This window comes from Streptomyces sp. SM10, from assembly GCF_002910915.1.
In the GTDB taxonomy this organism is placed as follows: Bacteria; Actinomycetota; Actinomycetes; order Streptomycetales; family Streptomycetaceae; genus Streptomyces.
Map to the genome: position 1 here is coordinate 1 of NZ_NEUF01000102.1, position 49,137 is coordinate 49,137.

Sequence of the window (49,137 nt, forward strand, 5' to 3'; positions counted from 1 at the left end):
GGCGCGGCGCCTGCGGCGCGGCGGCAGCTTGTCCCCGGGGGCGTTGCTGTCTTCGGCGTTTCCGGTGGTACCGGATTCGTTCGGCTCGTGCATGCGGGCGGTTCTCCCGTCGCGCTCCCGGGCGCCGCGCCTGATTCCGGTCCGGCGCTATGCGCGCGATGTGCGCGCTACCGCCGTCCGGGGCGCGGGCGCCGCACGGGAGCTGATGTCTGGCTCGCCGATTCCGTACGGGCTACGCACGGCCTGGCGAAAGTCTTATGGGGCGGTGCACGGCCCGACCCAGGTGGCTCCCGGGTCCGAGGGCTGCGCTACAACGACCGCCTTACGCGGAACCTGCACCTTCCGGCGCCGTCGCGGCGGCTGCCGGATCGGCCGTCGAAACGGCCGGGGCAGCCTCGCGGTCGGGCGCGAGCGGGTCGGTCACCGTGCCGGACTCCTCGTCGAAGAGCCCCTGCGCCAGCCTGGTCACCGCTGCGGGGACCGGCGGCGTCAGGTCGGCCACAGCTCGGAGACCGGACAGGACGTCGTCGGGTCGTACGGCGGGTGTCACGTGCCGCACTACCAGGCGCAGTATCGCACAGGGCCTGTCCCCGGACCTATCAGGCTGTGGATCATGTGCCTGCAGGTCGGCGACGGCGGCACGGGCGTCAAAGGTCCGCACGCCGTTCTTCGCGCGCCGCTGGACCTCCACGGTCCCGGCGTCCAGGAAGGCCGCAACGGCCTTCTCCGCGTCCTGTACGGCCACCCCGTCCAGCCGCATCTCCCATACGGAGGCGGTCAAACGGTCGGCGAGGCCGGAGGTGCGGGCCTCCACCGCGTCGATGATGTCGAGGCCCTCGGGCATCGACGCGTCGAGCAGGGTGCGCAGGACGTCCGGATCCCGCGCCTCGGTGAGGGCGATCTCCAGGAACTCGGCCTCGCTGCCCGTACCCGTGGGGGCGGCGTTGGCGTACGACACCTTCGGGTGGGGGGTGAAGCCGGCCGAGTAGGCCATGGGCACCTCGGAGCGGCGCAGCGCCCGCTCGAAGGCACGCTGGAAGTCTCTGTGACTGGTGAACCGGAGGCGGCCCCGCTTGGTGTAGCGCAGTCGGATGCGCTGCACCGCCGGTGCGGGCGGCGGGCCTTCGGGCTGTCGCTTGCCCAGTGGTTCTTCTCCTCGGTGCGGGGCGGCCGCGGTGGCGTGCCGCCCACGAAGTACAGGGTGCCCCGGGGTGCCGCTCCGGCTCACCCCCGCCTGACGGTTTTACCGGCAAGCAGGGAGATCTCGGACGCGGGCGCCGCGCTGGGGACAGTCGTTGTCCTACCCAGGGTACGCGCAGCGGACCCTTCGAGTTCCCGCACCTCCGTGACCTGCGGCGCTCCCACCAGGGCGCGCCACGCGTCCCGGCGCGCCGCGCGCAGGGTCTCGCGGGCCGAGGCCAGGGCGCCACGGGCCGCGTGGCCCGCCTCCAGCGCGGCCCTCTTCGCGGGCGCCCAGGCCGCGTCGCGCAGGAAGTGGCCCACCGGTGTGCACACCGTGCGGTAGGCCCAGGTCACGGGTGCTCCGACCAGGTGCCACGCGAGCCAGGCCAGCGCGCGGCCGACGGCGCGCGAGAGGAAGCCGGCGATCCGCCAGGCGACGCCGACGGCCGCGACGATCTCCCGGCCCACCGGGGCGAGGACGTTCCGGTACACCCAGCCGAGGGGCAGCACGATCAGCGTCGTCACGAGCCACGCCGCACCGGCCCACAGCCCCCGCCCCAGGAACGCGAACCCCTGCCCCACCACGCCGAGCGTCCACACGACACCGCGCCCGAGCGGCGTCAGCACCTTCCGGTACGTCCACACCAGCGGCAGCACCACCAGCGTCGCCACCACCCACGCTCCCCCGATGGCGAGCGGCCTGAGGAGATACCGCCACACCCCGACGGCCGGCCACACCAGGAGCAGGGTGACGACTCCGGTCACCGCCGGGACGAGCAGCGCGCCGTACACCCACCGCAGCCCGTGTCCGGCCGGGGTGAGCACCGTCGCGTGGAGCCACACCAGCGGGGCCACGACCCCGTACCGGACGACCGGGACGACGACGTAACGCCACAGCCCGACCCAGGGCCGGACGAGGAGGGCCACGGCCAGCCAGGCCAGCGCCCTCCCCGCCGGAGTGAGCACCTGCTCGTAGGCCCATCCCAGCGCCCGGCCCAGCGGGCGCAGCAGTGCCCGGTCCAGGAGGCGGCCGCCGGCGACGAGCAGGTCCCAGAGCATGCGGACCGGCAGGACGAGCACCAGCACCACGATCCGCACCGGAATCCTGACGAGGGTGGTCAGACAGCCCTCTCCGCCCTCGTACGCCGCGGGAGTGTGGTGCTTGTCGAGGTCCATGCCGGGGAAGACGCGTAAGCCCGGCCCAGGGTTTCCCGGGCCGGGCTTCCGTCATCGGGCTGTCACCCGGAGGGGCTACTTCACGACCGTCAGCGGCAGGAGCTTCTTGCCGGTGGGGCCGATCTGGATGTCGAGGTCGAGCTGCGGGCAGATGGACACATGGCTAAATCCATAGCTACTCTCCGAGCCATGAAGACGTACGACATCGAAGCCGAGTGGACCCCCTCGGACCTCGCTCTACTCAAGGAGCTGAAGAAGGCGGAGGCTCTGCTTCCTGCGGACGCACCGCGCGCTCTGCTCTCCATCCGCCTGTCCGTACTTACGGAGGACACCACCTCGCCGGTGCGGCAGGAACTCGACCTTCGCCTACTGGCCAGGGACAAGGGGTATCGAGTCGTCGGCGTTGCCTCCGACCTCAACGTCTCGGCAACGAAGGTTCCACCGTGGAAGCGTAAGGAACTCGGCGAGTGGCTGAACAACCGATCTCCCGAGTTCGATGCTCTGCTCTTCTGGAAGCTCGACAGGTTCATCCGCCGCATGTCGGATCTCTCCACCATGATCGAGTGGTGCCAGCGGTACGGAAAGAACCTGGCATCGAAGAACGACTCGATCGACCTTGAATCCACCGTCGGCCGGATGATGGTCACGCTCATCGGGGGTATCGCCGAGATCGAGGCGGCGAACACATCGACCCGCGTCGCGTCGCTCTGGGACTACACGCGGACTCAGGACGCGTGGCTCGTGGGCAAGCCCGCGTACGGCTTCGTCACGACGAAGGTGAACGGAAGATCGGCCCTTGCCATCGACCCTGTCGCACAGAAGGCGTTGCAGTGGGCGCGCCGCATGGCGCTGCGGGGAGTGTCCGCCCGGCGCATGGCTGTGTGTCTCGTCCGGTCCGGGCTCATGTCCGCAGGGCTCACCACGACGACTCTCCTCCGTCGCCTCCGCAACCCGGCACTCATGGGTTACCGGGTGGAGGAGAACAAGAACAAGGGTGTGCGTCGCTCCAAGCTGATCCTCGGACACGATGGCAAGCCGATCAGGGTGGCCGAACCGATCTTCACTGAGGACGAGTACAACGAACTGCAAGAGGCCATCGACCGGCGCGGCAAGAACCAGCCCCAGCGTCAGACGCACGGCGCGACGCAGTTCCTCGGCGTACTGGTCTGCGCCGACTGCACGTCCAACATGACGGTGCATGTCACGTCCAACAAGTTCGGCCAGTACCGCTACCTCCGGTGCCAGAAGTGCAAGAGCGGGGGGCTCGGCGCACCGGACCCACAGGGCGTGTACGACGTCCTGGTGGGCGATGTGCTGCGGGTGCTCGGCGACTTCCCCGTGCAAGTCCGCGAGTACGCCCAGGGCGCTGAGGCTCGGGCCGAGGTGAAGCGGCTCGAAGAGGCCATCGCCTACTACATGAAGGAACTTGAGCCGGGAGGCCGCTACACGAAGACGCGGTTCGCTCAGGAGCAGGCAGAGAAGACGTTCGACAAGTTCTCAGAGGAACTGAGCGCGATCGATCCCGAGACCACACAGGACCGATGGACCCTGATCCACAACGGCAAGACGTTCCGTGAAGCATGGGAGTCCGGAGGGATGGAGGTCATGGCTGAGGACCTCCGCCGCGTGGGCATCACGTGCGAGGTCACACGCACCAAGGTCAAGGGCGTGCGTGCACCCTCCGTGCATCTGCGTCTCAAGATTCCCCGTGACGTACGCGAACGGCTCGTCATCAAGAGCGACGACTTCGCAGCGAAGCTCTGACAGCAAGGACAGGGAGGGGCTCGGCTTGACAGCCGAGCAACCCGCCACGTAGGAATACCTCCCCGCTCTTTGACGGAGCGGGGACCGTAGCTCCCACTGTTCAGCGGTGGTAGAGCTGGCCACTCCGCGAGAGGCCGCGATCCCGAGGGGCTCGCAGGGACGTCGAGGGACTCCCGAAGCGCAGGACGGAACTGCGCGACTTCCAACCGCCGAGCCGTGGCTACGTGCTGCGCTCCATCGACAGGAGTCGCGAACCCTTGAACATCACGAGCGAAATCGTCTGGACCTGTGAGGCGTGTGCGTCGCCCCTCATCGATGGACACGCCCACACCTGCGGCCCCAACGACGGGAGCCGCGACCAGTGACTATCAGCTTCGGTCATGACCGCCCGTGGGGCGGGGTCTCTCAGCATGAGTACCGGCGCATGGCGCAGGACCATGGGCACCCGCTCGCGTACCGGGTCCACTTCGCCGCCATCGGATGGGCCGACCGCCACGGACACGCCGCGTTCGAGCCGGGCCGCCTGGCCGCACTGCTCGGCAAGGACGGCAAGCGGCTATCCGACCAGAGCACCCGCAACGCGGTAGCACGCGCCAAGGATCTCCACCTCATCTCGCCCCGTTCCGGCGCGGCCTGCCTGGTGCTTCCGCCTCACCTGTTCCAGAAGGCCAAGGGTGCGCCGGTACCCTGCCGCGTCCACCAGGACAGGTGACCGCACACCACGCGTGTAGTCAGAGCACGCCTGGCGTGTGCTCATACAGCACCTGACCTGCACGAACGTTCACGCCCTCTCTTATCTATTTGGCTCCAGTGCAGTGCGGCCCCCTCCGGGGCCGACAGGGCGTAGCCCCTTGGCTCTACGGCGAACGGAAGCAAGGCGCGGCAGCGCCCACAAGGCAGGGCAACGGCAAAGGGATAAGCGGCAGGCGGCGGCTCCGCCGCCACAGTCCGCAGCCACTACGACAGAGCGGCCCGTAAGGGCCGAAGGAGGAGGCCCAGGAAGCAAGCTCAGTGGGGCGCTGCCCCGCCCCCATAGAGCTAGTCCGCAAGCGGGTAGGGGCCTACCCCTTTGGGCCGCTACGCGGCCACCTGCCGCAGCCACGAGGGCAAGGCCAGGCAGCCTCTATTCCTTGCGTTCCTCCGCCGTCGCCCAGATGAACAGGCACTATCCCGCCGCCGGCCGGACACCAGGGCAGCCCTGGAAGACCCTGAAACCGTGGCAGGATCTGAGCTGCTAAGACTCGGCGATGCGAGCTTGCCCCCTTCGGGGGTCATACCCCACCCCTTCGCCGCTGCCCGCCTGGCCCGCCTCTGCCTGCCGTCGACAGATGTACGGCTGTGCACCGACCAGAGCGCCCGACAGGGCGACTGCCTGCCTGCGGTCGAGCGCTGGCCAGCAGGCCGGGAGGCAGGCACACGGCGCCTCGCACTGGCCAGCACAGGCAGGCTGACCGGCGGGCACAACAGCGCCCACCAGGACCAAGGGAAGGGCGTCTCATAAACCATCGTTAGTGAGACACTCGGCCACCCTCTCGACGGCGTCCGTTTCACCCCTGCCTCACCGTCTCGAAACCCGTCTCAAAATATCCATCTCATGGCTAGTTTTCGAGACACGTTTATGAGACGGTCCGGTCATGACGAAGACGATCGCGCCGGCCGGACAGGTCGAGCTCCACGACTGCCCGAAGTGCCAGGCACCCGCAGGGAGCCCCTGCCGTACCGGCGCGGGCAAGGTGGCAGCGAACTACCACACAGGCCGCTTCGCGCTGGTGCCCGCGCTCAAGGCTGAGCTGACCGTGAAGACTCCGGCCGACCGCAACCCCGGTAAGGCATGGGCGCAGGGCGCACCCGTGGCACAGGCACCCGAAGGGACGCCGGGCGCAGCGATCCGGCTTGGTTACGCCCGTTGCTCGACAGTGGGGCAGGAACTCCAGTCGCAGTTGGACGCCCTTGCAGGGGCGCAGTGCACCCGCGTGTTCTCCGAGAAGATCAGTACCCGCGTGAAGGAACGGCCGGAGCTTGAGAAGGCGCTCACGCTGGCACGCGAGTTCAAGCAGGCAGCACCGAACCAGCCGGTCATCCTGACCGTGGTCGAGATGAAGCGTCTTGCCCGCAGCGCGTCAGAGCTGATGACCCTGTCTTCCACCCTTCAGGCAGACGGCATCCAACTGGAACTTCTGTCCGGTCCTCTCCAGGGTGTGTACGACCCGAACGGGGCGGGTGCCATCGTGTTCGCCGTCCTCGCCGTCAGTGCGGAGGTCGAGCGGGAAGGCATCCGGGAGAAGACGTTGGAAGGGCTCGACGCTGCGGCCCGCAAGGGCAACCACGGTGGACGCCCGACCGTCGTGGACGACGACAAGCTGGCCGTGGCCCGTGCCCGGCACGCGAAGGGAGAGAGCGTCAGCGCCATCGCTAAGGCGCTGGGGATCTCCAGAGCCACCCTGTACCGCCACCTGGGAGGCAGCGCCTGAGGGGGACAGCACCGCGCCGAAGCCGGATTCGTGACTCGAGGAGGTCGCCAGGTCGACCGGTACCGGCGGCAGATACGTCACCAACGACCGCTGCGTCGCAAGCCCCACTTAGAGTGACGATCAAGATTTCCGCAGGCCGTAGCGGGATCTCGGTTCGAACATGGGGTTGGGATGAGCTGGTGGGACAGAAAGCCCGAGGAGCGGGCGCAATGGGTGCTTGACCCCTTGGTGGGAGTGGGGCCGTTGCGGTTCGGGATGGACTCTGACGAGGTGAAGGCGGCCTTGGGTGGGGTCGACAACGGCGGTGGGCAGGTCTCGGCCGACGGTGAGTTCTGGGTACCGTACGGCGATCTCGGGGTGACCGGGATCTACAAGCAGGGGATGTTGCTGGTCGCCGTGGCGATCAACGCCCTTGACGGCCCTCTCGTGCGGTTGGGGGATGTCGAGCTGATAGGCCGAGTTCCGTCCGAAGTCCGCTCAGACATCCACGAACTCGCGTGCCGAGAAGGGGTCTCGGTTCGCTTGAACTGGAGCGGTGATCCGGAGATCGCTGCATGGGGAGTGTCCATGGGCACCGCGCAGGAATGGCAGATGTCGCCCGAGAGGGAGTTGCAGCGCCAAGACGCGGTCATCACCTCTGCCCTGCTCGTAGGCCCCGAATTGGCTGAAGACCCGTACGCAGCTGTGCCGGTCATCCACTGGCAGGACGTTCGGGAGCAGGAGAAGAGCAACGGCACCTGGCCAGTGACAGATGATCACGACCGTCCACTCTGGGAGTGGACGCCGCTGAAATCCGTCGGACCTCTACGGTTCGGGATAAGCCCGCTGGAGGTTTCGGCCGCGCTGGACGGCGAAGCGCCGGCGGGGCGGCAGGGGCAGTTCGCTCACTGGTGGCATGGAAAGAGCTGGCCGTGGACGCTGGCTGAGGAACGGTTTGAGAGAGCCGGAGTCAGTGCGCACTACTGGTACCAGGAGGGCGTGCCGGTCCTGGGAGCCGTAGATCTGCACGGGCGCACTGGGCCTCAGGTGGTCTACGCCGGTATCCGGCTCGTCGGCATGACACCTTCCTCGGTCAACGCAGCCTTGTTCCAGCACATCGAGACTCACGAGCTGGGACTGATCTTCGGCCTTGACGGCGAGACCGGCCTCTACGACTTCAACATGTACTCCCGCGTCACCCGAGCTGGGGACTCTCTCGTCAGCGCAGCCCGGTTCTGCGCGGCAGATTGGGAAGACCAGGGCTGACACCACACGAGGGCTGGCAGCCCTGCCTACTGGAGGATAGGCCCCTGAACGTAACGAGCGGCCTATCTGTGTTGCTGTAAACCCTGCCCCTACCGTCTCGCGCCGCCGCGATCACGGGAGGGGCAGGAGCCTGTACCTACTCGGCGCGCACCACCATGGCGAACGACGTACGGATGCGCCGGAACCCCTTGTGCCCACTACGGCCGGTATGGCTCATGCACTCGACGTCGACCGCTTCGGAGTCTGTCGACGGCTGCGCCGTCCACTTGCACCACAAGCACTCAGCCTCGTACGTCACTTCGGTATCCGGGTGCTCCTTGATCCGGTACAGCACGTACCGGAGCAGAGCCCCTTTCACCTTGGCCGCCGCGTCTTGTGCGGGTGGCTACGGATCTCCACGTCGGCATCCGTCGCCGCCGACAGGTCACCCCTGTCCCGTGCTGTCTGTCTCTGTATGGCCAGCGCCTCACAGACACCACAGCCAGCCGCCGGTTTCGGGGGTGGATGGGGAAGGGTCAGGTGTACCGGTCCGGTCATGGTCGTCTGCCTCTCGCTCACGCCGCACGCCTTCCCGTCCCGCTTCTGATGTCGATGTACAGACCGTAGGGAGCAGCGTTGCGAGGGGTCCACGCTGTTGCACACGGTTGCACAAGTTCACCCGAGAGCGTCGAGGGCCTTCACGATCAGGGCGCGGGCTTCGGCTCCGCGCACGGCCGATCGGGACAGTTCGGAGAAGGCTCGAAGGTACGTACTGATCTCGCCGGGTGTGGTCAGGTTGATCTCTGCCGTGAGAGTCTCCACCGCTACCTGGTTGTCGTCGAAGGCGTAGAAGGCTTCGAGCGGCCAGACGGTTCGACAAGCACGCGCGGGGATGATGCCGAGGGATACGTTCGGCTGTCTCATCACCGAGAGCACGTGTTCGAGCTGCGCCGCCATCGCGGCATCGTCGCTCACCCGGTAGTAGAGAACCGTCTCTTCGAGTACCAGCGCGAACCGATGATCTCCCTCCCGGATCACGCGGGACCGTTGGGTCCGAGCCTGCACCGCGTCGGCTACGTCGTCCGGAGTTCCCTGGAAGGTCGTGATGGACCGCAGAAGTCCCGTCGCGTAACCGGGCGTCTGGAGCATCCCCGGCATGACGTTCGAGGCGTACACGCGAAAGGAGCGGGTCCGCTGGTACAGCGGGACAGTCTGCTCATGAACTCGCCGCATCCCGTCACGGTGGATCTGCCGCCACTCGACGTACATCGACTCCGCGTTGCGGGACGCAGCGATCAGATCGGCAGCGTGATCATCGGCCCCGCAGGCAACGCACCAAGCACGGATGTCAGCGTCTGAGGGCGGCGTCTTGCCGCGTGCGATCCGCGACGACTTCGACTTGTGCCATCCGCACCGAGCAGCCAACTCATGCCCAGTGAGCCCAGCGTCTTGCATGAGCCCCTGCAAGCGGGCAGCCACAGCGGCTCGCGCCGCTTGGGCGCTGGAGAGTGGGGAGGAAGGCATGAGCTGACCGGTCAGGAATCAGACGGTGTACTTCTCGTGCGGGATGCCCCGCTCCCACACAGCTTCGAACGCCGACGCACACATCTTGGCTACGGCAGCGTCCTCCGTCTGATCGGTGTGGACCCACCTGCCGACGCCGTCGAAGACGTTGAACTGAACAAGCCTGCCGTCGAACAACCAGAAGTCGTTGCCCGGCAGGGCCAGGTCCGAAGCACTGCGCCGGGGCAGCCAACGGATCTGCTCTCCGGCCGCCACGTTGGTGAACGTGCCGGAGTGCTCGAACGCGATGTAATCGCTGACAGGCTCCGACACGATGCGGGCACGTCGGATCACGACGCCCTTAGCCGTGACCTCTTGAACGAGGTCAAGCCAGGGACGCCACCATGAACCCTTGTCCTCCGGGTTGAGCCGGTGCCCCTGCTTCCATGCGGTGAAGCCTTCGATCTCGTTCTCAACGCCGTATCCGTCGCGCATCTCAAGATGCACGGCTGACTCCCGCACTGACCTGATGAGGTCAGAGAAGTCAGTCAGACTCTGCGACACGAAGCGCCTCCCTGAGAAGCGGGACCATCCGCTTCGGAACCCTGATCACCGACTCATGCCCGGGGATCAGAACATCCCGTGAGCTTTCGCCCGTGGTCTGGTCGTCTGCTGTCCACCCCTGGATCACAAGATCCTTCGACTCCTGGTCCACCCACACAGCAGGTGATCCGTGATCTCCGGACTCAGGATCTTTACCAACGAACCGTAAGGCCATGAGGTCCCTCCCTGTCGAGCGCGTTGCGTCTGGTTGCACGACCCTCACCCTGCCGGACTGTGCTGGTCAAGGGGGCGTGTTCACCCCAGCCGGTCAGGGGCGGTTGCGTCCCAGAGAGGGCACGCAAAAGGCGTCCGGCTCTGTGTCGGGCCGGACGCCCTCTACCTACCTACACCCACTCCACGGCCGAGACGATGCGCCCGCCGTCTTGCCGAGGGGCAGGGAGCGGCGTTCGCCGCAGCGTGCGCGAAGCCTGCTCACGCTCTCTCGCACCGAGCCCTCGAAGGATCTCGGCCCGCTCCGCATCGGTCATGCCCGCGAGCGACTCAGCCAGCCGACGGACAGCATCTGCGCTGGTCACGAGGGTTTTACCACCGTGAGCGGGAGCATCTTCTTACCGCTCTCACTCAGTTGTGGCCACGTGTCGAACTGCGGGCAGACCCCGCAGTCGAAGCACGGCGTCCAGCGGCAGTCCTCGACCTCGGTCTCGTCGAGCGAGTCCTGCCAGTCCTCCCAGAGCCAGTCCTTGTCGAGGCCGGAGTCCAGGTGGTCCCAGGGCAGGACCTCCTCGTACGTCCGCTCGCGGGTGGTGTACCAGTCGACGTCGACGCCGAAGGCGGGGAGCGCCTTCTGCGCGCTCTTCATCCAGAGGTCGTAGCTGAAGTGCTCGCGCCAGCCGTCGAAGCGGCCGCCGGACTCGTAGACCTCGCGGATGACGGAGCCCACCCGGCGGTCACCGCGCGAGAGCAGGCCCTCGACGATGCCGGGCTTGCCGTCGTGGTAGCGGAAGCCGATGGAGCGGCCGTACTTCTTGTCGTCGCGGATCTTGTCCCGGAGCTTCTTCAGCCGGGCGTCGGTGTCCTCGGCGCTGAGCTGCGGGGCCCACTGGAAGGGCGTGTGCGGCTTGGGCACGAAGCCACCGATGGAGACCGTGCAGCGGATGTCGTTCTGCCCGGAGACCTCGCGGCCCTTGGCGATGACGTTGACCGCCATGTCACCGATCTGGAGGACGTCCTCGTCGGTCTCGGTCGGCAGGCCGCACATGAAGTACAGCTTCACCTGGCGCCAGCCGTTGCCGTAGGCGGTGGCGACCGTGCGGATCAGGTCCTCCTCCGAGACCATCTTGTTGATGACCTTGCGCATGCGCTCGGAGCCGCCCTCGGGGGCGAAGGTGAGGCCCGACCTGCGGCCGTTGCGGGTCAGCTCGTTGGCCAGGTCCACGTTGAACGCGTCGACGCGGGTGGAGGGCAGCGAGAGGCCGATCTTGTCGTCGGTGTAGCGGTCGGCGAGGCCCTTGGCGATGTCGCCGATCTCGCTGTGGTCCGCGGAGGAGAGCGACAGGAGGCCGACCTCCTCGAAGCCCGTGGCCTTGAGCCCCTTGTCCACCATCTCGCCGATGCCGGTGATGCTTCGCTCCCGCACGGGGCGCGTGATCATGCCGGCCTGGCAGAAGCGGCAGCCGCGGGTGCAGCCGCGGAAGATCTCGACGGACATCCGCTCGTGGACGGTCTCGGCGAGGGGGACGAGCGGCTGCTTCGGGTACGGCCATTCGTCGAGGTCCATGACGGTGTGCTTGGACACGCGCCACGGGACACCGGACCTGTTGGGCACGACGCGGCCGATCCGGCCGTCGGGGAGGTACTCGACGTCGTAGAAGCCGGGGACGTAGACGCCACCGGTCCGCGCGAGGCGGAACAGCACCTCTTCGCGGCCGCCGGGCCTGCCCTCCGCCTTCCAGGCGCGGATGATCTCGGTGATCTCCAGGACGGCCTGCTCGCCGTCGCCGATGACCGCGCAGTCGATGAAGTCCGCGATCGGCTCGGGGTTGAACGCGGCGTGGCCGCCCGCCAGCACGATCGGGTGGTCGACGGTGCGGTCCTTGGACTCCAGCGGGATGCCCGCCAGGTCCAGGGCCGTGAGCATGTTGGTGTAGCCGAGCTCGGTGGAGAAGCTGAGGCCGAACACGTCGAACGCGCTGACGGGGCGGTGGCTGTCCACGGTGAACTGGGGCACCTGGTGCTCGCGCATCAGCTCCTCGAGATCCGGCCACACGCTGTACGTGCGCTCGGCGAGGACGCCCTCGCGCTCGTTGAGCACCTCGTAGAGGATCATGACGCCCTGGTTGGGGAGCCCGACCTCGTAGGCGTCCGGGTACATGAGTGCCCAGCGGACGTCGCATGCGTCCCACGGTTTGACGGTGGAGTTCAGCTCACCGCCGACGTACTGGATGGGCTTCTGCACATGCGGGAGCAGAGCTTCGAGCTGCGGGAAGACCGACTCGGCAGACATCTGTGGACCTTCGTAGCTGGCAGGGGTGACCATCAAGCGTAACCCGGTGCTCAGCCTTTCAGCGCCGCCCGCAGACCGGGGCGTGACGCCCTGGCCCATACCTCGGGGAGTTCGCGTTCCCGCGCGGCCGCCGCGGCCTCCTCCGTGCCGTACAGCAGTCCCCAGGTGAAGGCGGACTCCCCCGCGCCGTGGGCCTGGACCGCGAGGGTCCGCAGGGCGTCCCGGGCGAGGACGCTGTCCTGGTGGTCGCCGAGGACCGACTGCACGGACTTCATCCGCCTGGCGAACCTCCTGGCCGGCCCGCCCAGGGCGGGCCTCGCGGCCTCGGCGGCGTAGCGGACGCGCTTGGCGGCCTTGCGTGCCTCGTGCATCGCCAGGTCGCGTTCCTCACCCGGCCGCTGTTCCAGGGCGTGCTCGACGCGGGCGGCCAGGCGGCCGTAGTCCTTGAGCACGGCGCGCGGCAGGGCGTCCCTCGGTGCCCGGGCGGCGGCGGGGAGCAGGGGCGGATCGGCGAGGAGCGCGTCCAGGGAGTCCAGCAGCGCCAGGTAGCGCTCCGCGTCGAGCACGGACTCGACCCGCCTGCGCGAACCGGTGCGGCGGGCCACGGAGGTGAGTGTCAGCCGGGCGGCCACCGGGCCCAGGACCAGGGACGCAGGGAGCTCCGCCACGCGGGCGCGGAGCCGCTCCTCCAGGACCTCCCTGTCGCGGACGACCCCGAGCTCGGCGGCGAGCCACTTGAGCTCGTCGCGGAGCGGGTCGGTGGCGGTCCGGTCGAGCAGGGCGCGGTACGTCCTGAGGGCGCTGCGCAGCCGGCGGGTGGCGACCCGCATACGGTGCACGCTGTCGGGGAGATCGCGGCGGACTGCGGGGTCCAGCTCCACGAGGGCCGCGGCCTGGCGCCGTACGTAGGCGAGCACGTGGTCGCCCGCGGTGCGCGGGGAGCGCTCCTTCCTGGTCCGCCGCTGTTTCCCGGGGGCGGTCTCGGCCAGGGCCCTGGCGAGCTTGGAGGGTGCGGCCGAGGGCCGGACACCGGCCTTGCGCAGCCGCCGCTCCACGGCGTCGAGGAGGGCCGGGTCGCCGTCGTCGGCCAGCTCGACCTCCATCTCGGTCCACGCCGCCGTGGTGCCGTGCCCCCGCTCGGTGAGCCGCTCAGCGAGGACTTCGTCGATGCTGACCTCGGCGAGCAGGGCGCCGTCCTCGTCGAGGAGGTGGTGGACGTCCCGGGCGGAGAGGATCCTCACGACGGGGGTCACCGGGGTGTGCCGTACCCGGGAGCGGAGCAGTCCGCCGAGCGCGTCCGGCAGGGCCTCGGTGAGGGGGGCCCGGATCTCGTCGCGGACGTCTGCGGACACGGGGATCTTGAGATGCCAGCCGGCGTCGTCCCCGCCTGTCCTGCGGCGCAGGGTGAGGGAGTCCGCGGCCAGCCGGAAGTCCTCGGTGTCGTAGTAGACGGCGTCCAGTTCGCTGAGGCCGCGGTGGACGACGGCCGAGACCCCGGCCGCACGGGTCAGGTCCGGCAGCCGGGTCTCGGGAGTCGCTTCGTACTTCCGCTCTACCTCGCGCTTGGAGTCCGCCATAGGAGGAATCTTTCCTCCCTGCGCGCGAACATGCAGGGCGGAGCGAATCGGTCAGGCCGACATCGGCCTCTGCACCTTGATCGACTGGAGCAGCCCGATCGCCACCCAGACGGCGAACATCGAGGACCCCCCGTACGACACGAACGGCAGCGGAAGTCCGGCCACCGGCATGATGCCGAGGGTCATGCCGATGTTCTCGAAGGACTGGAAGGCGAACCAGGCGATGATGCCGGCGGCCACGACCGTCCCGTACAGCTCCGTCGTCCCGCGGGCGATCCGGCAGGCGCGCCACAGGACGACACCCAGCAGGACGATGATCAGCCCGGCTCCGAGGAAGCCGAGCTCCTCACCCGCGACGGTGAAGACGAAGTCGGTCTGCTGTTCGGGGACGAACTGACCGGTCGTCTGCGAGCCGTTGAAGAGCCCGGTACCCGTGAGCCCTCCGGAGCCGATGGCGATGCGGGCCTGGTTGGTGTTGTAGCCGACACCGGCCGGATCGAGCGCCGGGTTGGCGAAGGCCGCGAAGCGGGCGATCTGGTAGTCGTCCAGCACCCCGAGCTGCCACACGGCGAGGGCACCGGCGGTCCCCGCACCGAGGAGTCCGAAGATCCACCGGTTGGAGGCCCCGGAGGCGAGCAGCACCCCGAGCACGATGACGACCATGACCATGACCGAGCCGAGGTCGGGCATCAGCATGACGACCGCCATCGGGACGACGGCCAGGCCGAGTGCCTTGGCGACGGTCCGGTGGTCGGGGTGCAGCTGGTCGCCCGCGTCGACGCGGGCGGCGAGCAGCATCGCCATACCGAGGATGATCGTGATCTTGGTGAACTCGGAGGGCTGGAGGGAGAAGCCGCCGGGGAGCAGGATCCAGGCGTGCGCGCCGTTGACGGTGGCGCCCAGCGGGGTGAGGACCGCGAGGACGAGCACGACCGACAGCCCGTAGAGGACCGGCACCGCGCCCCGCAGGGTGCGGTGCCCGAGCCAGATGGTGCCGATCATCAGCGCCAGGCCGATGCCGGTGTTGAGGGCGTGCCGGAACAGGAAGTAGTACGGGTCGCCGTGGGTGAGGGACTCGCGTCCCCGGGTCGCCGACCAGACCAGGAGCGATCCGACGAACGACAGGGCGAGCCCCGAGCCGAGCAGGGGCCAGTCCAGCCGCCGCACGACGGAGTCGCGGGCGGTGAGCTTCACCCAGACGGAGCGGTCCTCCGGGCCGTAGCGCGGGACGGAGAAACCGGCCATCAGTCACGCCTCCCCAGGGTTCCCGGGAGAGCGCCGGCGAGGGCCTGCGTGCCGTCGTCCACGGGCGCGGGGGTGTACGGCTTGATCTTGGGCGACTCGATCTGTCCGTCCGGCTTGATCTTGGGCAGGGTCTTCTGCGGCGTCGGCAGCAGCGCCTTCTTGAGGTTCTGCTTGCCGTCGGCGTCGAGCCCGTAGAGCGCGTTGTAGATGTTGCGCACGGCGGGGCCGGAGGCGCCGGAGCCCGTACCACCCTGGGAGATCGTCATGACGATCGAGTAGTCCTTGGTGTACGTGGCGAACCAGGAGGTCGTCTGCTTGCCGTAGACCTCGGCCGTGCCCGTCTTGGCGTGCATCGGGATCTTGTCCTGGGGCCATCCGCCGAATCGCCAGGCGGCGCTGCCCCGGGTCGCGACTCCCGCGAGGGCTTCGTCTATTTTGTCGCGGGTGTCTCCCTTGAAGGGCAGCTTGCCGTGCGCCTGGGGTGCGATCTCCTGGACGGTCCTGCCGTCGCCGCTGACGACGGCCTTGCCGACGGTCGGGTCGTACAGGGTGCCGCCGTTGGAGATCGCGGCGTAGATGGTCGCCATCTGGATCGGGGTGACGAGTGTGTCGCCCTGCCCGATGGAGTAGTTGACGGAGTCACCGGCGCGCATCTTGTAGCCCTCGAGGCAGCCCTCGTACGCGATCTTCTCGACGTAGGTGCCGTCCTTCTTGCCCTGCTTGCACCACGAGGTCTTGTTGGCGTCGTAGAAGTCCTGCTTCCACTGGCGGTCCGGGACGCGGCCGGCGACCTCGTTGGGGAGGTCGATGCCGGTCTCCTTGCCGAGGCCGAACTGGTGGGCGGTCTTGTAGAACCAGTCGGCGGGGCTCTTCTTCGGCTTGTTGCCGCCGTCCTTCGCCCACTCCTTGTGCGCCAGGCCGTAGTAGACGGTGTCGCAGGAGACCTCCAGGGCGCGGCCGATGCTGATGCTGCCGTAGCCCTGGGACTCGAAGTTCTTGAAGGTCTGGCCGCCGATGGAGTACGAGCTGGGGCACGGGTAGTTGCCGTCGAACGGGTATCCGGCGTTCACCGCTGCGGTCGAGGAGATGACCTTGAAGATCGACCCCGGTGCGGCGGTGCCCTGGATGGCCCGGTTCAGGAGCGGGAAGTTGGACTTCTTGCCGGTCAGCTTGGCGTAGTCCTTGCCGGAGATGCCGCCGATCCAGGCGTTCGGGTCGTACGTCGGCAGGGAGGCCATCGAGACGATCCGGCCGGTCTTGGCCTCCATCACGACGACGGCCCCCGAGTCGGCCTTGTACAGCTCGTTGGTGTTGCGGTCCATCTCCTTGCGGGCCGTCTCCATCGCCTTGTTCAGCTCGTACTCGGCGACGGCCTGGACCCGGGCGTCGATGGAGGTGACGACGCTCGACCCGGGCTCCGCCGCGTCGTTCTGCGCCTGACCGATGACGCGGCCGAGGTTGTCGACCTCGTACCGGGTGACGCCGGCCTTGCCGCGGAGTTCCTTGTCGTACGTGCGCTCCAGGCCGGAGCGCCCGACCTGGTCGGAGCGGAGGTAGGGCGAGTCGGAGTCCTGGGCCTTGGTGACCTCTTCGTCGGTGACCGGGGAGAGGTAGCCGAGGACCTGCGCGGTGTTGGCCTTGCCGGGAGCGGCGTAGCGGCGCACGGCGGTGGGCTCGGCGGTGATGCCGGGGAAGTCCTCGGCGCGCTCACGGATCGTGAGGGCCTGCTGGGTGGTGGCCTCGTCGGTGACGGGGATCGGCTGGTAGGGCGAGCCGTTCCAGCAGGGCTGCGGGGTCTTGGCGTCGCAGAGCCGGACCTTGTCCTGCACGTCCTTGGGCTTCATGTCGAGCACGTCGGCGAGCCGGGTGAGGACGGCGACCCCGTCGTCCTTCATCTTCATCAGCTCGGTGCGGCTCGCGGAGACCACGAGGCGGGTCTCGTTGTCGGCGAGGGGCACGCCCCGCGCGTCGAGGATGGCCCCTCGGACGGCCGGCTGCACGACCTGCTGGACGTGGTTGTTCTTGGCCTCGTCGGTGTACTCCTGGCCGTTGCGGATCTGGAGGTACCAGAGCCGGCCGCCGAGCGTCAGGAGCAGGGAGAAGACGAGGACCTGGATGACGACGAGACGGATCTGGACCCGCTGGGTCCGTCCGGTCTCCGGAATGTTGCTCACAGGGCGCCCCCGGTGGTGGTGGATCGGCCGGGGATACGGGAGCGGCCGCTCCCGGTCCTCGTCCGGTGCCGGTACGGCCTCACAGTCGCTTGACCCCCTTGATCCTTCCCGCGCGTGCGGCGCGGCCCCGGGCCGCCCTCAGACGCATTCCGCCCCGCTGGCCGCCGATCCGCAGCCCGGTGCCCGAGGCGAGCCAGCCGGCGGCGACGTCACCGCTGCCGGAGCTGTCGGCGACCGGATCGTTCTCCGTGCGTCTGGCGAGCGCCATGATCAGCGGAACGGTGAACGGCGCGAGCAGCAGGTCGTACACCGCGGCCGTGAAGAGCAGGCTTCCCAGGCCGACATGGCGCGCGGCCGTGTCGCCGACGAGCGCGCCGACACCGGCGTACAGCAGGGTCGAGCCGAGGGCCGCCGCGACGACGAAGACCATCGGGGTGAAGGCCGACTTGAGCTGGCCGTTCTCCGGGCGGGCCAGTCCGGCGACGTAGCCGATGATGCAGAGCACCAGGGCGTAGCGCCCCGCGGCGTGGTCGGCGGGCGGCGCCAGGTCGGCGAGGAGGCCCGCGCCGAAGCCGATGAAGGCACCGCTGACGGGCCCCCACACGAAGGCGAGCCCGAGGACGACGAGAAGCACGAGGTCGGGTGTGGCACCGGGGAGCTGGAGCCGGGCGAGTACGGCGACCTGGATGACGAGGGCGACCACGACCAGGGCGACGGAGAGCAGAATCCTGTTGATGCGCATGGAGATCAGCTCTATTCCTGCTCGTTCGCCGCGTCACCGGCGGCCGTGTCGGCATCCCCCGCGGCATCCGGGGAGGCGGATGACCCGGGCTTCTCGTTGACGTTCCCCACGACCTTCCCCTCGGCGTCGACGAGGTCGCCGTTGGGCTGGACCGTGACGGTGACGGTCGGGGTGGGCTTGGGCTTCTCCGGCTTCTTGGGCTGCTTCGGCAGCACCATGTCGCGGGGGTCCTCGCGGGGCGCCTGGACCACGATGCCCACGATGTCGAGTTTGGTGAAGCCGACGAACGGCTGGACGTAGACGGTCCGGGTCAGGTCGCCCCCGGACGGGTCCACGCGGACGACCTCGCCGACCGGGACCCCGGGGACGAAGGGCTTGTCCTTGCTGGAGCCGAAGGTGACCAGCCGGTCGCCCTTCTTCACCTCGGCCTTGCCGTTGAGGAACTGGACCGAGAGCGGCCGCGATCCCTGTCCCGTGGCGAAGCCGAGCTCGTCGGTCTTCTCCAGCCGGGTGCCGACGGTGAAGTCGGGGTCGTTGGCCAGCAGGACGGTCGCGGTGCTCGGGCCGACGGTGGTGACCCTGCCGACGAGCCCTTCGCCGTTCAGCACGGTCATGTCACGCGTGAGGCCGTCGTCGGCCCCTGCGTCGATGGTGATGGTCCAGGAGAAGCCCTGGGCAGCTCCTATGGCGATGACCTCGGCGGCCTTGATGCCGTACTGGCCGGCCCCGGCGCTCTTGAGCATGGTGTCGAGCTGGCGGACCTTGCTGATGTTGCGGTCGTCGCTGCCGAGCTTCGTCTTCAGTGTGGCGTTCTCGTGCTCCAGCGCCGCGATCCGGTCGTGCCGGTCACCGGAGTCCCGTACGGCGCCGATGGCGTTGCCCACCGGGTCCACCGCTGCCGAGACGCCGTTCTCGACCGGCCCGAAGACCGTCGCTGCGGCCTGCCGGGCTCCGTCCACCGGAGACTCCTCACCACCGCGGATATCCACCGTGATCAGGGCGAATGCGATGGCGATCAGCAGCACCAGGAGCAGCCGGCTCTCTCGTGTGTCCCTCACGTGCGGCGGCCGTGCCTTCCTCGTCGGAATGTTCGTGCCTGTATACCAATTCCGCCGTACGGGACGGCAGTGCCCGTACGGCGGAACAGCGTGTTCTAGCGTCGGGGCTGGGCGTCCAGCACCTGCTGGAGCGCCTCGAACTCCTCGACGCACTTGCCGGATCCGAGCGCCACCGAGTCCAGCGGGTCCTCGGCGATGTGGATCGGCATGCCCGTCTCGTGGCGGAGCCGTTCGTCGAGTCCCCGCAGGAGCGCGCCGCCGCCGGTGAGGACGATGCCGCGGTCCATGACGTCGCCGGAGAGCTCCGGCGGGCACTTGTCGAGCGTCGTCTTCACGGCGTCGACGATCGCGTTGACCGGCTCCTCGATGGCCTTGCGGACCTCGGTGGCCGAGATGACGACGGTCTTGGGCAGGCCCGAGACCAGGTCGCGTCCGCGGATCTCGGTGTGCTCGTCCTTCTCCATCTCGAACGCGGAGCCGATCGTGATCTTGATCTGTTCGGCGGTGCGCTCACCGAGGAGGAGCGAGTACTCCTTCTTGATGTGCTGGATGATCGCGTTGTCCAGCTCGTCACCGGCGACCCGGATCGACTGGGCAGTGACGATTCCGCCGAGCGAGATCACGGCGACCTCGGTGGTGCCGCCACCGATGTCGACGACCATGTTCCCGGTGGCCTCGTGGACCGGCAGACCGGAGCCGATGGCCGCGGCCATGGGCTCTTCGATGATGTGCACCTGGCGGGCGCCGGCCTGCGTCGACGCCTCGATGACGGCGCGTCGCTCGACCCCTGTGATGCCGGAGGGCACACAGACGACGACCCGCGGGCGGGCCAGGTAGCGGCGCTTGTGGATCTTGAGGATGAAGTAGCGGAGCATGCGCTCCGTGATCTCGAAGTCGGCGATCACGCCGTCCTTCAGGGGCCGCACGGCGACGATGTTGCCCGGTGTGCGGCCGATCATCTTCTTTGCCTCGGCGCCGACCGCCAGGATGCCGCCGGTGTTGGTGTTGATGGCCACGACGGACGGCTCGTTCAGAACGATGCCGCGCCCCCTGACGTACACCAGCGTGTTGGCAGTCCCGAGGTCGATAGCCATGTCACGGCCGATGAACGACATTGAGTTCCCCTTGTTCCCCATGAGGATGCGTCGGGCCTTCCCAAGAAGCGAAGAATGGCTTGTTCTAGGTAGGCGAGGGTTGGCGCTGCGGGCGTGGAAGCTTCCATCGTAGTGCCGTATGCACGGACACAGCGCGAGGGTCCTTCGCCATGACGAGCGGAACGGCTGCCCGTTCCACCCATGGTGACGATACGTCGGAGGGATGCGTTCCCGCGATACGAGACCCTAAGCCGAAGGGCGACCGAATTACTTCGGTCGCCCCAGGTCATGAGCGCTGATTGGCGGAGCCGAAGTCAGGAGAGTCCGGGAAAGAACAGCTTCAGTTCTCGCTCTGCGGACTCCTCGGAGTCCGAGGCGTGGATGAGGTTCTCCCGGGTGATCGTGCCGAAGTCACCGCGGATCGAGCCGGGCGCGGCGGCGATCGGGTCCGTGGGACCGGCCAGGGCGCGGATGCCCTCGATGACCCGCTCCCCTTCGGCCACCAGAGCGACGACCGGGCCGGAGGCCATGAACTCGACGAGCGGCTCGTAGAACGGACGGCCCTTGTGCTCGCCGTAGTGCTGCTCCAGGGTCTCCTGGTCGAGCGTGCGCAGCTCCAGCGCGGTGATCGTCCAGCCGGCCTTGCGTTCGATGCGGCCGACGATCTCGCCGATCAGCCCACGCCGGACGGCGTCGGGCTTGAGAAGGACGAGGGTGCGCTGAGTCATGTGCGGCTCCTTGCGGGCTTTCGGTGCGGGTGAGGGCGAGATTACAGGGGTGCGCCGGACGGCCCACGGCCGGGCTCACGCAGCGTCATCCCTGAGCCGGAGCCTGCGCGCTCTCCTGTGCCTCGGCCTGGGCCGCCCAACGTGCCTTGGCCTCGTCGATCCTGCGGCCGTAGTGCACCGAGGCCCACCACAGGGCAGAGAAGATCACACCCAGGATGAACATCATCGGGACGAAGAAGCCGCTCAGGACCAGCAGGACCTGGAGTGCCCAGCCGAGCTGCACACCGCCCGGCCGGGTGAGCACACCGCAGAGCAGGACGGACAGCAGCATGCCGATGCCGCAGACCGTCCAGACCGTGCCCATGGACATGTCGTCGGACTTCATCGCCACGAGTCCGGCGAAGCCGATGACGAAGAATTCACCGATCAGCGTCGATGCACAGAGCGTACGCACAGGTCAGCGCCTTCCAAGCAGCAGCCGGGCCTCGCCGACCGTGATCACGGATCCGGTCACCAGGACTCCGGCGCCCGCGTATTCGGCCTCTTCCTCCGCGAGGGTGATGGCCGCCTCCAGCGCGTCGTCCAGACGCGGCTCGACCTGCACGCGGTCGTTGCCGAAGACCTCGACGGCGACGGCCGCGAGCGCGTCGGCGTCCATGGAGCGCGCGCTGGAGTTCTGGGTGACGACGATCTCGGCGAAGATCGGCTCGAAGGCTTCCAGGAGCCCCCGGACGTCCTTGCCGTCGCTCGCGCCGACGACCCCGATCAGCCGGGAGAAGCTGAACGCCTCGGACACGCCCTCGGACGCGGCGAGGGCGCCGGCGGGGTTGTGCGCCGCGTCCAGGACGACCGTCGGGCTGGACCTGACGACCTCCAGGCGGCCCGGCGAGAGGACCGAGAGGAAGGCCTTGCGGACCACCTCCACGTCCAGGCTGCGGGCCTGCTCCGCTCCGATGCCGAAGAACGCCTCGACGGCGGCGAGCGCCACCACCGCGTTGTGCGCCTGGTGCGCCCCGTAGAGCGGCAGGAAGATGTTGTCGTACTCGCCGCCCAGGCCCCGCAGGGTCAGCAACTGGCCGCCGACCGCGATCTCGCGGGAGACGATGCCGAACTCCATGCCCTCGCGGGCGACCGTGGCGTCCACCTCGACGGCCTTCTTCAGCATCACCTGCGCGGCGTCGACCGGCTGCTGGGCCAGGATCACCGTGGCGTCCTGCTTGACGATGCCGGCCTTCTCCGTGGCGATCTCGGCGGGGGTGGAGCCGAGACGGTCGGTGTGGTCCAGCGAGATGGGCGTGACGACCGCGACCGAGGCGTCGATCACGTTGGTCGCGTCCCAGGTGCCGCCCATGCCGACCTCGACGACCGCGACGTCGACCGGCGCGTCGGCGAAGGCCGCGTACGCCATGCCCGTCAGGACCTCGAAGAACGAGAGGCGGTACTCCTGCTGGGCGTCGACCATCTCGACGTACGGCTTGACGTCGTTGTACGTCTCGATGAAGCGCTCCGCCTCGATGGGCGCGCCGTCCAGGCTGATCCGCTCGGTGATCGACTGGACGTGCGGGGAGGTGTAGCGGCCGGTGCGGAGCTCGAAGGCGTTCAGCAGGGCCTCGACCATGCGGGCCGTGCTGGTCTTGCCGTTCGTCCCCGTGATGTGGATCGAGGGGTAGGCGCGCTGCGGCTCGCCCAGCACGTCCATCAGGGCGGCGATGCGGGTCACCGAGGGCTCGAGCTTGGTCTCGCCCCAGCGGCCGGCGAGCTCCTGCTCCACCTCGCGCAGTGCCCTGTCGGTCTCGGGGTCGGCCGGGCGGTCGGGGACGGCCTCGCCCTGCGGCGGACCCGACTGGGTGCGCAGCGTCCGGCTCCCGGCCTCGATCACCGCCAGGTCGGGGTCGCGCTGGGTCTCTTCGTCGACGATCTCCGCGAAGGTGTCGTCGGGGTCGGACGCGTCGTGCCGGTCTGAAGGGCGGGGCTCACTCACAGGGCCAGTCTACGGATGGCCACGGACATCGCGCGCAGCCCCCGCTGCCGCGCTCCCCCGGGCACGGCGAAGCCCCCCGGCCCCGCGCGTCCCCCGGCACGGCGAAGCCCCCGCGCCCCCGGTCGGTCGGGGGTACGGGGGCTTCGGACTCAGGTGATCAGCCCTGGGGCAGCTGCGCCAGCTGGGCGGCGATCCGCTCGATGTCGGCCTCCGCCTTGGCGAGCCGGCCGCGGATCTTGTCGACCACGTTGTCCGGCGCCTTGGCGAGGAAGGCCTCGTTGCCGAGCTTGCCGGTGGCCTGCGCCTTCTCCTTCTCGGCGGCACCCAGGTCCTTCGTGAGGCGCTTGCGCTCCGCCTCGACGTCGATCGTGCCGGACAGGTCGAGGGCGACGGTGGCCCCGGCGACGGGCAGGGTCGCCGTCGCCTGGAAGCCCTCGCCGGCCGGCTGAAGGCGCAGCAGCTGGCGGATGGCCGCCTCGTGCGGGGCGAGCACCGTGCCGGTGACGGTCAGCTCGGCCGGGACCTTCTGACCGGGCTGGAGGCCCTGGTCCGAGCGGAAGCGGCGGACCTCGGTGACGATCTGCTGGACGAGCTCGATCTCCTTCTCGGCCGCCTCGTCACGGAAGCCGCTGTCCTGGGGCCAGTCGGCGACGACGACGGACTCCTGACCGGTGAGGGTCGTCCAGAGCTGCTCGGTCACGAACGGGACGATCGGGTGCAGCAGCCGGAGGGTGACGTCGAGGACCTCACCGAGGACCCGGGCGGAGACCTGCGCCTGCTCGCCGCCCGCGAAGAACGTGGTCTTCGACAGCTCGACGTACCAGTCGAAGACCTCGTCCCACGCGAAGTGGTAGAGGGCGTCGCTGAGCTTGGCGAACTGGAAGTCCTCGTAGAACGCGTCGGCGTCGGCGACCGTCTTGTTCAGCCGCGACAGGATCCAGCGGTCGGTGGCCGAGAGCTGCTCGACGGGCGGGAGCTCGCCCTCCACCGTCGCGCCGTTCATCATCGCGAAGCGGGTGGCGTTCCAGATCTTGTTGGCGAAGTTGCGGGAGGCCTGGACCCAGTCCTCGCCGATCGGGACGTCGGTGCCGGGGTTGGCGCCCTTGGCGAGGGTGAAGCGGACGGCGTCGGAGCCGTACGTGTCCATCCAGTCCAGCGGGTCGACGACGTTGCCGAAGGACTTCGACATCTTCTTGCCGCGCTCGTCACGGACCAGACCGGTGAGCGCGATCGTCTTGAACGGGGCCTCGCCGTCCATGACGTACAGGCCGAACATCATCATCCGGGCGACCCAGAAGAAGATGATGTCGTGGCCGGTGACCAGGACGTCGGTCGGATAGAACTTCTTGAGGTCCGGGGTCTCCTCGGGCCAGCCGAGCGTGGAGAACGGCCAGAGACCCGACGAGAACCAGGTGTCCAGGACGTCGTTGTCCTGGGTCCAGCCCTCGCCGGTGGGAGGCTGCTCGTCGGGGCCGACACAGACGACCTCGCCGTCGGGGCCGTACCAGACGGGGATGCGGTGGCCCCACCAGAGCTGGCGCGAGATGCACCAGTCGTTGAGGTTGTCGACCCAGTCGAAGTACCGCTTCTCCATCTCCTTGGGGTGGATCGCGACCCGGCCGTCACGGACCGCGTCACCGGCGGCCTTGGCGAGGGTCTCGACCTTGACCCACCACTGGAGCGACAGCCGGGGCTCGACGGTCGTGCGGCAGCGGGAGCAGTGGCCGACGGAGTGGACGTACGGGCGCTTCTCGGCCACGATCCTGCCCTGCCCGCGCAGCGCACCGACGATGGCGGACCGGGCCTCGAAGCGGTCGAGGCCCTCGAACGGACCGGCGACGGTGATGACACCGCGCTCGTCCATGACGGTCATCGACTCCAGGCCGTGGCGCTGGCCGATCGCGAAGTCGTTCGGGTCGTGGGCCGGGGTCACCTTGACGGCACCCGTGCCGAACTCCGGGTCGACGTGGTGGTCGGCGACGACCGGGATCGTCCGGTCGGTGAGCGGCAGCTTGATCCGCCTGCCGATGAGGTGCGTGTACCGGGCGTCGTCCGGGTGGACGGCGACGGCCGTGTCACCCAGCATCGTCTCGGCGCGGGTCGTGGCGACGACCAGCGTCTCCTCGCCCTCGCCGTACTGGATCGAGACGAGCTCGCCGTCGTCGTCCTGGTAGTCGACCTCGATGTCGGAGATCGCGGTGAGACAGCGGGGGCACCAGTTGATGATGCGCTCGGCCCGGTAGATCAGCTCGTCGTCGTAGAGCCGCTTGAAGATCGTCTGGACGGCGGCGGAGAGCCCCTCGTCCATGGTGAAGCGCTCGCGGGACCAGTCGACGCCGTCGCCGAGGCGGCGCATCTGGCCGAGGATCTTCCCGCCGTACTCTTCCTTCCACTGCCAGACGCGCTCGACGAACTCCTCGCGCCCCAGGTCGTGGCGGGACTTGCCCTCCTCGCCGAGCTGCTGCTCGACCTTGTTCTGGGTGGCGATGCCGGCGTGGTCCATGCCGGGCAGCCACAGCGCCTCGTACCCCTGCATCCGCTTGCGGCGGGTCAGGGCGTCCATGAGCGTGTGCTGGAAGGCGTGGCCCAGGTGGAGGGAACCGGTGACGTTGGGCGGCGGGATCACGATCGTGTACGGAGGCTTCTCGCTCTCCGGGTCGGCCGTGAAGTAACCGCGCTCCACCCAGCGCTCGTACAGCTTCCCCTCTACCTCGGCCGGCGCGTACTGGGTCGGCAGTTCGGGGATGCTGGCTGGCTGCTGCGCTGCGTTCTCGGTCACGCAGGACAGTTTAGGGGCGTCACAGTCGTGCACTGAAACCGGTTTGTTCAGTAACGGTGTACGTCCCGGTGCCCTACGCGGGCGCCGCTTCCGTCAGGATGTTCGGAACGCATAAGCATTCTGGAGGGGACAGCGCCATGAGCCACAACCAGCCGGGTCCGTACGGCGGGCAGCCGCCGCAGGGCCAGCCCGGACCGTACGGCCAGCAGCCGGGTCCGTACGGCCAGCAGCCCGGCCCGTACGGTGGCCCGCCGCCGCAGCCGCCGCAGGGCCAGCCCGGCTACGGCTACCCGCAGCAGGCCCCTCCGGGCGTCCCGCCGCAGCAGCAGCCCCCGCAGCCGGGCTACGGCTACCCGCAGGGCCAGCAGCCGGGCCCGTACGGCCAGCAGCCGCCCACCCCGCCGTACGGCGGCCAGCAGGCCTACCCCGGCATGCCTCCGCAGCCGGGCGCCCCGAAGAAGAAGACGGGCCTGATCATCGGCGCGGCCGTCGTGGCACTGGCCGTTGTGGCGGGCGGGGTGTACTTCCTGACCTCGGGCGGCTCCAGCAACGGTGATGTCGCCGACTCCACCAAGGGATACAAGCTGACGCCTGCCGCCTCGGTGGAGGCGTACAAGCAGGACACCACCAAGGCCGCCCCCTCGAAGGCCCTGACGGGCGAGGACAAGACCAAGGCCGAGGCGATGGGGATCAAGAATCCCAACGAGGTGACCGCCCAGTACGTGAGCGGCGGCAAGGAGAACCCGCTCACCATGAAGTCGCTCGTCTTCCAGGGCTACTGGGGTGAGGTCGACGATCCCGCAGAGGTGATCGACAACGCCTTCAAGCAGGCCAAGCTGGGGTCGGCCACGGGCGAGAACAGCGACAAGGTCTCGCTCGTCGGCGACCCCGAGACCGTCGAGCCCGAAGGGTTCGACGGGGCCCTGATGAAGTGCCAGAGCCTCAAGACGATCAACGACGAGGCCGACGGGACCGCGAAGAACGGGCCCAAGGAAATCATCACGCCGGTGTGCGTGTGGACCGACTACAGCACGGTCGGCATCGTCGTGGGTCTCGACATCGGCGCGATGATGACGGAGAAGACCATGCCCCAGTCCGATGTCGCCGCCCTCGCGGCAAAGCTGTACAACACCTCGCGCACCAAGGTCTGATCCTCAACGCCGAAGGGGCGCCCGGCCGGTGGCCGGCGCCCCTTCGCGTGCGCGTCGTGTCGCCTGCCGCTACGCGGACTTCTCGTGACGGCCGCCGTCGTTCTTGCCGATCGTGCGCGGCTCGCGCGGGACCAGCGTCGGGTTGACGTTGTTACGGACGACGTCCGGGGTGATGACGACGCGGGCCACGTCCTTGCGGGACGGGACCTCGTACATCACGGACTGGAGAACTTCCTCCATGATGGCGCGCAGACCACGCGCACCGGTCTGCCGGAGGATCGCCTGGTCGGCGATAGCCTCGAGCGCCTCGCGCTCGAAGTCCAGCTCCACGCCGTCGAGTTCGAAGAGGCGCTGGTACTGCTTCACCAGCGCGTTGCGCGGCTCGACCAGGATCTGGAGCAGCGCCTCGCGGTCCAGGTTGTGGACCGAGGTCAGGACGGGGAGACGGCCGATGAACTCGGGGATCATCCCGAACTTCACCAGGTCCTCCGGCATGACCTCCTGGAACTGGTCACTCGCCTGGATCTCCAGCTTGGAGCGGATCGTCGCGCCGAAGCCGATGCCCTTGGCGCCTGCCCGCGACTCGATGATCTTCTCCAGGCCCGAGAAGGCGCCGCCCACGATGAACAGGACGTTCGTCGTGTCGATCTGGATGAACTCCTGGTGCGGGTGCTTCCGTCCGCCCTGCGGCGGTACGGAGGCGGTGGTGCCCTCCAGGATCTTCAGCAGGGCCTGCTGCACGCCCTCGCCGGAGACGTCGCGCGTGATCGACGGGTTCTCGCTCTTGCGGGCGACCTTGTCGATCTCGTCGATGTAGATGATCCCGGTCTCGGCCTTCTTGACGTCGTAGTCCGCGGCCTGGATCAGCTTCAGCAGGATGTTCTCGACGTCCTCACCGACATAGCCGGCCTCCGTCAGCGCCGTCGCGTCCGCGATGGCGAACGGGACGTTGAGCATGCGGGCCAGCGTCTGGGCGAGGAGCGTCTTGCCGGAGCCCGTGGGGCCCAGCAGCAGGATGTTGGACTTGGCCAGCTCGATGGCGTCGTCGCGGTTCGCGCCGCCGCCGTTCTCACCGGCCTGGACCCGCTTGTAGTGGTTGTACACAGCGACCGAGAGGGCCTTCTTCGCGGGCTCCTGCCCGACGACGTACCCCTCGAGGAACTCGTAGATCTCGCGCGGCTTGGGGAGCTCCTCCCACCGCACCTCGGAGGTCTCGGCGAGCTCCTCCTCGATGATCTCGTTGCAGAGATCGATGCACTCGTCGCAGATGTACACACCGGGTCCCGCGATGAGCTTCTTCACCTGCTTCTGGCTCTTTCCGCAGAACGAGCACTTGAGCAGGTCGCCGCCATCACCGATGCGTGCCACGAGGTGCTTCCCCTTCGCCTGGGAGCAGCCTGGTTCAGCGGCTCCTGGTGCCTCTATCCGACGGTACCTTGCCTGGCCCCCCGTTCGGGCCCCCCTTGGCACGGTTCACACGGCCGTGGCCGTGCGAGTGGAATGCGCCAAGGGGAATGACCGACGTCAGACGGACGCGCCTGCGGTGGTCTTACGGGTGGAGACAATCTGGTCCACCAGACCGTACGCGAGTGCGTCGTCGGCGGTAAGGATCTTGTCGCGCTCGATGTCCTCGCTGATCTTCTCCAGCGGGGTGGTGGAGTGCTTGGCCAGCATCTCCTCGAGCTGGGTCCGCATACGCAGGATCTCGTTGGCCGCGATCTCCAGGTCGGAGAGCTGCTCGCGGCCGGTCTGCGAGGACGGCTGGTGGATCAGCACACGGGCGTGCGGGAGCGCCATGCGCTTGCCCGGGGTGCCCGCGGCCAGCAGGACGGCGGCGGCGGAGGCGGCCTGGCCCATGCAGACCGTCTGGATGTCCGGCTTCACGAACTGCATCGTGTCGTAGATCGCGGTGAGCGCGGTGAACGAGCCGCCGGGGCTGTTGATGTAGATCGAGATGTCACGGTCCGGGTCCATCGACTCCAGGCACAGCAGCTGCGCCATGACGTCGTTGGCCGAGGCGTCGTCGATCTGGACGCCGAGGAAGATCACGCGCTCCTCGAAGAGCTTCGCGTACGGGTCGTACTCACGCACACCCTGCGAGGTGCGCTCCACGAAGCGCGGGACGACGTAGCGGTTGTCCACCTGCGGGCCGGTGTAGAGGCCGCTCGCGGAGGCGCCGGAGAAGTTGTTCATGTGGGTCTTCACCATCCTGGTGGCAAATCTGTGGGCTGGAGGTCTCGGCGTACGAGAGGGAGCGGGGTCGTGCACGCCCGGATCAGGCGCCGGTGCCGCCGCCGCCCGGAATGCCCGACGCGACCGAGATGATCTCGTCGATGAGGCCGTACTCCTTGGCCTCCTCGGCGGTGTACCAGCGGTCGCGGTCGCCGTCGCGGATGATCGTCTCCACGGACTGACCGGAGTGGTGGGCGGTGATCTCGGCCATCCGCGTCTTCGTACGGAGCAGGTACTGCGCCTGGATCTTGATGTCCGAGGCGGTACCGCCGATGCCGGCCGAACCCTGGTGCATGAGGATGTCGGTGTTCGGGAGGGCGAAGCGCTTGCCCGCCGTGCCACCGGTGAGCAGGAACTGGCCCATCGAGGCCGCCATGCCCATACCGATGGTGACCACGTCGTTCGGGATGTACTGCATGGTGTCGTAGACCGCCATGCCGGCCGTCACCGAACCGCCGGGGCTGTTGATGTAGAGGTAGATGTCCTTGTCGGGTTCCGCGGCAAGGAGCAGGAGCTGTGCGGTGATCTTGTTGGCGATGTCATCGTCGACCTGCTGACCGAGGAAGATGATGCGCTCGCCGAGCAGTCGGCTGTAGACCTGGTCACCGAGGCCTCCACCGAGGGACGGCTCTCCGGCGGCGTAGGGCATCAGATTCGTCACGTATCCACCTGCTCGTCTCTGACGGCTCCGGCCGTCTCAGCGTCTTCGTACCGGGTGGGCCGGGACTACCCGACCCTTCCTCTTCATGGACCCTAACGCGCAGGTGGGACAACGCCATCCCGCTTCCCCAACTGTTCGCTGGGAGCGCAAGGTAAGCAGTCCGCACAAGGGTTCCCGGGCGCGGGCCGATACGACGACGGGCCCCGGACGCGAAACGTCCGGGGCCCGTCGTGCGGATCAGATCAACGAGCGGAACAGGGCTCAGGCCTCGTTCTTCTCGTCCTTCTTCTCGTCGGCCGCCTCGGTGGTCTCCTCGGCAGCCTCGACCGCCTCGGTGGCCTCGTCCTCGTCGTCCTCGAGGTCGACGACCTCACCGTTGGTGTCGATGACCTTGGCGGCCTCGACGACGACGGCGAGCGCCTTGCCGCGGGCGACCTCGCCGACGAGCATCGGCACCTGGCCGCCTTCGACGACGGCCTGGGCGAACTGGTCGGGGCTCATGCCGGAGGACTGCGCGCGCCGCATGAGGTGCTCGGTGAGCTCCTCCTGGTTGACGTTCAGCTTCTCCTTGTTGACGAGCTCGTCAAGGATGAACTGGGTCTTGATGCCCTTGACGGCCTGCTCGGAGGTCTCGTTCTCGAACTCCTCCAGGGTCTTGCCCTGGATCTCGAGGTACTTCTCGAGGTCGAGACCCATCTGGCCGAGCTGGTGGTGCTCGAGGTTGTGCTTGCGGGTCTGGACCTCGTCCGCGAGAAGCTTCTCGGGGATCGGGACCTCGGCCAGCTTCAGCAGCTCCTCGAGGACACGCTCCTGGGCCTGGGTGGCCTGGTCGTACTGCTTGGTGTTCTCGAGGCGCTTGCGGCTGTCCTCGCGCATCTCGGCGAGCGTGTCGAACTCGCTCGCCATCTGCGCGAAGTCGTCGTCCAGCTCGGGCAGTTCGCGCGAGGCGACGGCGGTGACCTTGACGGTGACCTCCGCTTCCTTGCCCTCGGCGGAGCCGCCCTTCAGCTCGGAGGTGAAGGTGGCCTCGCCACCGGCCTCCAGGCCGGTCACGGCCTCGTCGATGCCTTCGAGGAGCTCGCCGGAACCGATGGTGTACGAGACACCCGCGGCCACGCCGTCCTCGAGGACCTCTCCGTCGACCTTGGCCTCCAGGTCGATCGTCACGACGTCGCCCTCGGCGGCGGCGCGCTCGACCGGGTTGGTCGAGGCGAAGCGCTCGCGGAGCTGCTCCACGGCCTTCTCGACCTCTTCATCGGTGACCTCGAGTGCGTCCACGGTGACCTCGATGCCGGAGTAGTCCGGAATCTCGATCTCGGGACGGACATCCACCTCGGCGGTGAAGGCCAGCAGTTCGCCGTCCTTGAGCTCGGTGATGTCAACCTCGGGCTGGCCCAGAACGTTGAGCTCACCCTCGTTGACAGCCTCGGTGTAGAACTTCGGAAGGGCGTCGTTGACGGCCTCCTCCAGCACAGCACCACGGCCGAACCGCTGGTCGATGACGCGGTTGGGGATCTTGCCCTTACGGAAGCCCTTCACCGTGACCTGCTGGTTGATCTTCTTGTACGCCGCGTCGAGGCTGTCCTTGAGCTCCTCGAAGGGCACCTCGATGCTGAGCCGAACCCGAGTCGGGTTCAGGGTCTCCACGGCGCTCTTCACGGTTCGGTCTCCTTGGTGGCTGACTTCTTGGGGTTCTGCTGGGCCGCCGAGAGGCGGCTTCGCGGATCGAGCCCGGTAGATCAGACACACGGGCACGCAATTTGCATAGTAACGGCAAGGGGGAGGACTCCCACAATGCGATCTTGCTGGTGGTCGGGGTGGCCGGATTCGAACCGACGACCTTCCGCTCCCAAAGCGGACGCGCTACCAAGCTGCGCCACACCCCGTCGGTGCGACACGTAGGGTACATGCAGAAGAGCGCAGCGTCGGCCGCTTCGCGCGGTCCGTCGCGGAGGCGGTCACGGGGGGCCACGCCGATACGGGTGTGCGCGCACCTCCCACGACCCGCTACGATGCTTTCCGTACCGAGATCCACCGGGCCTCCCGGACCGGTGTCACGGCGCTTGCGGGCGTAGCTCAATGGTAGAGCCCTAGTCTTCCAAACTAGCTACGCGGGTTCGATTCCCGTCGCCCGCTCCACGGCTCGGGCCAGGCCGGAGGTTCGTCCTCCGACCTGGCCTGATGCGTTTCACCAGGCCTCTCGGGTCACACCGGCGGCAGGTCCTCCCGCATCGCCTTCACGACGGCGCTCGGTTCGTACCCCTCGGGGACGCCCTCGACCATGATGATGTCGCCCTCGACGTGCCGTGAGCGCAGCGGCGCGATCTCCCTGTACTCCGGCGAGTCCCACCAGGCCCGCGCCTCGGTGATCCCGGGGAAGCCGATCATCACCACGTGGCCGGGCCAGCTCCCCTCCTTCACCTCGTGCGGCGTGGCGTGCACGAGGTAGCTCCCGCCGTGCGGCTCGAAGGTGGCGGAGAGCCGCTCCATGTAAGCGGCGACCTCCGGGTGCGGGGCCGCGTCCTGCAGGTGAGCTATCACATAGGCGGTCATGACGTCCTTACGTCCTTCCGGTGGGCAGAGCCTCGAGCGGGCGTATTCCGGACCGGCGCACTCCCCGGCCCGCCCTTGCGTCAACGCATGACTGGGGCCCGGTCGGCGCACATCGCCCGGCCGGGCTCTTCCGCACGACCTCAGAAGTTGATCTGGTTGATCGTGTCGGCTATCGAGTTCATGAATCTGTTGATCGACGGCGCCATGCCGGTCGAAGCCAGGAAGAAGCCGAAGAGCACGGCGACGACCGCCGGCCCGCCCTTGATGGATCCGCCGCGGATCAGCACCACCAGGACGATCCCCAGCATCAGCACCACAGACAGTGAAATAGCCACGACTGATCACACCCTTGGTCGGTCCGCCTTGCCGGCCCGGTGGCGTGCGGCCCGGCACACCTCCGTCGCGCCCATCGTGCCACCAACTCCCCTGTGACTGCTGCCGGGTGAAGAAGAGACATGGCCGGATCGCGCCACCCTCGGGCTCCCGCGCACGCCCGTGCGCGATCCGGCGCGAGCAGCGCGCGACGGGGCGCCCGCGGCTTGAGGAGAAGGCTGTGCGCCCGCTATGCGCCCGCTGTGCGTAGGGGAGTTCGAATATCGATCGATGTGGCCGTCTCCATATCCCCACACTTCATTCACAGTGATTCGCCACGCGTTCGTGCGACGAAATTCACTCTCGCCAACCACCCACCAATATGCCCCATTTAAGCGGTATGAATCATCACGTAACGGGCGCTTACGGGTGGTTTCACTTTCGAATGCCCGGGAACACGCGATATCTCTTCAGAGTTTTACGCATACCGATCGACGGGTCTAAGGTGCATGAGATGTCCCAAGCTCCGAGCGAAATTCAGAGGGCCTCGATCACCCCGGAGAGCCGGGAGTCGGAGCCGAGACAAGAGCAGACCCTGACGGCTCCGGAAGCCAACTCCCCCGCCGCCAAGGCCTCTCCTTCCGGCACCGCCGCGCCCGCTCCGGCCAAGCGCCGCGACGCGTACTTCGACAATGTGAAGTACCTCGCTATCGTGCTCGTCGCCGTGGCGCACGCGTGGGAGCCGGTGATGGAGGGCAGCCGCACGACGCGAGCGCTGTACATGGTCGTGTACACGTTCCACATGCCGGCGTTCATCCTTGTCTCCGGATACTTCTCTCGGTCGTTCGACATGAGCCCCGCCAGGGTGAAGCGCCTCATCACCGGCGTCGCCGTTCCCTACGTGCTCTTCGAGACGGCGTACTCGCTCTTCAAGCGGTTCGCGGGCGGCGTGGACGACGCGCCCATCACCCTGCTCGACCCGCTGTTCCTCACCTGGTTCCTGATCGCCCTGTTCATCTGGCGGGTCACCACACCGGTCTGGCAGTCGCTGAGGCATCCGCTGCCGGTCGCTCTCACCATCGCCGTACTCGCCTCGGTGACGCCGGGCATCGGTGACGACCTGGACCTGCAGCGCGTCTGCCAGCTGCTGCCCTTCTTCGTGCTCGGCCTGCTGATGAAGCCCGAGCACTTCCAGATGATCCGCCGGCGCGAGGTGCGCCTGGCAGCCGTCCCGCTGTTCGCCGGGACCCTGCTCTTCGCCTACTGGGCCGCGCCGCGCATGCAGCTCGGCTGGTTCTACCGCAGCAACAGCGCCCAGGAGATGGACTTCCCCTGGTGGTCGGGTGCCGTGATGACCCTGGCGATGTTCGGATGCGCGCTGGTGCTCACCGTCGCGTTCCTCGCCTGGGTTCCGCGTCGGCACATGTGGTTCACCGCGCTGGGCGCCGGGACGATCTGCGGCTACCTGCTGCACGGCTTCCTCATCAGGGGCGCCGACTACTGGGGCCTGTTCGACCGCTACGAGTGGCTCAAGGGCCCCGCGGGACTGGTCGTCGTCTCCCTCGTCGCGGCCGTCGCCGTGACCCTGCTCTGCAGCCCGCCGGTCCGGCGCGTGATGCGCTTCGCCACGGAGCCGGACATGAACTGGGCGTTCCGCCGGAGCCCCGCCAAGCGCTGAGCCTGTCCGGATCGCCCCCCTCCCACGGGGGCCGGCCCCGTCGGCGTCCATGCCCCTCACGGGGTTGGCCGGATCCCGCTGGTCGGTGGGGGCTCAGGCTCTGTCGAGTCCCAACAGCCCGCGCACCTGGGCGTACTTCTCGGTCAGCCGGGTACGGGTGGCCGGCTCCAGCACCGCCAGCCGGTCGGGGTCCGCGTTGTGCGCGAGATCCGACTCCTTGATCAGCAGCGCACCGGGCGTGGCGAGAATCCGCCCGGTGTACGTGAAGAGGTCCTCGCCGTCCCGCTTGGTGACGGCGAGGACCATTTCTTTGACCCGCGCGGGCAGCGGTGCCCCGTCCAGCCACTCCCGGGAGAGCGCGCCGTCCTCGACCGCGTCGTGCAGCCAGGCCGCCGCCATCTGCTCCTCGCCGCCGCCCCGGATCCGCACCCCCTCCGCCACTGCGGCCAGATGCTCGGCGTACGGGCGCCCCGCCTTGTCGGTCTGCTCACGATGGGCCTCGCGGGCGATCGCCTCCACCTCGGACAGGGTCAGATTCGGGATCGGCATGAGCCGACTGTACGCCCGGCGCCGTCTCCTCCCGAAGGGTCCAGGCGTGCGTCACGAATCGTTCGGTAAACTAATTACTGACGATTCCTTGACATTCCCTTGACCCGACGAAGGAGACAGGACCATCGGACACGCAGACACGCTCATCGCCATGGGGGGCGCGTTCCTCGCCGCCGCCGTCCTCGCCCGCGTCGGCGGCCGCATCGGACTGCCGACCATCCCCCTGTTCATCCTGGCCGGGATCCTGCTCGGTCCGCACACGCCCGGGGTCGTCCTCCTCGACGATCCCCACGACCTGGAGATGCTCTCCGCGCTCGGCCTGGTGCTTCTGCTCTTCTACCTCGGCCTGGAATTCCACCTGGACGACCTGAAGAAGGGCGGGCGCACGATGGCGCTCGCCGGCGGCACCTACCTGGCACTGAACGTCGGCGCGGGTCTCGGCTTCGGCTTCGCTCTGGGCTGGGGCACCTCGGAGGCGCTGGTCCTCGCGGGTGTGCTCGGCATCTCGTCGTCGGCCATCGTCACGAAGGTCCTGGTGGATCTCGGCCGGATCGGCAGCCCCGAGACGCGGCCGATCCTCGGCATCATCGTCGTCGAGGACGTCTTCCTCGCGCTCTACCTGGCAGCCCTGCAGCCGATCCTGTCCGGTGCGGACAGCCTCGGCGCCGCGGTGCTCGACGGCGGCAAGGCCTTCGGCTTCCTGCTGCTGCTCGCCGTGGTCGCCCGCTTCGGCACGAAGCTCATCGGCAAGGTGATCCACACCAAGGACGACGAACTCCTCGTCATCTCCTTCCTCGGCGCCGCCGTCTTCGTCGCCGGGGTCTCGGAGTGGTTCGGGGTCGCCGATGCGATCGGCGCCTTCATGGTCGGCCTGATGCTGGGCAGCACCACCTCGGGCCCCCGCATCCTGAAGCTGGTCCATCCGCTGCGGGACGCGTTCGGCGCGATCTTCTTCTTCGCCTTCGGACTGTCCATCAACCCCGGAGACCTGCCGAGCGTCGTCTGGCCGGTGCTGGCCGCCGTCGCGGTGACCATGGCGATGAACGTCCTCGCCGGGTCGGCCACGGCCAGGATCTACGCATTCGGCCCGCAGGCCACGGCGAACATCTCCACCACCCTGCTGGCGCGCGGTGAGTTCGCGCTGATCCTCGCCACCATGGCGGCGGGCGCGGGCCTGGACGAACGGCTCTCCCCGTTCATCGCCGGATACGTGCTCCTGCTCGCGGTCCTGTCGCCGCTGGCGGCCGGGCGGTCGCACCTGCTCGCCCGGATCCTGCCAGGGGGGCGCACGCGGGACCGGGAGGACGAGAAGGAGGCGGTACCGGTCTGAGGTGCGGACGTCCCGGGTGCGGGTCCACGTCCGCGAGCCCGGGAGAAAGGCCACGTACGGGTGATGTTCGGCGGCAGGTTGACAACCGCACCGATTCGACCGCTTCCATACGATTCAGGCGCGACGGGAGAGCAGCAGCAGCGCGCGGTCGTCGTTGACGTCCTTCGCACAGGCCTCGATCAGATGCCAGGCGGCACCCTCGAAGCTCGTCGCGACGTAGCGGTCGGCCTCGCCGGTCAGCCTGTCGATGCCGTCGGCGATGTCCCGGTCGGAGGCCTCCACCAGACCGTCCGTGAAGAGCATCAGGACGTCCCCGGGCGCCAGCGAGCCCTTCACCGCGTCGAACTGCGCCCCGTCGTAGACGCCGAGCAGCGGGCCCTCGGCGGCCTTCTCCTCCCACCGGCCGCTGCCGGCGTGGAGCTGGAGGGCGGGCGGATGGCCGGCCGAGAGGAGTTCGTAGTCGCCGGACTCCAGGTCGAGGACGAGATGGATGGAGGTGGCGAAGCCCTCGTCCCAGTCCTGGCGCAGCAGATAGCCGTTGGCCGCCGGCAGGAAGCCGTGCGGCGGCAGAGAACCCAGGAGGCCGCCGAAGGCGCCGGACAGCAGCAGGGCGCGGGAACCGGCGTCCATGCCCTTGCCGGAGACGTCGGTGAGCACGACTTCCAGGGTGCGGCCGCCGTTGGTGCGGGCGGCGACGACGAAGTCCCCGGAGAAGGACTGCCCGCCCGCCGGGCGGAGCGCCATCTCGCGGTGCCACCCCTCGGGCAGCCGCGGCAGGGCGCTCTGGACCCTGATCCGCTCCCTCAGGTCGAAGAGCATCGTGCCGCCGCGGCGCCACGGCACCCCCACCCTCGCCCGGAACTGAGCCAGGACCAGCCCGAAGAATCCGCAGGCCGCGACCACCAGGACGGTGCCCGGTGTGACCCGGGCGGGTCCCTCCGCGTAGGGGCCGAGGGCTATGGACTCCACGATCAGGGCGGCGGCCGCGGTCGCGTAGAGACCGAGCAGACTGGCCGGCCGCAGCAGCAGACCGCCCGCGACGATCGGCAGGGCCAGGGCGGTCGGTGAGGACCAGACCGGGTTGAGCAGCGTGGTGCAGGTGATCACCGGGACGATGATCAGCAGACCGGCCAGGGCTATCCAGTCGGAGCCGTCGCCGCGGAAGTAGTCGACTCCGGATCGGCGCAGCGCGATGCGCGTCCGGTGCATCGATCTTCGCCACCGGGCGGGGTACGTCTCTGCTCCTCTGCGACGGGCCATTGCCGGGACCTTATCCACCCGACGGCCTCCGGTGCAGGGGGACCCCGTGACAATGTGTTCGAAACTGGTTCGCCAGGGTCGTGCGGCCCTGGTAAGCAGGGCTCATGGATACGGAACTGCGGGTGCTGTCGGCGGCGGAGTGGGACGCCTGGTTCGACTGTCTCGAGTTGGCGTTCGGCGGCGTTCCCGTCGCTCCCGAGAGCCGCGAGATGTACGCCGCCCTGGCCGAGCCGCAGCGTGCGATCGCCCACTGGGACGGCGGGGACTGCGTGGGGACGGCCGGGGCGTACAGCTTCCGGCTGACCGTGCCCGGCGGTGCCGCGGTGCCGGCCGCCGGGGTCACGGCGGTCAGCGTCTCCGCGACGCACCGCAGGCAGGGACTGCTGACGTCGATGATGCGGCGCCAGCTGGACGACGTCCGCTCCTGGGGCGAGCCGCTCGCGGTGCTGACGGCGTCGGAGCCCGGCATCTACGGCCGGTTCGGCTACGGCGCGGCCACGGCCGAGATGAAGCTGAGGATCGACACCACCCGGGTCCGCCTCGCTCCGCCCCCGGGCACGGACGGGGTGCGGGTGCGCCGGTCGTCCCCGGAGCAGGCGCTCGACGCCTGCGAGGCCGTGTACGCGCGCCTGGCCGCGGACCGGCCGGGGACACTCGTACGCCGGCCCGGCTGGGAGCGGATGCCGGTGAACGACCCGGAGAGCGGCCGGAAGGGCGGCTCCCCTCTGCAGTGTGTCCTGGCGGAGCGGGACGGCGAGGTGACGGGGTTCGCGACGTTCCATCTGCGGCCGGCGTGGGACGAGTCCGGCCCCCGGGGCACGGTGGCGGTGCGCGACCTGGCGGCGCTGGACCCCGCCTCGTACGCGGCGCTGTGGCGCTTCCTGTTCGGGATCGACCTGACCTCGGCGGTCGAGTGCCACAACCGGCCGGCGGACGACGCCGTGCTCCGGATGGTCTCCGACGTCCGGCGCTGCGACGTACGGCTGCGGGACGGACTGTACGTGCGCCTGGTCGAGCTCGGTGCGGCGCTGGAGGCGCGGAGCTACCGGGTGCCGGTGGACGTGGTGCTGGAGGTGGAGGACACCTTCTGCCCGTGGAACGCGGGGCGCTGGCGGCTCACCACCGACGTGAAGGGGGCGGCCGTCTGCCGGCGGACGGAGGAGGAGCCCGAACTGGTCCTCTCCGTCTCCACGTTGGGATCGGCCTACCTCGGCGGGGTGTCGCTCACGACGCTGGCCTCGGCGGGGCTGGTACGGGAGCTGCGGACGGGCGCGCTGGCGGAGGCGGCCCTGGCGTTCTCCGCGGACGTGCAGCCGTGGTGCCCCCACGGGTTCTGAGGCACCCCGCCGGTCACCGGCCCGACGCGGACGGCTGGCAGCGCGGGCACCAGAAGAGGTTACGGGCCGCCAGCTCCGCCCGGCGGATCCCGGTGCCGCAGATGTGGCAGGCCTGCCCGGCCCTGCGGTAGACGTACACCTCGCCGCCGTGGTCGTCGACGCGCGGGGGGCGGCCCATGGCCTCGGGCAGGTGCTCGGGGCGGACCGTGTCGATGCGGTTGTTCCGCACCCCTTCGCGCATGAGCACGCCGAGATCGCTCCAGAGCGCGTCCCACTCGCCCCGCGAGAGGCCCCTGCCCGGGAGGTACGGGTCGATGCCGTGCCGGAAGAGGACCTCCGCGCGGTAGACGTTGCCGACGCCCGCGACGACCTTCTGGTCCATCAGCAGGGCGCCGACCGTGACGCGGCTGCGGGAGATCCGCCGCCAGGCGCGCTCGCCGTCCTCGTCCGCACGCAGCGGGTCCGGGCCGAGCCGGTCGTGTATCGCGCCCTTCTCCGGCCCGGTGATCAGGGCGCACGTGGTGGGACCACGCAGGTCGGCGTGGTGGGCGTCGTTGAGCAGGCGCAGCCGGACCGTGCCGGTGGGCGGCGGCGCCGGGGCCGTGCCGAAGCCGAGCTTGCCGAAGAGGCCGAGGTGGATGTGGACCCAGAGCGAGCCGTCGAAGCCGAGGAAGAGGTGCTTGCCGTGGGCGTCGACGCCCGTGAGGGTCCGGCCGTCCAGCAGGGCCGCGCTGCCGGAGAACGTGCCCTGGGGGCTGCTCACCCGGACCGGATGGCCCGCGAACCGCTCGTGGTGGTCCGCGGCGAGGCGGTGGATCGTATGCCCCTCGGGCACGGCGGCTCTCCTGGTATCGCGCTCGTGCCGCCGGGAGGTGTCCCGGCGGCACGAGGGAGGCGGGTGCGGGCAGTTCAGCCCTGCTGCGGGTGGTGGGCCGGGATCGGGGGGAGCTCGCCGGTGCTCTCGTACGCCGAGAGCATCTCGATGCGGCGGGTGTGACGCTCCTCACCCGAGTACGGGGTGGCCAGGAAGATCTCGACGAACCTGGTGGACTCCTCCACCGTGTGCATCCGGCCACCGATGGCCACGACGTTGGCGTCGTTGTGCTCGCGGCCGAGCGCCGCGGTCTGCTCGCTCCAGGCGAGCGCGGCGCGGACGCCCTTGACCTTGTTCGCGGCGATCTGCTCGCCGTTGCCCGAGCCGCCGATGACGATGCCGAGGCTCTCCTTGTCCGCGGCCGTCCGCTCGGCGGCGCGGAGGCAGAACGGCGGATAGTCGTCCTGGGCGTCGTAGATGTGGGGACCGCAGTCGACGGCCTCGTGGCCGTGGGCGGTGAGCCACTCGACGAGGTGGTTCTTCAATTCGAAGCCGGCATGGTCGGAGCCGAGGTACACGCGCATGGAGCGAAGTGTGGCACGGAACGGGCGGGGTAACCGTCAGCGGGGTCGGGGGCCGGCCGGGGCCGGGTTCCGCCCGGGGCTGCGGGCAAGGCCGCTCGGGCAATGATCGGGTCAAGGAAACGGATGCGGGGGTTCCGCTTCTGGTGTCGATCGGGCTTGAATGCGTGGTCTTGCCTTCGCACCATCCCCGCACGGGCAACACCCGACACACGTGATCAGGAAACGTAAGGATTCGATCCATGACGTCGCAGACGACTCTGGCAGGACCGGGCCAACAGCCCGGCGAGCCGGGTAAGCCGGACTCCCCGGACGGGCTCCAGGCCGGTCTCAAGAATCGTCATCTCTCGATGATCGCCATCGGCGGTGTGATCGGAGCGGGCCTCTTCGTCGGCTCCGGAGCCGGCATCGCCGCCGCGGGACCGGCCATCCTCCTGTCGTACGCCCTGGTCGGCGCGATGGTCGTCCTCGTCATGCGAATGCTCGGTGAGATGGCCGTGGCCCGGCCGAGTTCAGGCTCCTTCTCGGCCTACGCCGACCGGGCCCTGGGCCGCTGGGCCGGTTTCTCCATCGGCTGGCTGTACTGGTTCTTCTGGGTCGTGGTGCTCGCCGTGGAGGCCACGGCGGGTGCCAAGATCCTGGAGAGCTGGGTCCCCGGCGTCCCGCAGTGGGCCTGGGCCCTGATCGTCATGGTGGTGCTGACCGCGACGAACCTGGTCTCCGTCGGCTCGTACGGCGAGTTCGAGTTCTGGTTCGCCGGGATCAAGGTCGTGGCGATCGGCGCGTTCGTCATCGTCGGCCTGCTCGCCGTGTTCGGTGTGCTGCCGGGCTCGGACAGCGCGGGGTCGGGCCTCGCCCACCTCACGGACACCGGCGGATTCTTCCCCGAGGGACCGGGCGCCATCCTCACGGGTGTGCTGATGGTCGTCTTCTCCTTCATGGGCAGCGAGATCGTGACGCTGGCGGCCGGTGAGTCCGAGAACCCGCAGCGGGCCGTCTCCAAGGCCACCAACAGCGTGATCTGGCGCATCGCCATCTTCTACCTCGGCTCGATCTTCGTCGTCCTCACCCTGCTGCCCTGGAACGACCCCTCGATCGTCGAGGACGGTTCGTACGTCGCCGCACTGAACGTCATCGGCATCCCGCACGCCGGCCAGGTCATGGACGTCATCGTGCTGACCGCCGTGCTGTCCTGCCTGAACTCCGGCCTCTACACGGCCTCGCGCATGGCCTTCTCGCTCGGCCGGCGGGGAGACGCGCCGAAGGCCTTCGCCACGGTGAACAAGCGGGGCGTGCCCCAGGCGGCGATCCTGTCGTCCGTCGTGTTCGGCTTCGTCGCCGTGTTCTTCAACTACCAGTGGCCCGACACGGTGTTCGCGTTCCTGCTGAACTCCTCCGGCGCGGTGGCCCTCTTCGTCTGGCTGGTCATCTGCTTCACGCAACTGCGGATGCGCGGCATCATCCTGCGCGAGTCCCCCGAGAAGCTCGTGGTGAAGATGTGGCTCTTCCCGTACCTGACGTGGGCGACGATCGCGATGATCTCCTTCGTCCTCGTCTACATGCTGACCGACGACGCCGGGCGCGAGCAGGTGCTGCTCTCGCTGCTGGTCGCGGCCCTGGTCGTGGGGATCTCGCTGGTGCGCGACGCCCGCAGCCGGAAGGCGGAGGCGGCGGCGCCGGTCGAGTGACCGTCACGCATACCTGACGGCGGATGTCAGGTATACCCGGAAGGCTCTCCCTCGCCCCGCGATCCCGCGAGCGAACGGAGAGCCTTCCTCATGTCCGCCACCCCCGCAGTCGACAGCTTCCAGACCGGGTTCCCCATCCGCCCCGATCTCCTGGTCGAGGCCCGCGACGCCGCCGATGTGGTGGCCGCGGTGCGGGACGCCGCCGCATGCGGCCTGCCCGTCTCCGTCCATGCGACCGGGCACGGCCTGCCGGGGCCCCTCGAGGGCGGGGTGCTCATCAGCACCCGCCGGATGGACACCGTGGCGGTCGATCCCGGGTGCCGCACCGCGCGCATCGGCGCGGGCGCGACCTGGGGCGCGGTGATCGCGGCGGCGGCGCCCCACGGGCTCGCGCCGCTGAACGGCTCGTCGCCGGGCGTCGGCGCCGTCTCCTACACCCTGGGCGGCGGGCTGGGCATCCTGGCCCGGGAGTTCGGCTACGCCGCCGACCACGTCCGCGCGCTGGACGTGGTGACCGCCGACGGTGTCCTGCGCCACGTCACCCCGGAGCGCGAGCCGGACCTCTTCTGGGGCCTGCGGGGCGGCGGGCACCGGCTGGGCGTCGTGACGGGGCTGGAGATCGGCCTGGTGGCGGTGGCGCGGCTGTACGGCGGCTCGCTGGCCTTCGACGGGGGCGCGGCCCCGGAGGTGCTGGGGCGCTGGCTGGAGTGGACCCGTACGGTGCCGGAGACCTGCACCTCCTCCGTCGCGGCCCTGCGCTACCCGGACCTGCCGCAGCTGCCCGAGGAGGTGCGGGGCCGGTACGTGGTGTCGGTGCGCGTCGCGTGCACCGGTGGGGCGGCGGACGGCGAGGCGCTGGTGGCGCCGCTGCGGGCGGTCGGGCCCACGCTCTCGGACTCGCTGCGGGAGATGCCGTACACCGAGAGCCACACCGTCCACAGCGACCCGCCGTTCCCGCACGCCTACTACGGCGAGGGGCTGATGCTCCGCGACCTGGACGCCGGGACCGCGGCGCGGGTGCTGGAGCTGACCGGGCCGAAGGCCCCGATGATGACGGTGGTCCAGCTCAACCACCTGGGCGGCGCCCTGGCCGCCCGCCCCGCCGTCGACAGCGCGGTGCCCCACCGCGACGCGGGTTATCTGCTGCGGCTGCTCTCACCGCTGGACGGTACGGACGTGGAGTCGGCACGGGCGCTGTTCGGTGAGGTGGCGGGAGGGCTGGCCCCGTACGTCCTGGGCCGCGCGCTCGGCTTCTCCTTCGGGGGCGGGGACCGCACGGAAGGGTTCCACGGGCCCGGGACGCGCGAGAGGCTCGCCGGTCTGGTGTCGCGATACGACCCGGCGAGCCTCTTCGGTGGTGCCTACGGCGTCAGCCGCGACGCCCGATGAGCTTCCAGGAGGCCGGCAGCGCGCCCATGGCCAGCGCCGCCTTGAGGGCGTCGCCGATCAGGAACGGCACCAGGCCGGCCGCGACGGCGGCGCTCATCGACATGCCGGTGGAGAGGGCCAGGTACGGCACGCCGACCGCGTAGATGATCAGGGAGCCGACCACCATCGTGCCCGCGGTGCGCAGGACGGACCGGTCACCACCCCGGCGGGCCAGGCCGCCGACGACCGTGGCGGCGAGCAGCATGCCGAGGACGTAGCCGAAGGAGGCTCCGCCCGGCCCCGAGGAGCCCTCGGAGAACCACGGCATGCCGGCCATGCCGACGAGCGCGTACAGGGCGAGGGAGAGGAAGCCCCGACGGGCGCCGAGCGCGGTGCCGATGAGCAGGGCCGCGAAGGTCTGGCCGGTGACGGGGACCGGGGAGCCGGGGACGGGCACGGCGATCTGCGCCGCGATGCCGGTGAGGGCCGCGCCGCCGACGACCAGCGCCGTGTCCACGGCGTAGCGGTGCCGGACTGCGGGCAGCAGGTCGGCGAGGACCGCTCCGGAACGGACGGGGGCGGCAGCAGTGCTCATCGGGGACTCCGCAGGTGAGGTCGGCAGGCAGGACTGAGGGTGACGTTAGCCCACGCCCTGTCGCCCGATCACCGTCAGCCGCCCACAAAGCGGCGGTTGAGGGGTTAGTCGGGTTCGGACAAAGAGCAGGGCGCAATCCCGCCTCGGCGTGATGCTGGTCACGGAGGTGGGGGTGTGCCCGGCCCTCCGTCGGGGAAGGGGCGCCACTTCGTGAGACTGTAGGTTCCCCATAAATGATCCGAGAGTGACCCGCAGCTCATGCACGACGCGCCCCCCACGCACTCCCCCGTACGCTCCGAACCCCTGGCCCATGGCCTGAAGCAGCGCCATCTGACGATGCTCGGCCTGGGCGGGGTGATCGGCGCCGGGCTCTTCGTCGGGTCGGGCGCCGGGATCGCGGTCGCCGGTCCCGCCGTCGTCGTCTCGTATCTGATCGCGGGCGCCCTCGCGATGCTGGTGATGCGGATGCTCGGCGAGATGTCGGCGGCGATGCCCGCGTCCGGGTCCTTCTCCGTCCACGCGGAGCGTGCGCTGGGCCGCTGGGCCGGCTTCAGCGTGGGCTGGCTCTACTGGTTCATGCTGGTGGTGGTGCTCGCCGTGGAGGCGACGGCCGCCGCGCAGATCGCCCACGGCTGGGTGCCCGCGGTGGACCAGTGGCTCTGGGTTCTGCTGTTCATGGTGGTGTTCACCGTGGCCAACCTGACGGCCGTGAAGAACTTCGGCGAGTTCGAGTTCTGGTTCGCGGCGCTGAAGGTGACCGCGATCGTGGTCTTCCTGGTGCTCGGCCTGCTGGCCGTCCTCGGCGCCCTCCCGGACACCGACGCGGCGGGACTGACCAACCTCACGGGCCGGGGCGGCTTCCTCCCCAACGGCTGGGACGGGGTGGTCGCCGGTGTGCTCACGGTGGTGTTCGCCTTCGGCGGGCTGGAGGTCGTGACGATCGCGGCGGCCGAGACCGACGATCCGGCACGCGCCGTGGGTCGCGCGGTGCGCAGCGCGATGGTGCGCATCCTCTTCTTCTACGTCGGTTCGATGCTGGTGATCGTGACCGTGCTGCCGTGGACCGCGCAGCAGGCCGGGCTCAGCCCCTACGTGAAGGTCCTGGACTCGATCGGGGTGCCGTCGGCCGGGCAGATCATGAACATCGTGGTGTTCGTGGCGCTGCTCTCGGCGCTCAACGCCAATCTCTACGGCTCGTCCCGGATGATCTTCTCGCTGGCCGAGCGCGGCGAGGCGCCGCGCGGGCTGCTGAAGGTGTCGGGCGGACCGGGCGGCGGGGTGCCACGCCGGGCGGTCCTGGCCTCGGTGGCCTTCGGCTTCGTCTCCGTCCTGCTCAATCTCCGGTGGCCCGACACCGTCTTCCTCCACATGCTCAACTCCGTCGGCGCGGTCCTGCTGTTCGTCTGGGCCCTGATCGCCGCCTCGCAGCTGCGGCTGCGGCGCCGGCTGGAGCGGGAGGCGCCGGGCGCCCTGGAGCTGCGGATGTGGTGCTTCCCGTATCTGACCTGGGTGACCCTGGCCGGTCTGGCCGCCGTCCTGCTGCTGATGCTGAGCGACGACGCGGCCCGTCCGCAGGTGCTGTGGTCGGCCGGGGCCACCGCCCTCGTCCTGCTCGTGGCGGCCGTGAGGGAAGCGCGCGCGAAGGCGTAGGCGGGTGAGCACCTTGTGTGAGCCTGGTGACCGTATAGCGGACAGATGTTCCCCCTGAGCGGGGCGGATGACCAGACTGTGGGCCGTTCCCGTCCCGACCAGTGAACTGAGCCTGTCCATGTCCCGGACCTCCGCGCCGCCCCCCACGGACGCCGCCGCCCCCGCCGCCGACTCCGCGCTCACGCACGGGCTCAAGCAGCGCCATCTCTCGATGATCGCCCTGGGCGGTGTGATCGGCGCCGGGCTGTTCGTCGGCTCGGGTGCGGGCATCGCCGCGGCCGGCCCCTCGATCGTCATCGCCTACGCGGTCTCCGGGCTGCTGGTCATGTTCGTGATGCGGATGCTCGGAGAGATGTCGGCGGCCAACCCCGCCTCCGGCTCCTTCTCCGTCCACGCCGAACGGGCGATCGGCCCGTGGGCCGGCTTCACCGCCGGGTGGGCGTTCTGGGTGCTGCTCTGCGTCGCCGTCGGCCTGGAGGGCATCGGCGCCGCCCAGATCGTCACGGGCTGGCTGCCCGGCACGCCCGAGTGGGCCTGGGTCGCGCTCTTCATGGTGATCTTCCTCGGCACGAATCTCGCCGCCGTGAAGAACTTCGGCGAGTTCGAGTTCTGGTTCGCCACGCTGAAGGTCGTCGCGATCACCCTCTTCCTGGTGCTCGGCGTCCTCGCGATCCTGGGCGTCCTCCCCGGCACCGACTCCCCCGGCACCTCGAACCTCACCGGGGACGGCGGCTTCATGCCGCACGGCTCCGAGGGCCTCATCATCGGGCTGCTCGCCTCGGTCTTCGCGTACGGCGGCCTCGAGACGGTGACCATCGCGGCGGCCGAGTCCGAGAACCCGGTGCAGGGTGTCGCCAAGGCGGTGCGTACGGCGATGTGGCGCATCGCCGTCTTCTACATCGGCTCGATGGCGGTCATCGTGACCCTCGTGCCGTGGGACGACCCGAAGGTCGCCGAGGTCGGCCCCTTCTACGCGATGCTCGACCACCTCGGCATCGGCGGCGCCGCCGAGATCATGAACGTGGTCATCTTCGTCGCCCTGCTCTCCGCGATGAACGCCAACATCTACGGCTCCTCCCGCATGGCCTGCTCCCTCGTCGCCCGCGGCCAGGGTCCGAAGGCGCTCGGCAAGGTCTCCTCGGGCGTCCCGCGCAACGCGGTGCTCGTCTCCTCGGTCTTCGGCTTCCTGTGCGTGCTGCTCAGCTACTGGCGCCCCGACGACGTCTTCCCGTGGCTCCTCAACATGATCGGCGCGGTGATCCTCGTCGTCTGGATCTTCATCGCCGTCTCCCAGCTGATCCTCCGCAGGCGGACGGAGCGCGAGGCCCCGGACCGGCTCGTCGTGCGGATGTGGCTCTTCCCGGTCCTGACGATCGTGGCGCTGGCGGCCATGGCCGGCATCTTCGTCCTGATGCTCCGCCAGCCCGACACCCGCGACCAGCTGCTGGCGACGGGTGCGCTGACCGCGCTGCTGATCGTGACCGGCCTGGTCCGGCAGAAGCGTGCGGAGCGCGGCACGGCGACCGGCTGACCGGCCGCCCTGCGGCGTCGCGGAGCTGGAGAGGGCCGCCTCAGCCGCGCTGAGCCCGCAGGAGAACCCCGGCCGCCTCGGTCCGGAAGTAGAGGACCGAGCGGCCGGACCGCCGGCGCCCGGCCAGGCCGGCGTCGAGCAGGACCCTCAGGTGCTGGCCCACCGACCCCAGGCCCTGGCCCGTGAGCGCCACCAGCTCGGTGGTGGACCGGGGGCTCTCGAGCAGCACGAGGACACCGGCCCGCGCGGGCCCGAGCAGCCGGCCGAGGCTGTCGGGGACGACGGGCCGGTCCGCATCCGACAGGGTTCCGGAGCAGGCGTACACGACCGCGTACCGCTGCGCCTCCTCCTCCCAGGACACCCATCCCTGGCGCGGCGTGACGGGGACGAACATCAGGCGTACGCCGGAGAGTTCACGCGGCGGGTAGGCGCGCGGGTTGACCTGGAGCCGGTTGCCGCCGAGCCAGCGCATCCCGGGGTTGAGCGCCTCCAGTGCGGTGGCCCAGCCGCTCCGGCCGACCTGTCCCGCGCGCGAGTGACTGGAGCGTACGCGCAGTGGACCACCGCCACCACGGGGATCGTCCTGATGGCCGCCGCCTCCGTCGCCCTCACACTGGGCCTCGCACGGGGGCGCGGAGCGATCAGTAGCCCTGACCGACCAGGAACGAGTCGAAGTCGAGCGTGAGGGAGCGGGCCTCGTCCGAGTGGGCCGCGGTGTCGCCGTCGACCAGCGCGAAGACGCAGATGCCCCGCCGGGTCCGCACCGCCCACATGCTGCGGGCCCCGTCGCGCAGCAGCACCAGGTCGAGGTCGGTCCCGGTGACCGCGTCCGTGATCCGCTCCAGACTCTCGCGGTGCCAGGCCGTCTCCGCGAGCCGGAGCGTGCGTCCGCTCTCCTCCCCGTCCGTCCACAGCGCCTCCAGCTCGGCGAGGTAGGGGGGTTCAGGGGTGGCGGTGCCCGGTGGCCGGCCCTCGGGCCCGGTGGGGGCGTGGAAGTGCCGGTGGCCGTCCTCGCCCTCGCGCCCGGCAGCGGCGAAGAAGCCCGACTCGGCGGAGAAGGCCGCCGCGGCCCGCACCGCGGGGGGCCCCTCGCCCAGGGCGAAGCGGGATCTGAGGACTTCTTCCCATTGCTCGGTCGCAGGAGACATCAGTGGTGGCCTTTCGTCGCTGTCGTTCCGGTTCGCGGCCCCCGGCCGGGGTGGTTCCGGGGTGTACGTACCCGGCATCTCCTGCCCGTGGATGTGCTGATCAGACGCACGACCGGGAGACCGTCCGGTGCGGCTCTAGTCGCCGCCACCACCGTCTCCCCCGCCACCGCCCCCGCTGTCACCACCGCCGCCGTCTCCCCCGCCGTCACCGCCGTCGCCGCCGTCGGCGCCCCAGCCGTCGCCGCCGCCGGGCTGGTTGTCGTCGCTGCTCGTGCCGAGGTTGCTGAACCAGGGGCGGCCCCAGCCCTCGTCCAGGGCGATGGGCTCGGCCCCGCTCGCCCGGCCGCGCTCGGCGCGGAAGCGGGCAGCGCCGGTGGTGTCGCCCAGCCCGAACGCCGCGGCGAAGACCTGGGCCATGACGGCGTCCAGCGGGTCGGGGCTCTCGTGGCGTACCGGGGAGAGCGGCAGCAGTACGGTCTCCGGGTCACGGGCCGGCCTGCGGGGCGGACGCTCCAGGAGGGCGACGCGCCGTCCGTCGCGCAGCAGGCAGGAACTGACCGCGCTCTCCCGCTTCAGCGTCCACTCCGTCCCGGGCAGCCGCACCTCCACCGAGCTTCTGGACTTGCGCAGCTTCTGCCTGAGCCGGAGTTCCGCCCTCGTGTCACCGACGGTCAGCACCAGGCCCCTGGACGGTTCGGAGGCGTCGCGGGAGAGGCCGCGGGGCGCCCGTATGCGCACCACGGGAGCCTGCGGGCCCCACACGTCCACACGCATCAGACGGCGGTCCACGGCGACGGTGACCGGTCCGGCGGGTCCCTGCGCGTGTCTCCGGGCGATCCAGAGAGGGACGCCCTCGGCCCCGGCCCGGGCGGACAGGGCGGCCACCTGCTCGGGCCCGCCGCACCGCTGTACCGCCAGTTCGCCCAGCGCGCGG

At 69.4% G+C, this 49,137-nt stretch carries 40 protein-coding genes, 2 tRNA genes and 1 pseudogene; 13 read left to right on the plus strand and 30 right to left on the minus strand.

The window, feature by feature from the left end:
- Positions 1-322 precede the first annotated feature (322 nt).
- Together B9S57_RS15700 and B9S57_RS15705 are read right to left on the minus strand one after the other, a co-directional pair.
- Entirely contained in the window at positions 323-1,102 is a 780-nt protein-coding gene (locus B9S57_RS15700; RefSeq protein WP_103516204.1) for a TIGR03936 family radical SAM-associated protein, read from the minus strand.
- 122 nt (positions 1,103-1,224) lie between these two features.
- Positions 1,225-2,358: a hypothetical protein gene (locus tag B9S57_RS15705; RefSeq protein ID WP_103516205.1), complete on the minus strand. Its 1,134-nt coding sequence runs from the start codon at positions 2,356-2,358 to the stop codon at positions 1,225-1,227.
- A 189-nt stretch (positions 2,359-2,547) separates the two neighbouring features.
- On the opposite strand from B9S57_RS15705, the gene B9S57_RS15710 reads away from it, so the two are divergent.
- The 4 genes from B9S57_RS15710 (at position 2,548) to B9S57_RS34480 (ending at position 7,838) form a co-directional block, all read left to right on the plus strand.
- Positions 2,548-4,122 (plus strand): recombinase family protein, encoded by a 1,575-nt coding sequence (locus B9S57_RS15710; protein ID WP_258036403.1) that lies wholly within the window; start codon positions 2,548-2,550, stop codon positions 4,120-4,122.
- Between the two features lie 424 nt (positions 4,123-4,546).
- Positions 4,547-4,834: a hypothetical protein gene (locus B9S57_RS35480; protein WP_258036404.1), complete on the plus strand. Its 288-nt coding sequence runs from the start codon at positions 4,547-4,549 to the stop codon at positions 4,832-4,834.
- A gap of 922 nt (positions 4,835-5,756) precedes the next feature.
- Positions 5,757-6,593, plus strand: a complete 837-nt coding sequence (locus B9S57_RS15720) for a recombinase family protein (RefSeq protein ID WP_103516206.1) — start codon at positions 5,757-5,759, stop codon at positions 6,591-6,593.
- Between the two features lie 171 nt (positions 6,594-6,764).
- Positions 6,765-7,838, plus strand: coding sequence for a hypothetical protein (locus B9S57_RS34480; RefSeq protein ID WP_181011360.1), 1,074 nt, complete (start codon positions 6,765-6,767; stop codon positions 7,836-7,838).
- 654 nt (positions 7,839-8,492) lie between these two features.
- Here the strand turns inward: B9S57_RS34480 and B9S57_RS15740 are convergent.
- The 13 genes from B9S57_RS15740 to B9S57_RS15805 all read right to left on the minus strand — a co-directional run bounded on the left by B9S57_RS15740 (position 8,493) and on the right by B9S57_RS15805 (position 25,765).
- The gene (locus B9S57_RS15740) at positions 8,493-9,341 is read right to left on the minus strand and encodes a helix-turn-helix transcriptional regulator (protein WP_103516208.1); all 849 of its coding nucleotides are present in this window, start codon (positions 9,339-9,341) and stop codon (positions 8,493-8,495) included.
- An 18-nt stretch (positions 9,342-9,359) separates the two neighbouring features.
- Positions 9,360-9,884 carry a DUF6879 family protein gene (locus tag B9S57_RS15745; protein WP_103516209.1) on the minus strand — a complete coding sequence of 175 codons (525 nt, stop codon included), beginning with the start codon at positions 9,882-9,884 and terminating at the stop codon, positions 9,360-9,362.
- Between the two features lie 571 nt (positions 9,885-10,455).
- Positions 10,456-12,387 (minus strand): TIGR03960 family B12-binding radical SAM protein, encoded by a 1,932-nt coding sequence (locus tag B9S57_RS15755; RefSeq protein ID WP_103516211.1) that lies wholly within the window; start codon positions 12,385-12,387, stop codon positions 10,456-10,458.
- Positions 12,388-12,437: 50 nt separating this feature from the next.
- The gene (locus B9S57_RS15760) at positions 12,438-13,964 is read right to left on the minus strand and encodes a CYTH and CHAD domain-containing protein (RefSeq protein WP_103516212.1); all 1,527 of its coding nucleotides are present in this window, start codon (positions 13,962-13,964) and stop codon (positions 12,438-12,440) included.
- 51 nt (positions 13,965-14,015) lie between these two features.
- Positions 14,016-15,209 (minus strand): rod shape-determining protein RodA, encoded by a 1,194-nt coding sequence (gene rodA, locus B9S57_RS15765; protein ID WP_103516213.1) that lies wholly within the window; start codon positions 15,207-15,209, stop codon positions 14,016-14,018.
- Positions 15,209-17,383 carry a penicillin-binding protein 2 gene (gene mrdA, locus B9S57_RS15770; RefSeq protein ID WP_103516214.1) on the minus strand — a complete coding sequence of 725 codons (2,175 nt, stop codon included), beginning with the start codon at positions 17,381-17,383 and terminating at the stop codon, positions 15,209-15,211. Before mrdA ends, rodA begins: the two co-directional genes overlap by 1 nt.
- A 79-nt stretch (positions 17,384-17,462) precedes the next feature.
- A complete protein-coding gene (gene mreD / locus B9S57_RS15775; RefSeq protein ID WP_103516215.1) occupies positions 17,463-18,125 on the minus strand; it encodes a rod shape-determining protein MreD in 663 nt (220 codons plus the stop codon).
- Positions 18,126-18,136: 11 nt separating this feature from the next.
- Entirely contained in the window at positions 18,137-19,183 is a 1,047-nt protein-coding gene (mreC, locus tag B9S57_RS15780; RefSeq protein ID WP_103516216.1) for a rod shape-determining protein MreC, read from the minus strand.
- A gap of 95 nt (positions 19,184-19,278) precedes the next feature.
- A complete protein-coding gene (locus tag B9S57_RS15785) occupies positions 19,279-20,298 on the minus strand; it encodes a rod shape-determining protein (protein WP_073746922.1) in 1,020 nt (339 codons plus the stop codon).
- A 293-nt stretch (positions 20,299-20,591) separates the two neighbouring features.
- On the minus strand, positions 20,592-21,005 hold the full coding sequence (ndk, locus tag B9S57_RS15790; protein WP_103516217.1) for a nucleoside-diphosphate kinase: 414 nt from the start codon (positions 21,003-21,005) through the stop codon (positions 20,592-20,594).
- Between the two features lie 85 nt (positions 21,006-21,090).
- Positions 21,091-21,459 carry a DUF4233 domain-containing protein gene (locus B9S57_RS15795; protein ID WP_103516218.1) on the minus strand — a complete coding sequence of 123 codons (369 nt, stop codon included), beginning with the start codon at positions 21,457-21,459 and terminating at the stop codon, positions 21,091-21,093.
- Positions 21,460-21,462: 3 nt separating this feature from the next.
- The gene (locus B9S57_RS15800) at positions 21,463-22,986 is read right to left on the minus strand and encodes a folylpolyglutamate synthase/dihydrofolate synthase family protein (RefSeq protein WP_103516219.1); all 1,524 of its coding nucleotides are present in this window, start codon (positions 22,984-22,986) and stop codon (positions 21,463-21,465) included.
- Positions 22,987-23,143: 157 nt separating this feature from the next.
- Entirely contained in the window at positions 23,144-25,765 is a 2,622-nt protein-coding gene (locus tag B9S57_RS15805; protein ID WP_103516220.1) for a valine--tRNA ligase, read from the minus strand.
- Between the two features lie 137 nt (positions 25,766-25,902).
- Between B9S57_RS15805 and B9S57_RS15810 the strand changes: the two genes are divergently transcribed.
- A complete protein-coding gene (locus B9S57_RS15810) occupies positions 25,903-26,916 on the plus strand; it encodes a hypothetical protein (RefSeq protein ID WP_103516221.1) in 1,014 nt (337 codons plus the stop codon).
- A 69-nt stretch (positions 26,917-26,985) separates the two neighbouring features.
- Here the strand turns inward: B9S57_RS15810 and clpX are convergent, their stop codons facing one another.
- From clpX to B9S57_RS15835, 5 genes are all read right to left on the minus strand, one after another.
- Positions 26,986-28,284 carry an ATP-dependent Clp protease ATP-binding subunit ClpX gene (gene clpX, locus B9S57_RS15815; protein ID WP_103516222.1) on the minus strand — a complete coding sequence of 433 codons (1,299 nt, stop codon included), beginning with the start codon at positions 28,282-28,284 and terminating at the stop codon, positions 26,986-26,988.
- A gap of 156 nt (positions 28,285-28,440) precedes the next feature.
- Positions 28,441-29,124: an ATP-dependent Clp protease proteolytic subunit gene (locus tag B9S57_RS15820; RefSeq protein WP_030122564.1), complete on the minus strand. Its 684-nt coding sequence runs from the start codon at positions 29,122-29,124 to the stop codon at positions 28,441-28,443.
- Positions 29,125-29,191: 67 nt separating this feature from the next.
- Positions 29,192-29,797 carry an ATP-dependent Clp protease proteolytic subunit gene (locus B9S57_RS15825; protein WP_181011364.1) on the minus strand — a complete coding sequence of 202 codons (606 nt, stop codon included), beginning with the start codon at positions 29,795-29,797 and terminating at the stop codon, positions 29,192-29,194.
- 273 nt (positions 29,798-30,070) lie between these two features.
- A complete protein-coding gene (tig, locus tag B9S57_RS15830; protein WP_103516224.1) occupies positions 30,071-31,468 on the minus strand; it encodes a trigger factor in 1,398 nt (465 codons plus the stop codon).
- 150 nt (positions 31,469-31,618) lie between these two features.
- A tRNA-Pro gene (locus tag B9S57_RS15835) sits at positions 31,619-31,695 on the minus strand.
- 179 nt (positions 31,696-31,874) lie between these two features.
- Between B9S57_RS15835 and B9S57_RS15840 the strand changes: the two genes are divergently transcribed.
- A tRNA-Gly gene (locus B9S57_RS15840) sits at positions 31,875-31,948 on the plus strand.
- Between the two features lie 66 nt (positions 31,949-32,014).
- Here the strand turns inward: B9S57_RS15840 and B9S57_RS15845 are convergent.
- Together B9S57_RS15845 and B9S57_RS15850 are read right to left on the minus strand one after the other, a co-directional pair.
- On the minus strand, positions 32,015-32,362 hold the full coding sequence (locus B9S57_RS15845) for a DUF1330 domain-containing protein (RefSeq protein ID WP_103516225.1): 348 nt from the start codon (positions 32,360-32,362) through the stop codon (positions 32,015-32,017).
- Between the two features lie 140 nt (positions 32,363-32,502).
- Positions 32,503-32,697, minus strand: coding sequence for a hypothetical protein (locus tag B9S57_RS15850; RefSeq protein ID WP_103516226.1), 195 nt, complete (start codon positions 32,695-32,697; stop codon positions 32,503-32,505).
- Positions 32,698-33,188: 491 nt separating this feature from the next.
- Here B9S57_RS15850 and B9S57_RS15855 point away from each other — a divergent pair, with 491 nt between their 5' ends.
- Positions 33,189-34,352, plus strand: coding sequence for an acyltransferase family protein (locus tag B9S57_RS15855; RefSeq protein WP_181011361.1), 1,164 nt, complete (start codon positions 33,189-33,191; stop codon positions 34,350-34,352).
- Between the two features lie 93 nt (positions 34,353-34,445).
- Here B9S57_RS15855 and B9S57_RS15860 read toward each other — a convergent pair whose 3' ends face one another.
- A complete protein-coding gene (locus B9S57_RS15860) occupies positions 34,446-34,901 on the minus strand; it encodes an HD domain-containing protein (RefSeq protein ID WP_103516227.1) in 456 nt (151 codons plus the stop codon).
- 151 nt (positions 34,902-35,052) lie between these two features.
- On the opposite strand from B9S57_RS15860, the gene B9S57_RS15865 reads away from it, so the two are divergent.
- The gene (locus tag B9S57_RS15865; RefSeq protein ID WP_103516228.1) at positions 35,053-36,231 is read left to right on the plus strand and encodes a cation:proton antiporter; all 1,179 of its coding nucleotides are present in this window, start codon (positions 35,053-35,055) and stop codon (positions 36,229-36,231) included.
- 114 nt (positions 36,232-36,345) lie between these two features.
- On the opposite strand, the gene B9S57_RS15870 is transcribed toward B9S57_RS15865, so the two are convergent.
- On the minus strand, positions 36,346-37,491 hold the full coding sequence (locus B9S57_RS15870; protein WP_103516229.1) for a PP2C family protein-serine/threonine phosphatase: 1,146 nt from the start codon (positions 37,489-37,491) through the stop codon (positions 36,346-36,348).
- 104 nt (positions 37,492-37,595) lie between these two features.
- Between B9S57_RS15870 and B9S57_RS15875 the strand changes: the two genes are divergently transcribed.
- Positions 37,596-38,828 carry a GNAT family N-acetyltransferase gene (locus B9S57_RS15875; protein ID WP_103516230.1) on the plus strand — a complete coding sequence of 411 codons (1,233 nt, stop codon included), beginning with the start codon at positions 37,596-37,598 and terminating at the stop codon, positions 38,826-38,828.
- A gap of 13 nt (positions 38,829-38,841) precedes the next feature.
- On the opposite strand, the gene B9S57_RS15880 is transcribed toward B9S57_RS15875, so the two are convergent.
- Positions 38,842-39,663 carry an Fpg/Nei family DNA glycosylase gene (locus B9S57_RS15880; RefSeq protein WP_103516231.1) on the minus strand — a complete coding sequence of 274 codons (822 nt, stop codon included), beginning with the start codon at positions 39,661-39,663 and terminating at the stop codon, positions 38,842-38,844.
- A 74-nt stretch (positions 39,664-39,737) separates the two neighbouring features.
- Positions 39,738-40,226, minus strand: coding sequence for a ribose-5-phosphate isomerase (locus B9S57_RS15885; protein ID WP_103516232.1), 489 nt, complete (start codon positions 40,224-40,226; stop codon positions 39,738-39,740).
- Positions 40,227-40,465: 239 nt separating this feature from the next.
- Between B9S57_RS15885 and B9S57_RS15890 the strand changes: the two genes are divergently transcribed.
- Both B9S57_RS15890 and B9S57_RS15895 read left to right on the plus strand, forming a co-directional pair.
- Positions 40,466-41,911, plus strand: coding sequence for an amino acid permease (locus tag B9S57_RS15890; RefSeq protein ID WP_103516233.1), 1,446 nt, complete (start codon positions 40,466-40,468; stop codon positions 41,909-41,911).
- Positions 41,912-42,001: 90 nt separating this feature from the next.
- Complete coding sequence (locus tag B9S57_RS15895) at positions 42,002-43,300, plus strand: FAD-binding oxidoreductase (protein ID WP_103516234.1); 1,299 nt, start codon at positions 42,002-42,004, stop codon at positions 43,298-43,300.
- Here B9S57_RS15895 and B9S57_RS15900 read toward each other — a convergent pair.
- The gene (locus B9S57_RS15900) at positions 43,281-43,874 is read right to left on the minus strand and encodes a biotin transporter BioY (RefSeq protein WP_103516235.1); all 594 of its coding nucleotides are present in this window, start codon (positions 43,872-43,874) and stop codon (positions 43,281-43,283) included. The genes B9S57_RS15895 and B9S57_RS15900 overlap by 20 nt on opposite strands.
- A gap of 258 nt (positions 43,875-44,132) precedes the next feature.
- On the opposite strand from B9S57_RS15900, the gene B9S57_RS15905 reads away from it, so the two are divergent.
- Positions 44,133-45,524, plus strand: coding sequence for an amino acid permease (locus B9S57_RS15905; RefSeq protein ID WP_103516236.1), 1,392 nt, complete (start codon positions 44,133-44,135; stop codon positions 45,522-45,524).
- 118 nt (positions 45,525-45,642) lie between these two features.
- Positions 45,643-47,055: an amino acid permease gene (locus B9S57_RS15910; RefSeq protein WP_103516268.1), complete on the plus strand. Its 1,413-nt coding sequence runs from the start codon at positions 45,643-45,645 to the stop codon at positions 47,053-47,055.
- Between the two features lie 40 nt (positions 47,056-47,095).
- Here B9S57_RS15910 and B9S57_RS15915 read toward each other — a convergent pair.
- From B9S57_RS15915 to B9S57_RS15925, 3 genes and pseudogenes are all read right to left on the minus strand, one after another.
- Positions 47,096-47,590 (minus strand): annotated as a pseudogene (locus tag B9S57_RS15915) (ArsR/SmtB family transcription factor); the annotation flags it as partial.
- Between the two features lie 106 nt (positions 47,591-47,696).
- Complete coding sequence (locus B9S57_RS15920; RefSeq protein WP_103516237.1) at positions 47,697-48,203, minus strand: hypothetical protein; 507 nt, start codon at positions 48,201-48,203, stop codon at positions 47,697-47,699.
- A 135-nt stretch (positions 48,204-48,338) separates the two neighbouring features.
- The coding region (locus tag B9S57_RS15925; RefSeq protein ID WP_258036405.1) for a hypothetical protein at positions 48,339-49,137 on the minus strand (799 nt) is incomplete at its 5' end.

What these genes read in the sequence shown, in the direction of transcription:
- rodA (WP_103516213.1), bottom strand. Translation starts at nt 15,209, where the DNA reads ATGGCCGGTTTCTCCGTCCCGCGCTACGGCCCGGAGGACCGCTCCGTC.
- B9S57_RS15855 (WP_181011361.1), top strand. Translation starts at nt 33,189, where the DNA reads ATGTCCCAAGCTCCGAGCGAAATTCAGAGGGCCTCGATCACCCCGGAG.
- B9S57_RS15900 (WP_103516235.1), bottom strand. Translation starts at nt 43,874, where the DNA reads ATGAGCACTGCTGCCGCCCCCGTCCGTTCCGGAGCGGTCCTCGCCGAC.
- B9S57_RS15705 (WP_103516205.1), bottom strand. Translation starts at nt 2,358, where the DNA reads ATGGACCTCGACAAGCACCACACTCCCGCGGCGTACGAGGGCGGAGAG.
- B9S57_RS15760 (WP_103516212.1), bottom strand. Translation starts at nt 13,964, where the DNA reads ATGGCGGACTCCAAGCGCGAGGTAGAGCGGAAGTACGAAGCGACTCCC.
- B9S57_RS15865 (WP_103516228.1), top strand. Translation starts at nt 35,053, where the DNA reads ATGGGGGGCGCGTTCCTCGCCGCCGCCGTCCTCGCCCGCGTCGGCGGC.
- B9S57_RS15875 (WP_103516230.1), top strand. Translation starts at nt 37,596, where the DNA reads ATGGATACGGAACTGCGGGTGCTGTCGGCGGCGGAGTGGGACGCCTGG.
- B9S57_RS15845 (WP_103516225.1), bottom strand. Translation starts at nt 32,362, where the DNA reads ATGACCGCCTATGTGATAGCTCACCTGCAGGACGCGGCCCCGCACCCG.
- B9S57_RS15785 (WP_073746922.1), bottom strand. Translation starts at nt 20,298, where the DNA reads ATGTCGTTCATCGGCCGTGACATGGCTATCGACCTCGGGACTGCCAAC.
- B9S57_RS15890 (WP_103516233.1), top strand. Translation starts at nt 40,466, where the DNA reads ATGACGTCGCAGACGACTCTGGCAGGACCGGGCCAACAGCCCGGCGAG.
- B9S57_RS15905 (WP_103516236.1), top strand. Translation starts at nt 44,133, where the DNA reads ATGCACGACGCGCCCCCCACGCACTCCCCCGTACGCTCCGAACCCCTG.
- B9S57_RS15860 (WP_103516227.1), bottom strand. Translation starts at nt 34,901, where the DNA reads ATGCCGATCCCGAATCTGACCCTGTCCGAGGTGGAGGCGATCGCCCGC.
- B9S57_RS15920 (WP_103516237.1), bottom strand. Translation starts at nt 48,203, where the DNA reads ATGTCTCCTGCGACCGAGCAATGGGAAGAAGTCCTCAGATCCCGCTTC.
- B9S57_RS15710 (WP_258036403.1), top strand. Translation starts at nt 2,548, where the DNA reads ATGAAGACGTACGACATCGAAGCCGAGTGGACCCCCTCGGACCTCGCT.
- mreD (WP_103516215.1), bottom strand. Translation starts at nt 18,125, where the DNA reads ATGCGCATCAACAGGATTCTGCTCTCCGTCGCCCTGGTCGTGGTCGCC.
- B9S57_RS15885 (WP_103516232.1), bottom strand. Translation starts at nt 40,226, where the DNA reads ATGCGCGTGTACCTCGGCTCCGACCATGCCGGCTTCGAATTGAAGAAC.
- B9S57_RS35480 (WP_258036404.1), top strand. Translation starts at nt 4,547, where the DNA reads ATGGCGCAGGACCATGGGCACCCGCTCGCGTACCGGGTCCACTTCGCC.
- B9S57_RS15870 (WP_103516229.1), bottom strand. Translation starts at nt 37,491, where the DNA reads ATGGCCCGTCGCAGAGGAGCAGAGACGTACCCCGCCCGGTGGCGAAGA.
- B9S57_RS15820 (WP_030122564.1), bottom strand. Translation starts at nt 29,124, where the DNA reads ATGGTGAAGACCCACATGAACAACTTCTCCGGCGCCTCCGCGAGCGGC.
- B9S57_RS15910 (WP_103516268.1), top strand. Translation starts at nt 45,643, where the DNA reads ATGTCCCGGACCTCCGCGCCGCCCCCCACGGACGCCGCCGCCCCCGCC.
- B9S57_RS15895 (WP_103516234.1), top strand. Translation starts at nt 42,002, where the DNA reads ATGTCCGCCACCCCCGCAGTCGACAGCTTCCAGACCGGGTTCCCCATC.
- B9S57_RS15740 (WP_103516208.1), bottom strand. Translation starts at nt 9,341, where the DNA reads ATGCCTTCCTCCCCACTCTCCAGCGCCCAAGCGGCGCGAGCCGCTGTG.
- B9S57_RS15810 (WP_103516221.1), top strand. Translation starts at nt 25,903, where the DNA reads ATGAGCCACAACCAGCCGGGTCCGTACGGCGGGCAGCCGCCGCAGGGC.
- ndk (WP_103516217.1), bottom strand. Translation starts at nt 21,005, where the DNA reads ATGACTCAGCGCACCCTCGTCCTTCTCAAGCCCGACGCCGTCCGGCGT.
- B9S57_RS15825 (WP_181011364.1), bottom strand. Translation starts at nt 29,797, where the DNA reads ATGCCCTACGCCGCCGGAGAGCCGTCCCTCGGTGGAGGCCTCGGTGAC.
- B9S57_RS15720 (WP_103516206.1), top strand. Translation starts at nt 5,757, where the DNA reads ATGACGAAGACGATCGCGCCGGCCGGACAGGTCGAGCTCCACGACTGC.
- B9S57_RS15755 (WP_103516211.1), bottom strand. Translation starts at nt 12,387, where the DNA reads ATGTCTGCCGAGTCGGTCTTCCCGCAGCTCGAAGCTCTGCTCCCGCAT.
- B9S57_RS34480 (WP_181011360.1), top strand. Translation starts at nt 6,765, where the DNA reads ATGAGCTGGTGGGACAGAAAGCCCGAGGAGCGGGCGCAATGGGTGCTT.